Annotated in this window: 53 protein-coding genes, 2 pseudogenes, 1 riboswitch and 1 other annotated feature; of the genes and pseudogenes, 42 read left to right on the top strand and 13 right to left on the bottom strand. The window is 25.8% G+C overall.

All coding sequences use genetic code 11. The features are described from left to right. The 3 genes from CSGHG_RS23655 to CSGHG_RS18210 all read right to left on the bottom strand — a co-directional run. Nucleotides 1-725: ABC transporter permease (locus CSGHG_RS23655; protein WP_010299364.1), on the bottom strand; the 725-nt coding region annotated here is incomplete at its 3' end. Between the two features lie 17 nt (nucleotides 726-742). Next, nucleotides 743-1,555, bottom strand: a complete 813-nt coding sequence (locus CSGHG_RS18215; protein WP_010299362.1) for an ABC transporter permease — start codon at nucleotides 1,553-1,555, stop codon at nucleotides 743-745. A gap of 29 nt (nucleotides 1,556-1,584) precedes the next feature. Further along, a complete protein-coding gene (locus CSGHG_RS18210) occupies nucleotides 1,585-2,331 on the bottom strand; it encodes an ABC transporter ATP-binding protein (protein WP_010299359.1) in 747 nt (248 codons plus the stop codon). Between the two features lie 357 nt (nucleotides 2,332-2,688). On the opposite strand from CSGHG_RS18210, the gene CSGHG_RS18205 reads away from it, so the two are divergent. The 14 genes and pseudogenes from CSGHG_RS18205 (at nucleotide 2,689) to CSGHG_RS21390 (ending at nucleotide 14,497) form a co-directional block, all read left to right on the top strand. Further along, on the top strand, nucleotides 2,689-3,381 hold the full coding sequence (locus CSGHG_RS18205) for a response regulator transcription factor (protein WP_010299356.1): 693 nt from the start codon (nucleotides 2,689-2,691) through the stop codon (nucleotides 3,379-3,381). Then, a complete protein-coding gene (locus CSGHG_RS18200; protein WP_010299354.1) occupies nucleotides 3,360-3,620 on the top strand; it encodes a hypothetical protein in 261 nt (86 codons plus the stop codon). Before CSGHG_RS18205 ends, CSGHG_RS18200 begins: the two co-directional genes overlap by 22 nt. After that, nucleotides 3,607-4,800 carry a HAMP domain-containing sensor histidine kinase gene (locus tag CSGHG_RS18195; RefSeq protein ID WP_010299351.1) on the top strand — a complete coding sequence of 398 codons (1,194 nt, stop codon included), beginning with the start codon at nucleotides 3,607-3,609 and terminating at the stop codon, nucleotides 4,798-4,800. Before CSGHG_RS18200 ends, CSGHG_RS18195 begins: the two co-directional genes overlap by 14 nt. Before the next feature lie 246 nt (nucleotides 4,801-5,046). Further along, on the top strand, nucleotides 5,047-5,826 hold the full coding sequence (locus CSGHG_RS18190) for a class I SAM-dependent methyltransferase (protein ID WP_207635879.1): 780 nt from the start codon (nucleotides 5,047-5,049) through the stop codon (nucleotides 5,824-5,826). 98 nt (nucleotides 5,827-5,924) lie between these two features. Next, nucleotides 5,925-6,341 (top strand): HIT family protein, encoded by a 417-nt coding sequence (locus tag CSGHG_RS18185; RefSeq protein WP_010299345.1) that lies wholly within the window; start codon nucleotides 5,925-5,927, stop codon nucleotides 6,339-6,341. A gap of 259 nt (nucleotides 6,342-6,600) precedes the next feature. Next, entirely contained in the window at nucleotides 6,601-7,449 is an 849-nt protein-coding gene (locus tag CSGHG_RS18180) for a hypothetical protein (RefSeq protein WP_010299340.1), read from the top strand. A 69-nt stretch (nucleotides 7,450-7,518) separates the two neighbouring features. Continuing rightward, nucleotides 7,519-8,226, top strand: coding sequence for a GNAT family N-acetyltransferase (locus tag CSGHG_RS21395; RefSeq protein WP_010299337.1), 708 nt, complete (start codon nucleotides 7,519-7,521; stop codon nucleotides 8,224-8,226). A gap of 67 nt (nucleotides 8,227-8,293) precedes the next feature. After that, nucleotides 8,294-8,464 carry an aspartyl-phosphate phosphatase Spo0E family protein gene (locus CSGHG_RS18170; protein WP_010299334.1) on the top strand — a complete coding sequence of 57 codons (171 nt, stop codon included), beginning with the start codon at nucleotides 8,294-8,296 and terminating at the stop codon, nucleotides 8,462-8,464. Between the two features lie 287 nt (nucleotides 8,465-8,751). Next, nucleotides 8,752-9,663 carry a transposase gene (locus tag CSGHG_RS18165; protein WP_010299331.1) on the top strand — a complete coding sequence of 304 codons (912 nt, stop codon included), beginning with the start codon at nucleotides 8,752-8,754 and terminating at the stop codon, nucleotides 9,661-9,663. 401 nt (nucleotides 9,664-10,064) lie between these two features. Beyond that, entirely contained in the window at nucleotides 10,065-10,958 is an 894-nt protein-coding gene (locus CSGHG_RS18160) for a GNAT family N-acetyltransferase (protein WP_010299328.1), read from the top strand. A 55-nt stretch (nucleotides 10,959-11,013) separates the two neighbouring features. Further along, entirely contained in the window at nucleotides 11,014-11,991 is a 978-nt protein-coding gene (locus CSGHG_RS18155; protein ID WP_010299323.1) for an ATP-binding cassette domain-containing protein, read from the top strand. Further along, nucleotides 11,988-12,764, top strand: coding sequence for an ABC-2 family transporter protein (locus CSGHG_RS18150; RefSeq protein ID WP_010299320.1), 777 nt, complete (start codon nucleotides 11,988-11,990; stop codon nucleotides 12,762-12,764). Before CSGHG_RS18155 ends, CSGHG_RS18150 begins: the two co-directional genes overlap by 4 nt. Next, nucleotides 12,745-13,527: an ABC-2 family transporter protein gene (locus CSGHG_RS18145; protein WP_010299316.1), complete on the top strand. Its 783-nt coding sequence runs from the start codon at nucleotides 12,745-12,747 to the stop codon at nucleotides 13,525-13,527. The genes CSGHG_RS18150 and CSGHG_RS18145 overlap by 20 nt, the downstream gene beginning before the upstream one ends. A 200-nt stretch (nucleotides 13,528-13,727) precedes the next feature. Further along, a pseudogene (locus tag CSGHG_RS21390) lies at nucleotides 13,728-14,497 on the top strand (DUF2087 domain-containing protein). A 127-nt stretch (nucleotides 14,498-14,624) separates the two neighbouring features. Here CSGHG_RS21390 and CSGHG_RS18135 read toward each other — a convergent pair. Next, nucleotides 14,625-15,965, bottom strand: a complete 1,341-nt coding sequence (locus CSGHG_RS18135; RefSeq protein ID WP_010299313.1) for a Na+/H+ antiporter NhaC family protein — start codon at nucleotides 15,963-15,965, stop codon at nucleotides 14,625-14,627. A gap of 313 nt (nucleotides 15,966-16,278) precedes the next feature. On the opposite strand from CSGHG_RS18135, the gene CSGHG_RS24930 reads away from it, so the two are divergent. The 5 genes and pseudogenes from CSGHG_RS24930 (at nucleotide 16,279) to CSGHG_RS18115 (ending at nucleotide 21,500) form a co-directional block, all read left to right on the top strand. Next, nucleotides 16,279-17,262 (top strand): ABC transporter permease, encoded by a 984-nt coding sequence (locus tag CSGHG_RS24930; protein WP_328284748.1) that lies wholly within the window; start codon nucleotides 16,279-16,281, stop codon nucleotides 17,260-17,262. A gap of 86 nt (nucleotides 17,263-17,348) precedes the next feature. Beyond that, nucleotides 17,349-18,005 (top strand): ABC transporter ATP-binding protein, encoded by a 657-nt coding sequence (locus tag CSGHG_RS24925; protein WP_328284747.1) that lies wholly within the window; start codon nucleotides 17,349-17,351, stop codon nucleotides 18,003-18,005. Between the two features lies 1 nt (nucleotide 18,006). Next, nucleotides 18,007-19,869: an ABC transporter ATP-binding protein gene (locus CSGHG_RS18125; protein ID WP_010299310.1), complete on the top strand. Its 1,863-nt coding sequence runs from the start codon at nucleotides 18,007-18,009 to the stop codon at nucleotides 19,867-19,869. A gap of 125 nt (nucleotides 19,870-19,994) precedes the next feature. After that, nucleotides 19,995-21,118 (top strand): annotated as a pseudogene (locus CSGHG_RS21380) (helix-turn-helix domain-containing protein). A 142-nt stretch (nucleotides 21,119-21,260) separates the two neighbouring features. Next, complete coding sequence (locus CSGHG_RS18115; protein ID WP_010299306.1) at nucleotides 21,261-21,500, top strand: YgjV family protein; 240 nt, start codon at nucleotides 21,261-21,263, stop codon at nucleotides 21,498-21,500. A 141-nt stretch (nucleotides 21,501-21,641) separates the two neighbouring features. Here the strand turns inward: CSGHG_RS18115 and cutA are convergent, their stop codons facing one another. The 4 genes from cutA to CSGHG_RS22230 are packed head-to-tail and all read right to left on the bottom strand — an operon-like array spanning nucleotide 21,642 to nucleotide 23,088. Further along, complete coding sequence (cutA, locus tag CSGHG_RS18110) at nucleotides 21,642-21,977, bottom strand: divalent cation tolerance protein CutA (RefSeq protein ID WP_026022447.1); 336 nt, start codon at nucleotides 21,975-21,977, stop codon at nucleotides 21,642-21,644. Nucleotides 21,978-22,011: 34 nt separating this feature from the next. Beyond that, the gene (locus CSGHG_RS25140; protein ID WP_010299299.1) at nucleotides 22,012-22,419 is read right to left on the bottom strand and encodes an RDD family protein; all 408 of its coding nucleotides are present in this window, start codon (nucleotides 22,417-22,419) and stop codon (nucleotides 22,012-22,014) included. Next, complete coding sequence (locus tag CSGHG_RS25135) at nucleotides 22,391-22,753, bottom strand: VanZ family protein (RefSeq protein WP_010299296.1); 363 nt, start codon at nucleotides 22,751-22,753, stop codon at nucleotides 22,391-22,393. The genes CSGHG_RS25140 and CSGHG_RS25135 overlap by 29 nt, the downstream gene beginning before the upstream one ends. A 56-nt stretch (nucleotides 22,754-22,809) precedes the next feature. Further along, nucleotides 22,810-23,088 (bottom strand): hypothetical protein, encoded by a 279-nt coding sequence (locus CSGHG_RS22230; RefSeq protein ID WP_010299293.1) that lies wholly within the window; start codon nucleotides 23,086-23,088, stop codon nucleotides 22,810-22,812. Between the two features lie 334 nt (nucleotides 23,089-23,422). Here CSGHG_RS22230 and CSGHG_RS18090 point away from each other — a divergent pair, with 334 nt between their 5' ends. Together CSGHG_RS18090 and htpG are read left to right on the top strand one after the other, a co-directional pair. Next, on the top strand, nucleotides 23,423-24,847 hold the full coding sequence (locus tag CSGHG_RS18090; protein ID WP_010299289.1) for an APC family permease: 1,425 nt from the start codon (nucleotides 23,423-23,425) through the stop codon (nucleotides 24,845-24,847). Between the two features lie 181 nt (nucleotides 24,848-25,028). Then, nucleotides 25,029-26,900, top strand: a complete 1,872-nt coding sequence (gene htpG / locus CSGHG_RS18085) for a molecular chaperone HtpG (RefSeq protein ID WP_010299286.1) — start codon at nucleotides 25,029-25,031, stop codon at nucleotides 26,898-26,900. Between the two features lie 65 nt (nucleotides 26,901-26,965). Here htpG and CSGHG_RS18080 read toward each other — a convergent pair whose 3' ends face one another. Further along, nucleotides 26,966-27,667 (bottom strand): hypothetical protein, encoded by a 702-nt coding sequence (locus CSGHG_RS18080; RefSeq protein ID WP_010299282.1) that lies wholly within the window; start codon nucleotides 27,665-27,667, stop codon nucleotides 26,966-26,968. A gap of 185 nt (nucleotides 27,668-27,852) precedes the next feature. After that, a riboswitch (cyclic di-GMP riboswitch) is annotated at nucleotides 27,853-27,936 on the top strand. A gap of 24 nt (nucleotides 27,937-27,960) precedes the next feature. On the opposite strand from CSGHG_RS18080, the gene CSGHG_RS18075 reads away from it, so the two are divergent. The 18 genes from CSGHG_RS18075 (at nucleotide 27,961) to CSGHG_RS17990 (ending at nucleotide 46,619) form a co-directional block, all read left to right on the top strand. Next, a complete protein-coding gene (locus tag CSGHG_RS18075) occupies nucleotides 27,961-28,437 on the top strand; it encodes a carbohydrate-binding protein (RefSeq protein WP_010299278.1) in 477 nt (158 codons plus the stop codon). Nucleotides 28,438-28,691: 254 nt separating this feature from the next. Continuing rightward, nucleotides 28,692-29,522, top strand: a complete 831-nt coding sequence (locus CSGHG_RS18070) for a class I SAM-dependent methyltransferase (RefSeq protein WP_010299275.1) — start codon at nucleotides 28,692-28,694, stop codon at nucleotides 29,520-29,522. A 61-nt stretch (nucleotides 29,523-29,583) separates the two neighbouring features. Next, nucleotides 29,584-29,811, top strand: a binding site (T-box leader). Between the two features lie 185 nt (nucleotides 29,812-29,996). After that, entirely contained in the window at nucleotides 29,997-31,286 is a 1,290-nt protein-coding gene (gene aspS, locus CSGHG_RS18065; protein WP_010299269.1) for an aspartate--tRNA(Asn) ligase, read from the top strand. 277 nt (nucleotides 31,287-31,563) lie between these two features. After that, the gene (locus tag CSGHG_RS18060) at nucleotides 31,564-32,061 is read left to right on the top strand and encodes a GNAT family N-acetyltransferase (protein WP_081496359.1); all 498 of its coding nucleotides are present in this window, start codon (nucleotides 31,564-31,566) and stop codon (nucleotides 32,059-32,061) included. A gap of 123 nt (nucleotides 32,062-32,184) precedes the next feature. After that, nucleotides 32,185-32,997, top strand: coding sequence for a GNAT family N-acetyltransferase (locus CSGHG_RS22225; protein WP_010299263.1), 813 nt, complete (start codon nucleotides 32,185-32,187; stop codon nucleotides 32,995-32,997). A gap of 22 nt (nucleotides 32,998-33,019) precedes the next feature. After that, complete coding sequence (locus CSGHG_RS18050; protein WP_010299261.1) at nucleotides 33,020-33,547, top strand: GNAT family N-acetyltransferase; 528 nt, start codon at nucleotides 33,020-33,022, stop codon at nucleotides 33,545-33,547. 206 nt (nucleotides 33,548-33,753) lie between these two features. Beyond that, the gene (locus CSGHG_RS18045) at nucleotides 33,754-34,029 is read left to right on the top strand and encodes a hypothetical protein (protein ID WP_010299258.1); all 276 of its coding nucleotides are present in this window, start codon (nucleotides 33,754-33,756) and stop codon (nucleotides 34,027-34,029) included. Nucleotides 34,030-34,091: 62 nt separating this feature from the next. Then, nucleotides 34,092-34,361: a S66 peptidase family protein gene (locus tag CSGHG_RS18040; protein ID WP_081496351.1), complete on the top strand. Its 270-nt coding sequence runs from the start codon at nucleotides 34,092-34,094 to the stop codon at nucleotides 34,359-34,361. A gap of 58 nt (nucleotides 34,362-34,419) precedes the next feature. Next, nucleotides 34,420-34,971 carry a GNAT family N-acetyltransferase gene (locus CSGHG_RS18035; protein ID WP_010299252.1) on the top strand — a complete coding sequence of 184 codons (552 nt, stop codon included), beginning with the start codon at nucleotides 34,420-34,422 and terminating at the stop codon, nucleotides 34,969-34,971. Between the two features lie 322 nt (nucleotides 34,972-35,293). Next, the gene (locus CSGHG_RS18030) at nucleotides 35,294-37,012 is read left to right on the top strand and encodes a methyl-accepting chemotaxis protein (protein ID WP_010299249.1); all 1,719 of its coding nucleotides are present in this window, start codon (nucleotides 35,294-35,296) and stop codon (nucleotides 37,010-37,012) included. A gap of 324 nt (nucleotides 37,013-37,336) precedes the next feature. Continuing rightward, nucleotides 37,337-39,055 carry a methyl-accepting chemotaxis protein gene (locus CSGHG_RS18025; protein WP_010299246.1) on the top strand — a complete coding sequence of 573 codons (1,719 nt, stop codon included), beginning with the start codon at nucleotides 37,337-37,339 and terminating at the stop codon, nucleotides 39,053-39,055. A gap of 254 nt (nucleotides 39,056-39,309) precedes the next feature. Then, nucleotides 39,310-39,792 carry an NUDIX hydrolase gene (locus CSGHG_RS18020; RefSeq protein ID WP_010299245.1) on the top strand — a complete coding sequence of 161 codons (483 nt, stop codon included), beginning with the start codon at nucleotides 39,310-39,312 and terminating at the stop codon, nucleotides 39,790-39,792. 458 nt (nucleotides 39,793-40,250) lie between these two features. Further along, nucleotides 40,251-41,327, top strand: coding sequence for a ribosome small subunit-dependent GTPase A (rsgA, locus tag CSGHG_RS18015; protein WP_010299243.1), 1,077 nt, complete (start codon nucleotides 40,251-40,253; stop codon nucleotides 41,325-41,327). Between the two features lie 167 nt (nucleotides 41,328-41,494). Further along, nucleotides 41,495-41,812, top strand: coding sequence for a MazG-like family protein (locus tag CSGHG_RS18010; protein WP_010299240.1), 318 nt, complete (start codon nucleotides 41,495-41,497; stop codon nucleotides 41,810-41,812). Nucleotides 41,813-42,382: 570 nt separating this feature from the next. Continuing rightward, the gene (locus CSGHG_RS18005) at nucleotides 42,383-43,846 is read left to right on the top strand and encodes an NAD(P)/FAD-dependent oxidoreductase (protein ID WP_010299238.1); all 1,464 of its coding nucleotides are present in this window, start codon (nucleotides 42,383-42,385) and stop codon (nucleotides 43,844-43,846) included. Continuing rightward, nucleotides 43,846-45,084, top strand: coding sequence for an NAD(P)/FAD-dependent oxidoreductase (locus CSGHG_RS18000; protein WP_010299236.1), 1,239 nt, complete (start codon nucleotides 43,846-43,848; stop codon nucleotides 45,082-45,084). The genes CSGHG_RS18005 and CSGHG_RS18000 overlap by 1 nt, the downstream gene beginning before the upstream one ends. Continuing rightward, nucleotides 45,084-45,446, top strand: coding sequence for a DUF1667 domain-containing protein (locus tag CSGHG_RS17995; RefSeq protein WP_010299233.1), 363 nt, complete (start codon nucleotides 45,084-45,086; stop codon nucleotides 45,444-45,446). The genes CSGHG_RS18000 and CSGHG_RS17995 overlap by 1 nt, the downstream gene beginning before the upstream one ends. Nucleotides 45,447-45,680: 234 nt before the next feature. After that, the gene (locus tag CSGHG_RS17990) at nucleotides 45,681-46,619 is read left to right on the top strand and encodes an AEC family transporter (protein WP_010299231.1); all 939 of its coding nucleotides are present in this window, start codon (nucleotides 45,681-45,683) and stop codon (nucleotides 46,617-46,619) included. Nucleotides 46,620-46,827: 208 nt separating this feature from the next. Here the strand turns inward: CSGHG_RS17990 and CSGHG_RS17985 are convergent, their stop codons facing one another. Then, the gene (locus CSGHG_RS17985) at nucleotides 46,828-47,568 is read right to left on the bottom strand and encodes a FadR/GntR family transcriptional regulator (RefSeq protein ID WP_010299228.1); all 741 of its coding nucleotides are present in this window, start codon (nucleotides 47,566-47,568) and stop codon (nucleotides 46,828-46,830) included. Nucleotides 47,569-47,851: 283 nt separating this feature from the next. Between CSGHG_RS17985 and CSGHG_RS17980 the strand changes: the two genes are divergently transcribed. The 3 genes from CSGHG_RS17980 (at nucleotide 47,852) to CSGHG_RS17970 (ending at nucleotide 51,167) form a co-directional block, all read left to right on the top strand. Further along, nucleotides 47,852-48,034, top strand: a complete 183-nt coding sequence (locus tag CSGHG_RS17980; RefSeq protein WP_010299225.1) for a (2Fe-2S)-binding protein — start codon at nucleotides 47,852-47,854, stop codon at nucleotides 48,032-48,034. A gap of 280 nt (nucleotides 48,035-48,314) precedes the next feature. Beyond that, entirely contained in the window at nucleotides 48,315-50,546 is a 2,232-nt protein-coding gene (gene pflB, locus CSGHG_RS17975; protein WP_010299222.1) for a formate C-acetyltransferase, read from the top strand. Between the two features lie 192 nt (nucleotides 50,547-50,738). Beyond that, entirely contained in the window at nucleotides 50,739-51,167 is a 429-nt protein-coding gene (locus tag CSGHG_RS17970) for a hypothetical protein (RefSeq protein ID WP_010299219.1), read from the top strand. Nucleotides 51,168-51,207: 40 nt separating this feature from the next. On the opposite strand, the gene CSGHG_RS17965 is transcribed toward CSGHG_RS17970, so the two are convergent. The 3 genes from CSGHG_RS17965 to CSGHG_RS17955 are packed head-to-tail and all read right to left on the bottom strand — an operon-like array spanning nucleotide 51,208 to nucleotide 54,051. Further along, on the bottom strand, nucleotides 51,208-52,392 hold the full coding sequence (locus tag CSGHG_RS17965; RefSeq protein ID WP_010299216.1) for an ABC transporter permease: 1,185 nt from the start codon (nucleotides 52,390-52,392) through the stop codon (nucleotides 51,208-51,210). A gap of 2 nt (nucleotides 52,393-52,394) precedes the next feature. Beyond that, the gene (locus tag CSGHG_RS17960; protein ID WP_010299213.1) at nucleotides 52,395-53,075 is read right to left on the bottom strand and encodes an ATP-binding cassette domain-containing protein; all 681 of its coding nucleotides are present in this window, start codon (nucleotides 53,073-53,075) and stop codon (nucleotides 52,395-52,397) included. After that, on the bottom strand, nucleotides 53,068-54,051 hold the full coding sequence (locus CSGHG_RS17955; RefSeq protein WP_010299210.1) for an efflux RND transporter periplasmic adaptor subunit: 984 nt from the start codon (nucleotides 54,049-54,051) through the stop codon (nucleotides 53,068-53,070). The genes CSGHG_RS17960 and CSGHG_RS17955 overlap by 8 nt, the downstream gene beginning before the upstream one ends. Between the last annotated feature and the right edge of the window lie 549 nt (nucleotides 54,052-54,600).

The following is a 54,600-nucleotide window of genomic DNA, read 5'->3' as shown; positions in this document are numbered from 1 at the left end:
GTAATGAGTAAAACAATATATATATTATTAAAATTATAGGAGCCTGCCAAAATATAGTATCCAATTTCAGTTGTTTTAAAAAATATATCAAACATTGGTTTAAATAAATATATTGAGGTAAGCATAAAAGTAATACTTCCTAAAAATGTTAAAATAGGCTTTTTTACTACAGTACTTATTAATGAAGTTATACCAAGCAATGATAAATGTATTAAAAATATTATTAAATAATATTTTAAGTTGTATATTATAGAACCACCTATTCCTACAGAGGAGTTTAAAATAAAATATTTTGTGGATTTAACCTTAGGCATAAACATATATCCAATTAAAGTTTTTGTTAAATAAACACATAATAAAGTTAATGCATAAGTACTTGCTATAGCTATCCACTTAGATACTAATAGTTTCCACTTTTTTATTGGTCTTAATACTATCATTTTATAAGCGCCTGTATCAAGTTCTAAACTTAAACATTCTGAAAAATATAATGGCAATATAATGAATATTAAAATAACATTAAAATCTAGTAATTGCATAACTGCATAATTAAGATTATCAAGGGGAAGCTCCACTCCTCTTTTTAAAATTACTGTACTGTTTTTCCAATGAACTTGAAGTAACATAAAATTAAAAATTTGAAATAGGATTGAAATCCCAAACAATATTTTAGTACTTTTTCTTTGAAAAATTCTTTCATACTCAGCTAAAATTAATCCTCTCATATAACTTTTCTTCCTTTCTATTCTAAATAATCTTCACTTATGAATGCTAAGTACGATAAAGTTTGAAAAATTAAAATAATTATTATCATACTAATTAGAAAAATATTTGTAATTCCAGCAGCAAAACTTGCAGCTCCATTAAATTGAGTATAAATTGTTGATATAGACATATAGCTATCTATATTTGTTTCATTACAAAAACTAAGTATAACTGCCATATAAATAATATTTATAAATAATACACCTATACTGGCTCCTAATGCATTTGTTATTGTTTTGCACTTTATAGAAAAAAATTGAACCATACTTCCAAATGCTATCAATGTTAAATATGCTAAAAAATAATATTTAATAGTATATAAAGCTACACTACTAAAACTATATAATCCTTCTTTTACGAATAATGCCGTCTCACTAACTTTAGGCAAAAAAATATTAGCTATAATAATAGCGATAAAAAAGTGAACTATAAGCATTAAAAATATATTTAAAGCTAATACTAAAACTTTAGCTATATACAGCTTTTTTATAGAAATTGCTCTTGAAAAAGCTAACCTTAAATTTCCTTTTCTATATTCTTCATTAAAACTCAATATGAAAAAAATTATTATAATTAGATTAAAGGCAGTTAATAACATTTCCTGAAGACTTGATATATGAAAATTCATATTAGAACTAAATATTACTTCTGTAAAATTTGTATTAATATTAGTTTCTAATGCAAATTTTAATGATATTAATATGACTATTGGTATACTAATAAAGCAGAGTATATTAATCCTTTTCAACCAAAATTTTTCGAATTCATAAATAAAAATATTCTTAAACATTAAATTCACCTCATAGTTTTTTAACAGATTTAGCCCATGGATTCCATAAAAACATCTTCTAATGTTCTAGTATTACCTATAGAATCTAATAGTGCATTTGATTTGCCACTCCACTTTATATCTCCATCTTTTATAAGCACATATTTATTACATATTTTTTGAAGCTCATCTAAATGGTGACTTGATATTAAAAAAGTAATTCCTTTTTCATTTCTAAGTTTTAATATTAAATTTCTTAGTTCTTTCATACCTAAAGGATCAAGTCCATTAGTTGGCTCATCTAGTATTACTATTGATGGATTATTAAGTAATGTTTGAGCAAGTCCTAGTCTTTGCTTCATTCCCAAAGAGTACGTTTTTACTTTATCATCGCCTCTATCATCATCTTTAGTTTTAAGCCCTACAATTTCTAATACCTCTTCTACTTTTTCAAGTTGCTCTTTTCTAGTCATACCATAATTAAGTCTAGCTAAATTTTGAAGGTTTTTTCGTCCTGACATATAATCAAAAAATACTGGAATTTCTAAAACAGCACCTATTCCAAATAAAGCTTTTTCTCTATCTTTAGTTACATCCACACCATTTACAAATATTTTTCCTGTATCGGGACTAATTAATCCTGTTATCATTTTCATTATTGTAGTTTTACCAGCACCATTAGGCCCTATAAAGCCACAAATATCTGAACTTAAAATTTCAAATGAAGCATTTTTAATTACTCTTCTTTTTCTAAAAGTTTTACTTACATTTTTAATTTCAATTTTTTTATTATCCATTTATTTCAACTCCCTATGTTAATATATTTTCACACCTAAATTTAGTTTGTTTTAACTAAATATAGGAAGAACCTATTATTATATAAACAGATGAAAATAAACTTTTTATAAACTTTAACATGTGAAATAAAATAATAAATCAAATTTATAAAATATATTTCAAATCTATCATTTAATTAAATACAACTAAATAAGTTAAGAGTTTATACTTGCAATAAACATAGTAAAGATATACCATTATGTATATATTTGGAATAAAAGTAGACTAATTTAGATAAGTTACACTTAGAAATTTTATATATTAAAGTTTTTTATGTTTAATGTTAAAAGGTATAGAATAAGAGGTGATTATTGTTAATGAATAAAAAGATACTCATTATAGATGATAACGAAGAAATTATTTCTTTTATAAAACCTGCATTAGAATTTGAAGGTTTTGAAGTTGATTTTGCTATAAGAGGATATGAAGCTTTAGAAAAAATAAGGGAAGATTTAGATATAATTTTACTTGATGTAATGCTTCCAGATTTAAATGGGTTTGATATTTGCAAACAAATTAGAAAAAATGTTAATTGTCCCATTATTTTTTTAACTGCTAGAGGACTTGAAGAAGAACGAGTTAAAGGTTTTTTAGTTGGTGGTGATGATTATATAGTAAAACCGTTTTCTTTAAAAGAACTTATTTTAAGAATAAATGTTCATTTTAAAAGAACCTGCAAAAATTTAATAAAAAAAGAAAGAACTAAATTAGATTTTGATAATATATCAGTTAACTTAATATCAAAATCTATTAAACAAAATGAAAATATAATAGATTTTGCTAAAAAAGAATATGAAATTATTGAACTTTTATGCACTCATCCGGGACAAGTATTTTCTAAAGAACAAATATTCGAAATTATATGGGGGTATGACAGTGAAAGTGATCTTAACACTGTAACTGAACATATAAAAAGAATAAGAGGTAAATTTAAATTAAATAATATATCTAAAAATTATATAAAGACTGTATGGGGGATAGGATACAAATGGGAGTCTTCAAATACATAAATAAAAAGCTAAAGATAAAAACCCAATTTATATTGTTCTTTATTTTTACTACTATAGTATCAATTATTATTTCTAGTATTGTCATTTGTTCAGTGTTATTTATAAGTTATAATAAAAAATTGTCATGTTCAAATGAAATGTATGCAACAAGAAATATAGATAAGATTTTTGATGAGAATTTTAAAATGGAAATAGATAAACAGACAAAGGGAAAAATTTTAATTATTGGGTACTGTTAAAAATAAGGATGTTTTATATTCTTCAAATTCTAGTGAGCTGCCTGAAGAAATTTCTATTAAATCTAACAGATATTCTGTAAAAAAGTATAATAAGATTGATAAAAAAACTTATATGATTGTTTTTACTCCATTAATTTTTAATAACGAATTAAAAGGTGGTTTTGTCCAAAAATATATAAGTAATCCTATTGTAGAAACTACTGTTATTGACAACTTTATTCAAAAAATAGGCTGTGAACTTTTTTTTAGTTTATTTTCTATTATTGCAATATTTTTAATTAATATTATAGTCACAGTTAGTTTCTCATTATTGTTTTCATTTGGTTTTGAGAAGAGCTTTAGAAAATTAATTATAATGAGTGATGAAATTAAAAATGGACGCCTAGATTTTACAACAGACTTGTCTTATGAAAATGAAATAGGTGATGTTTTATTAGCTTTTGAGGAAATGAGATTGGCTTTAGAGGATTCGCTAAAAACACAATGGTTAATGACACAACAAAGAAAAGATATGATTTTAGCTCTTACTCACGATATAAAAACTCCAATAACTATTATACATGGGCATTTGGAATTACTTTCATGTAACTATACTAATATATCAGAAAAAGAAAAAGAGTCATATATTAAAATTTTACTAAACAATGCTGATATAGTAAGAGTACTAATAAATCAGTTAAATGAAGTATGGGATTTAGAAAGACCAAACTTATCTTTGAATATGCAAAATGTGAATGTAGAAGAGTTTATTTCATGTATTAAAGAAAACATTTCTTATCTTTGTGATGAAAATAAAGTAAATTTTGTAATTTCCCATTCATTCAAAGGTACAGACAGTTGCTTTTTTGATGCATTTAGAATAGAAGAAACTCTTTCAAATATTATATCAAATGCGCTAAAACATACAGAAGAAAATGATGAAATATTGCTTGAAAGTTTTTTAAAAGATAATTCACTCTTATTTAGGGTTTCAGATACTGGTAAAGGTTTTACGAATGAAACAGATATTATTTTTAATAAATTTTATAAAGGCAATGAAGATATGCCCTATAAAAGTAGTTCTGGATTGGGACTTTATATATGCAAACTTATTGTTGAAAAACACAACGGTAAAATTCATGCGTATAACAACGTTAATGGTGGTGCAACTGTAGAATTTTTACTACCATTAAAAAATTAGGTGAAATCACTATATAAGAAAACATGATATGTATATTTTCTAATGTAGTAATAAATTATAAATTAAAATGTCAAATAAAATAAGAATTTAAAATATAAATATAATTATTTTAAACTTAGCAAAATAATAAGGATGTTTAACAATTTATTAATAATTATACTGTAATAAGAATATAGTATCAAAGATACTTCATTAAAGAATATTGTAATATTAAAGAATATTTAAAATAATACAATGAATTTTATTATGAAAGAATTGGAAGGTGAATTTTATATGAATTTAAAAGAACTTAATCCAAAGAATAGATTTAATAATCGCGCAGAAAATTATGGGAAATACAGACCAACATATCCTAGAGAAATAATACAGTATTTAGAAGAAACTATCGGACTAAGTAAGGGGAGTATAATTGCAGATATAGGATCAGGCACAGGAATTCTAAGTAAAGTTTTTTTAGAGAATAAAAATAAAGTTTATGCCGTCGAACCTAATGAGAATATGAGATTAGTAGCTGAAAAATCCCTTGGAGAATACAATGATTTTCACTCTATTAATGGTGGTGCTGAGGATACAAATCTAAAGGAAAAATCAGTAGATGTCATTACTGTGGGACAAGCATTTCATTGGTTTGAAACTATGGAGACAAGAAAAGAATTTGAAAGAATATTAAAGCCGAATGGCTCAATTGTAATTTTATATAATATACCAAAAAAATCCGATGAATTTATGAGTGAATTTTTAAATTTTACAGAAAAATATGGGGAGAAATATATTAAAGAATCTAAAGTTGAATTTTTTAAGGATGAAATTATACACAAAAACAACTTAATAAATAGACAAGAAGTAGATTTTGAAGGGTTAAAGGGATTAATTTGTTCATATTCATATATGCCTAGTGAAGAGAATCCGAAATTTGAAAGCATGATGGCTGAATTAGAGGAATTATTTAATAAATATAGTGAAAATGACAAAGTAACTTTAGAATATAACACAGAAGTTAGTTGGTGTAAATTAAATAAAATATAGGCATATAAGACATGGGAGAGCGCAGGTTTATGGTTAAAGATATTTTAAACAATAATTGTGAAGCTTAGTGCATAGGATGTGCAATTGCTAATAAGGAAATGGAAATACCAGGTGGGATAATTTATGAAACAGAAAATTTTATCATTCAACAAGATTTAGAGGTGCCTATTGAAGGTTTTTTAGTTATAGTGAGTAAAAAACACATTAGATCTATAAGTGAATTGGGAATGAATGAAATGGTAGAGTTGTCAGAGCTTATATATAAGAGTAGAAATATTCTAGAAAAAATAGATAGTCTTACAGATGTAACTATAATACAAGAAGAAAGGTCAAAACATTTTCATGTATGGTTATTTCCAAGATACACGTGGATAGATGAAAAGTTTGATAATTCATTGCCAGCAATTAGAGAAATAATGAAATACGCTAGAGAAAATTTAAAGACTGATACTCAGATTAATAGGGTATTAGATGTAACTGAAATGGTAAAAGATGAGTTTAATAAAATAAATTAAGGAATATTTAAATAAAGTAGAGTTTAATGCTTATGGTAAGTGAATACAATTATAGGATTCCATAGTACTACCTAACGGATTTAGATATATATTTAACTTAGGTCAGTTATTATATAGATTTAACTAAGGATGTGATTTGGGTGAAAAAAGTAGATATTTTAAGGAGAAATTTTTAGCAATCACTGCATAAATGAAACTAGACAAGATGTTATAATTAGTGAAATAAAAAATTAATAGAAGGTAATTAAGGTTTTATTATATGAAAATATATATCTTTAAAAAAGAAAGTTGGCCACAAAATAAATGTATAGCAGAAAAAATAGCCAAAAAAGAAGGCTTTGATACATTAATTTGTTTAAATAAAAATTATAAATTTAGTGGTAGAGCTAAAAATGGTATATGGTGTTTAGGGATTATAGGTAATTATTTTAATTTGTTTAATTGTGTTACTTATGAGAATAAATATAATAGAAAAGCAATTATATGGGCGGAGGATTATGAATTTGCATTTAAGTTATTTTGCCAATTAAAAAATAATTATGACGAACCTAAATTAGATTTGAATAAGTATAAATTTTTATGTCATTCTACTACTATTGAAAGTTTTATAGAAATATTAAAAGATAATAAAATTTTAAGTTATAACCAATTAATAAACAGAGGTAAACAAATTAATACTGTGAGATTTCAGTTAAATGAACCAACGGATTTTTATGATTATATAGACTTTTGTAATTGTGAAAGTATAGCATCAGAAATCGTTGTTGCTTCAAGGCAGTTTGGAAAAATTAATGATAATATAAAATTAAGATATAAACCAGGTGTAAGAATGTATTTTGATTTTAAAAATTTGAGTAATATAAGGGATAAATGTTTTGATGGACTACACGATTTTAGAATATTTAAGGAGTTACACATAAATTATATAAAGGCAATAATATTTTCATCAAAAGAAGATGTAAACATTGTAAAATCAAAGGTTCAAATAGAACCCAATATTCAAGAAAAAATTTTATACTTAAATGATAAAAGATATTGGAAACCAGAAGAATTTGTAAATAAAGCTAATAATTTAGTTTATACACGGTATATTAACAGGGGGATTTAAGATGTTTTATGAAGCTGATAGTGATTTAAAAAAGGTTTGTTTCATATATTTGATGACATGGATGATACTATGATTTTATCATGTTTACAAGGCCATATGGGAAAAGCATGGGTTGATGATATAAAAAATCCTAAAGTTGTACAAATTATAGTTGGAGTTTTTGTGTTCTTTGCAGGGGATGCAAGTTCTGATGTGGCAGAAGAAATGTTATATAACTTGCCCCAATATAGCTTAGTAATTGTAAAGAGTGACGAATGGAAAAAGCGCATAGAAGACGTTCATAAGGGACAAGTAGAGAAAGTTAAAAGATATTCTTTTGAGAAAAGTAGCAAGTATTTAGAAGAAGAAAGGCTTAAAAAGTTTTTAAAAAAGCTTCCTGATGGATATGAATTAAAAAAAATAGATTCATATTTAGCTTATTCTAAATCATTACAAGATCTTTCGCTGGATATAACAAGTCAGTATAGTTCTATAGAGGACTATATAAAAAAGGGAATAGGATATTGTATTTTACATCATAATAAAATAGTGTCAGTTGCATCTTCTTACAGTGTTTATGATGATGGTATAGAAATTGAAGTTGATACTCATCCTGATTATGTAAGAAGAGGATTTGCTACAATAGTTTGTGCTTCATTGATTTTAGATTGTTTAAGTAGAAATAAATATCCTAGTTGGGATGCAGCAAATTTACCCTCAGTAGCATTGGCTAAAAAATTAGGATATATATTTAAAGAGGACTATGATACGTATTGTATCGATTTGAGACGTATATAAGTGACAGTTATTAAATTTCAAAATAATCCCTCCTTTATTATATGATTATAATGAAGGGGGGATTATTTTGGGAAAAATTGAAGATATGCAAAAAATTATTTTGGTTATGAGACAAGAACTTCAAGATTTAATTAATGAAAAATCTGACCTACTACATCCAGAAGTCATTGCAGCAAGCCAAAAACTTGATCAAGCTTTGAATAATTATAATGATATACTCAAAGAATTGAAAAAGTAAACAGCTGAAGGGGTTAAAATAAAACCCCTTCTTCGAGGCGTATTTCATAAGTTTCTCAAAAATTATATTAAATTAAGTAAAAGTTATTAAATATTTAAATGATAATATATGTTTATAAAAGTTGTTTTGGAAATTTAATAACTGTCACCATAACAAGAAAAATAAAATTTGCGGATTTATTTTATACATTCATATAGAGTTAGGTGCTATAGGTAAGAAAAGTGAATATAAAAGTTCAATGTGTCAAGTATCAAGATAAAAGCATAAAAATTAAGGAGTGTATTAAAGTGCCAACTCAGCCAAGAAAAAAAGAAAAATATGCAATATATCATATAATTATAAAAAGTGTTAAAGACAGATTGCTTTTTAAATCAGATGTAGATAAAGCAACTTTTATGATTAAGTTAAAAGAAAGCCAAACAAAATATCCATTTAAGTTATACGCATATTGTTTAATGGACAATCATGCTCATTTACTTATAGATTGTCAAGATCAAGATATTTCTGTAATAATGAAAAGTTTAAATTTAAGATATGTTAAGTTCTATAATAAAAAATATGAATTAGATTCACGTTTATGTAAAGGTAGGTTCAAAAGTGAAATAATAGACAATGATAGATATTTATTGGCAGTATCTTTATATATTCATAGAAATGCAAAAGATTTACCAGGCTTTAGAGAATGTCCACAAGAATATTTATTTTCAAGTATGTCAACTTATTTAGGAGAAGAAGACTTTTTTGGGGTTTTGGATGAAGAAAGGATATTAGAATTTTTAGATAAAAATAAAAAGAAAGCAAGAAAGCAATATGCCAAATTATTTGAATATACTATGGAAGAACATGTAGATAATTTGAAAAAAGTAGATTTAAGAATTAAGAGTAAAAAAGAAAAATATATTAATGAAAAGGGAATATTAAAATCAGATTACAAAATAGAAGATGTAGTAAATTTTGTAGCTAAAAAAGAAAATATACAGTCTAATGAAATATTTATAAGAAATAGAAGCTACAATCAAAACGCTAGAGCTATGGTAACATTACTTGCAACAGCATTTTGTGGAAAAAAATGCAAGGATATAGCTATGAATCTTGGGTACTTAAGTGTTAGTAGAATATCTCAATTAGGAAATAGAGCTATAAAACTAGTTACAAATAATAGCCATTATAAAATGATTTTTGAAAATTTCATAGGATAGTTTGAAATTTAAAATATATATACAAAAAAATCAAAATTAAAACTTTCACAGAAAAAATAGGTTAAAAATTTAAGACTAATATTTTTTATTAAAAATTGTACAAGCTAGTTTAAAAAATGTAATATTTAAACTTTAAATTATTTTTAGATGTTAAAATACATAGTTTTCATAGGTTTATTAGTGACAGTTATTAAATATTAAAAAAATTTATAGCTTATTATACTATTATAATTATGATAATATAAAATTTATAATATTTAATAACTGTCACCTTAAAATAACTTTTAAATATTAAATAGTTTAGGAGGAGTTTTAAGAATATATATTGAAATATGTTTAAATATAATAGATATATTTATAAGATTAAAAAATAAATAACAAGGGATAAGGAGAAATTTGTTATGAGAAAGAAAATGTTTAGTTTAAAACCTTTTTCAAAGGATGATCAATATTTTGTAGAGAAAATGCTAGAGCATTCAAGAGTTAATAGAGAGTATGAACTGGGTTACCCTAAGTGTGATAATATGAAAGAATTATTAGCAGAAGTTGAAATGTATGAAAATACATTGGAAAAAAGTATATATATTATATTTTATGAAGATAAACCTATTGGGATAAGTGGTTACTTATATACTCCTAATGAAGGAGATGGATATATCATTGGTCCTATTGTGAATGAAGAATTTCACTTTAAAGAAGGTCTTAATATAATAATAAATCTGGTATTAGATAATAAAATGGAGATATTTAATACTCTAGAAGCAGTAGTATCTCATAAGAATGTTGTATTAGATCAATGCTACTCAGAATTGGGATGGAAGTATAGAAGAACGTCAAGAGAAATGCGTTATGATATTGATGGGGTTAAAAAAGAAGAATCTCAATGGAAAATAAATTTAATTGATAAAAGTAATAAAAAAATTATAGATGAAAGTTTTAAATTACTAGATAAAGCTTTTAGGTGGAATGGTAATAAGAAAAAAATGGAGGAACTTTTAAACAATGAATATAAATTAGCCTATGTTTTAAATGAAAGAAATAAGGTTATTGGATTTGTTTGTTGGGCTTATTTAGAAGATATAAGTTTTTCAAGACTTGAATATGTAGTTGTAAATGAAAAATATAGAAAAAGAGGAATAGGACAGGCTTTAGTAAACTATGTAATAAATAGTTCAATTGATGATGGGGTTAAATGTGTTTACTTAAGTACAAACATTATTAATGAAGCAGTTAATATATATAAAGCAGTAGGGTTTTATGATACTGTAATTTCTAATATTTATAGAGAAAAGTAAATGTGTATAAGATTTTAAAATAAAATTATATATAAGTAATTAATAGGAGGTCAAAATGATTAGTGCAACTAAAATTAGTAAAACATTTAAAATAAAGCAACATTGTGGTAAAGATGTTATAGGTAATTTAATTAATCCACAATATACTGAAAAAGTTGCAGTTGAAAATTTTAATGTTATTGCTAATGATTGTGAAATTATAGGTATTATAGGGTTAAATGGTGCAGGAAAAACAACTATTATAAAAATGCTGTCTGGTATTATGAAACCTGACAAAGGAACAATATCTATAAATGGTTACAATCCTTTTTTAAAAAGTAAAAAATATAGAAATGATGTTGCATTAATCTTAGGCCAAAATACAAAATTAGATTCAGATGCTTCGTTAATAGATTCAGTGCGTTTATATAGTGCTTACTATAATATTGATGAAAGTGAAGGATTAAAAAATACAAGAAAAATGGCAGAGAATCTTTTACTAAATGAATTGGATATAAATAAACAATGCAGAATGTTATCATTAGGACAGCGAATGAAATGTGAAATTATTCTCTCTTTTCTCCATACACCTCATACTATATTTTTAGATGAACCAACACTAGGTTTAGATTATCAGTCATGTAAAATAATACGTAATTTTTTAAAGCAATATGTAAAACAAAACAATGCATGCATTATATTGACCAGTCATAATATACAAGACATTGAAGCTTTGTGCGAAAGAATATATGTTATAGATAAAGGTAAAACAATATTTAATGGAAATTTAAATGAACTTAGTAATTATACTAAATTAGGAAAATTAGTTTCTTTTAGTTGTGAAAATATAGATGAATGTATAAATATTAATAATTTAAATATATCAAATAAAAATTCTAATAAGTCATATTTCATAAAATATAGCGAAGAAAATAGTTTGCATGTTTTGAAATTTATTGAAAATAATTTTAATAAAATTGAATGTGTTAATTTCAGTAATGCAACTCTTGAAGATATGATTGATAATTTATACAAAAGAGGTATTAAAGAATGAAAAGGTTGAAAATTATATCTAATATAAAATTTCAATTTAAACGATTTTCATATTATAGAATTGATTTCTTTATAGAAATAATAAGTTCACTTATAGTTCCGTTAATAATTAATTATTTATTTTGGAAGTCAATTGCATCAACAAATGAACTAACATACTCCTTTCATGAATTGATTATTTATATAACATTATCAAATATTATTTTGGATTTTACTCAATTCAATTTAGAAAGTAAAATAGCTGAAGATATTAAGACATTTAAATTAGGATATAGATTACTTTTACCTATGCATTATTCAACACAGTTAATTATTAATAAATTATCTGAAAAATTAATTAGATTATTATTGATAATAGTCCCACTTATTATTTTTATAATCTTTTTTCATGTACGATTAGTATTATCATTAAAGCTAGCATATTTTTTAGCTACAGCGCTAATACTTAATTGTTTATTATCTTTTTTTATTGGTGCTCTTTGCTTTTATCTTAATGAAATATGGGGAATTAGTGCAGTAAAAGGCTTTTTTATATTAATTTTTTCTGGAGCGTTTTTTCCTATTGATATATTAAATTATAGATATGAAAAACTATTAATGCTTATGCCATTCTCTTATATGAGCTATGTTCCAAGTAAACTTTTTACTAACAAATTTTTTTATATAAGTGGTTTGTATTATTTTGTTCCATTAATATGGATTTTAATATTATCAATTTTGACAGCTGTAGTATGGAAGAGAGGTGTAAAAAAGTATGTCAGTTATGGAACATAAGAGATTATTAAAACAATCATTTATATATGCTGTTCAGCGTAGTAGAAAATATCCTATCAATTTAATAAGTTGGGTACTTGCAGATTTTTCAATGTATTTTTCAATGTTTTTAGGGTATCTTCTGATGTCAACAAGCTTAAATTCTTATGGTACTTACTCTTCAAAGGAAATGCTTTTATATTTAAGTTGCTACTATGTTGTAAATAATTTATTTGCTGTATTTTTCACCCAAGGATTAGATATATTTTGTGATGAAATTTGGTCAGGGTTATTTGTATATGCATTACTATCACCAGTAACTAATTTGAAATATTATTTATATCGTAATATAAATATTCCTGCATTACTTTCTACCATTCCATTATTTATAGTTAATTTAATATGTTTAAAAAATTGTAATGTAAGAATTTCATTATTTTATATTGTATCAATAATATTATCAACCATATCTATGGTTTTAATATTTGCAATCATTTTTTCTTTGCAGCTATATGGTATTCATTCTTTTGCTTTATCATCAGTAATAGTTCAGTTTTTATCCTTAGCTGAGAAACCGGATACTATATTTTCTAATAGAGTCAGATATATTTTAACATTTATTATTCCAGTATTTATTATGAGTGCAATACCATGTAGAATAGCGTTGAATAAATATAATAATATAGATGTTTTTATAATAATTTTAGTTCCAATTATGTTAATGATAATATTTTTCTATGTGTTTAAAAATGGGGTTAAGAAATATCATGCGGTGAATATGTAGTAAGCATGTATAATAAAAATAGAACATCTATTATATTAACAAAGTTCAGGAAAAACTAATAGCGTGTATATGCTATTAGTTTTTTTTGTTATAAAAAAATCAATAAAAACAAACAAATAGTAAAAATGTTTGTATATATATAGACAAAACTCAAATAAAACCATATTATATAAGTAACAGATAATGTTGGAGGGGATAATATGGATAAAAGTAACAAAGAATTATTTTGGGATGCAACTATTGAAGAAGTGAAAAAAGGGTATGTAGAAAATGATGATAGTTATAAATGCATAATTTGTGAGGAAATATTTACAAAGGGAAGAATCTATGAAATAGAATCTTGTTTATATGATGCTAAAAAAACAACGGAAATGCATATAAAAGACAAACATAGTTCTGTGATAGAATATTTATTAGGAATGAATAGTAGTTTTACTGGCATATCTGATGTTCAAAGAGAATTATTAATGTTGATGGCTGAAGGATTATGTGATAAAGAGATGGCATCAAAACTTGGTGTTGCGCAATCAACTGTTAGAAATCATCGTTATAAGTTAAGAGAAAAAGAAAAGCAAGCACGATTGTTTTTGGCTATTATGGATTTAATTTCAAAGGATACTAAGAAAAAATAAATAAAGTAGATAAAGATATTCTGTGTGACCCTCATAAAACAGCAACTACTATAGACGATAGATATAATATAACTGATAAGGAAAGAAATACCATAATTAAAACGTACATGGATGAAACAGGTGCCATAAAAACATATCCATCAAAAGAAAAGAAAAAAATAATAATATTAAAAGAAGTAGTTAAGAATTTTTCTAAAGGGAAAATTTATTCTGAAAAAGAAATAAATAGAATTTTAAAAAGAATATATGAGGATTATGCTTCTTTAAGAAGAGCATTAGTTGAGTATGGATTTATTGAACGTTCAAATGACTGTAGTGGTTATTGGGTTAAAGAATAACTTTAAAAATTAAAAATAACGTATATTTGAAAGCTAGTAATAGTAAAATTACTAGCTTTTATAATTTATAATCGTATATTCTTGTTAATATAAGTTATATATTGACTTATATTAATTTAAAAAGATTTCAACTATTTATAGAGTATTTTAAGTTTTTTCTATCTGAAATTTTAAGAAATATGATATTAGTTAATGGAACAAGGTATATATATAAAGCAAAGGGCATAAATCCTACACCGCTAACGTCCATAGTAGTAGTTGGAACAAATGCTGCTATATTCCAAGGTATAAGTGCAGATAATAAAACTGCTGTATTTTCTAAATCTATAGCTAATTTATATTTATCAATATTTTTGGTTTCATAGCTTTTATCCATAAGTTGATGTGTCAAAACAATAGCAATAGATTGATTACATCCAAAGGCTGCAGTGAAAATACTAGTAATAGTAGTATATATAAATAAACTACATCTTGTTTGAGCTTTAGTTAATATGACCTCAATATTTGATAACATATTTGTTTCATTAAATATACCTGCTAAAGCACAAGAAATAAAAACAACAAATGCTGCTTTACACATGGATATGATTCCTCCACCTTTGAATATGTTTTGTAATGAGTTATGAGAATCTAAATTAAATCCTAAAACTATAAATTTGAAAACTTGGACTAGTGTGTAATGTTGAAATATTATGGCAATAATACATGCAGATAGAATACTAACAAGCATAGATATTTTAACGTTTACTTTAAATAAAGAAAAAAATAAAATTAATATTGCTGGTAATAAAATAATCCAGTTTATTGTAAAAGTATTTAGTATTTCTACGTCCATATTACTTTGCGTAAGATTTAGTGGATGTTTTATTGAAAGGATTGTATAGAAAATTACACATAAAATAAATGGAAGCAATGATGTCTTGAACATATTTCTTACGTTTATAAAAAGGTTGGTTTCAGTTAAATTAGATATCAAATTTGCACTAGAAGACATAGGTGAACATCTATCACCAAAATAAGACCCAGCAATAATTGCACCAGCAACAATATTTATATTTGCATTTCCGTTTTTAGCCATTAACATTAATGCTACTCCTACAGTACTTACTGTACCAAAGCATGTACCTAAAAGAAAAGATACAATACAACTTATTAGAAAAGCATATAATATAAAAAAATTTAAATTCATATATTTTATAGCAAAATATATTATTGCAGGAACTGTTCCAGAAGCCATCCATATACCAGTTATACAACCTATTAATACAAATACATTTAAAACAACAATAGCTTTTTTTCCTCCAGCAACTGACATTTTAAAAATATCTTTTATCATAAATCCTTTTTTAAATGAAATGAAAGCAAAAATCAAAAATCCTAATAATAATGGAAATCCAACAAAGATTCCTTTATAAACAGAAAGAATTAGTATAAAAAATGTGAAAAGCATAGCTAAAATTATATCCATAAAATAAACGCTCCTTCATTGAAAATTAATATTTATATTTAGTAGAAAAATGTAATTTTATGACTAAAAGTAGTACAATTATAATTAAGATTATGGTAACACGAATTATAAGGTGAGACAAATGAATTTTTTCTATAAGTATAATCAGTTAAAAGTATAGGTTATTTTAAAAAAATATATAATTTTAAAATATATTATGTTTTTGCATAGTATATTTTTTATGATTAAATATATAAGAAAGAAGAATTTTATAAAAAAATTTATAATAAAATATTTTATATTAAAGAAGTTTTATAGGATGAGGTGTATAGTAATGAACTTTTTAAATAAGTATATAAAAAAATACTGGAAACTTTTTTGTATTGCAATAATTTGTTTAACATTGGAAGCTGCCTGTGATCTTATGCAACCAACTATAATGTCTAAAATAATCGATATAGGAGTTAAAAATAAGCAAATGGATTTTATTTTTAAAATGACTATACTAATGCTTGGAATTACTGGATTAGGGGCATTATCAGCAGTAAGTCGTAATATTATATCAAGTACTGTATCTCAAAAGTTTGGTGCAGAGCTTAGATATGATCTTTTTAAACAAGTTCAAAGTCTTTCTTTTGTAACTTTAGATAAATATGATGGAGCTTCTTTGGTTACAAGGCTTAGTAATGATGTTACTCAAGTTCAGAATTTTGTTAATGGGCTTATGCGAGTTTTTGTAAAAGCACCTCTTTTATGTATAGGTAGTATTATTATGGCTATAAACCTTAATCCTAGTATGTCCTTAACATTTATAGTAGTTATACCTATTGTATCAATAATTATATATATGAATATGAAAATAGGTTATCCATTTTATGTAAGAATTCAAAAATCTTTAGATAAAGTAAATTCTGTAATAAGAGAATATTTAGCAGGGGTTAGGGTTGTTAAAGCTTTTAATAGATTTAACTATGAAACAGAACGTTTTCAAAAATCTAATGAGAAGTTGGCAAACATATCAACTAAGGCAATGGGTATAATGTCAATATTTTCACCAGGTATTACACTTACTGTTAATTTAGGAATAGTAGCAATTATTTGGATAGGTGGAATTAGAGTAAATAAAGGCAATATGGAAGTGGGACAAATAATTGCATTTATAAACTATATGACACAAATATTATTTTCATTAATGATGATATCTTTTGTATTTACTATGTTAGTTAAAGCAAAAGCTTCAGCAGGGCGTATAGGAGAAATATTTCAAGAAGAAAGTGATATGAATGTAAAAAAAAACAACCTTATAATAATTTATTAAAGGGAAAAATAGATTTTGAAAATGTAAGTTTTTCTTATTCTAATGATTTAAAGGAACCTGTTCTTAAAAATATAAGTTTTTCTTGTGTGTCAGGAGAAACTATTGGGATTATAGGATCTACAGGCTCGGGAAAGAGTACTATTGTTAATTTGATTGAAGGTTTTTATAAGGTTAATTCAGGGAATATAAGAATAAATAATATTGATATTAAAGATATAGATTTAAAAATGCTTAGAGAAAAAGTAGCTATAGTACCTCAAAATATAATTCTTTTTTCAGGATCAATAATAGATAATATAAGATGGGGAAAGGAAAATTCTAGCTATGATGAAGTTGAAAAAGCTGCTGTAGTGGCAGAGGCTCATGAATTTATTAAGAATTTACCAGAAGGCTATGATACAATTCTTGGACAAGGAGGAATAAATTTATCTGGTGGACAAAAACAACGTATTTCTATTGCTAGAGCATTGATTAAAAGACCAGAAATTCTTATATTAGATGACTGTACAAGTGCAGTAGATGTAGTTACTGAAGGAAAAATACGTGAAGCTATAAAAAATTATTCTACAAATCTTACATCTATAGTAATTGCTCAGCGTATTACCTCAGTTATGGATGCTGATAAGATAATAGTAATTGATAATGGAAGTGTGGTTGGTATTGGGCAGCATGTAGAACTTATAAGAAGCTGCAAGGTTTATAAAGAGATATTTTTATCTCAGGTCGGTAAGGAGCTGGTATAGTATGAAAAGTGATAAATATAAGGATACATCAATTCAAATACAAAAAAGCCCTTCAATTAGACCAGGTGGTTTTGGTGGAAGAAAAAGACATATAGGTCCAGTTATAAAGCCAAAAGATTTTAAAAAAACTATTTCAAGATTGTGGAGATATTTTAAAGAGGAAGAAAAACTATTAGTATTAGTATTTATTTTTATAATAATTACTTCATTAATATCATTAGCAGTACCTTATCTAATCGGTCGTTCAATAGATATTATGTCCTTTGGAAATGGTTTAGTAAATTTTAAAATGTTGGAAATAATAGTAATTGTATTAATTTGTTCATATATTGTTGATGGAATATTGAATTTCTTACAAGGATATTTTATAGCAGGTATATCTCAAAAAATTGTAAAAAACTTAAGGAATGATCTTTTTAAAAAGCTTCAAAAGTTACCGATATCATTTTTTGACACTAATAGTAATGGAGACATTATGAGTAGGCTTTCTAATGATATTGACAATGTAAGTAGTACTATTTCACAATCTACAATTCAATTAATGTCAGGAGTAATTTCTATAGTAGGTTCTTTAATAATGATGTTAACTTTAAGTACATGGCTTACATTAGCTAGTATTATAACTATACCACTAGTTTTTTTACTTACGAAAACTATTGCTAAAAAAACAAAATTTTTATTTAAAGAGCAACAAGTAGAACTTGGTAAGCTTAATGGAATGATTGAAGAATCTATATCAGGAATTTTTGTAGTTAAGGCCTTTAACTATGAAGAAAAGGTTGTTGAAGAGTTTTATAGTATAAACAATAAACTTTGTAATGTAGGTATAAAAGCTCAAATCTTATCAGGATTTATTATGCCACTTATGAACGTAATTAATAATATAGGGTTTGCTGTAGTTGCTGGTGTTGGTGGCATTCTTGCAGTTAGAAATATGATTACAGTGGGAATAATTGCAAGTTTTTTAAGTTATTCTCGACAATTTACAAGACCATTAAATGATTTGGCAAATATTTTTAATACATTACAATCTGCTGTAGCTGGAGCAGAAAGGGTATTTGAAGTTTTGGATGAAAATGAAGAGGATAAAGATAGGTTAAATGCAAGAGAAATTAGTAATTTAAAAGGAAATGTAATTTTTGAAAATGTTTCTTTTGGATATAGAGAAGATGTACTAATACTTAAAGATGTAAGTTTTCATGTTAAGGCAGGAAGCAACATTGCATTAGTAGGGCCAACAGGAGCTGGAAAAACTACAATTGTAAATTTATTAGCAAGATTTTATGATGTATCAAAGGGGAAAATTCTAATAGATGGTGTTGATATAAGAGATTATAAAAGAGATAATTTAAGAAAATGCTTTGGTATAGTATTACAAGATACATATCTTTTTTCTGGTACGATAATGGAAAATATAAGATATGGAAGGTTAGAGGCAACAGATGAAGAAGTAGAGAAAGCTGCAATCATGGCAAATGCAGATGTATTCATTAGACGTATGCAAAAAGGTTATGAAACAGTTCTTTTAGATGGTGGAAGTAACTTAAGCCAGGGACAAAGGCAACTTTTATCTATAGCAAGAGCGATTTTGTCTGACCCAGATATATTAATTTTAGATGAGGCTACAAGCAGTGTTGATACCCGTACGGAGCTAAATATACAAGAGGCAATGTTAAAACTTATGAAAGGAAGAACTAGTTTTATAATTGCACATAGGCTTAGTACTATTAGAGATGCAGATACTATAATGGTAGTAGATGATGGACAAATAAAAGAAAAAGGAAATCATAATGAACTTATTGATAAAAAAGGAGTTTATTATGATATGTATTCTAAGCAATTAAAAAAAGAAGATAAGATATAATATTTTTTTACTATAAGTTAATTTTTAAATATAAAATTTAACTGGCACTCCATTGGTTAACTTATAGGTATGAATTATACTAAAGTCGTAAGGTCTTAAAAATTTTATATATGGAGTGATGATTAATGAATAAATTATCAATAGGGGAAGTTATTTATAATCTAAGAAAAGAAAAAGGGATTACTCAAGACCAATTAGGAACCTTTATAGGAGTATCTACAGCAGCAGTATCAAAATGGGAAAGTGGTATTTCATACCCAGATATAACAATACTACCTGTTATTGCAACATTTTTTAATATTTCTATGGATGAACTATTTAATTTTAAAATTAAACTTTCCGATAAAGAAGTAATGAATATATTTAAAGAATGCGAAGTCTTATTTAGTAAAGGTAATATAAAAAATGCTATAGAAAAAAGTAAGGAATATGTTTTAAAATATCCTATAAGTTATGATTTAAAACTAAAAATAGGTGCATTATTTAATATGTATTCGTGGAAAAGCAATGATGAAGAAAAATCTATGAGCATGATATGGTATGCTATTAAATTATTTGAGGATATAGCTAAAAATTGTAATGATATAGATTTAATTGAACAATCTTTATTTCAATTAGGAGCTGCTTATTCTATAGTTGGAGAAGAGGATAAGGCTATAGATGCATTAGAAAAAATAAAAAAAGCCAGTTAGATACTGACATTGTATTATCAAGTATATATATTAGGAAAAAGGAATTTAAGAAAGCTAGGGAATTGCTTCAAAGCAATTTATTCAAGGATATAAATAATATAACTATGATATGTATGGGGTTAGCTAATTCATATTATAATGAGAGTAAAAGTAAAGATAGATTAAAAATAATGGAAAGATATTATAATTTGTCTATAAATCTAAAAAGAATGATTTTGTCTAAAGAAAATTCTATATTAGGATTACATATAGAATATTTAAATCTTGCAGAGGTATATTTAAATTTTAAAGAGGATAAAAAAGCTGTAAAAATGCTTTATGAAATGGTTGAAGATATAAAATACAATGATATAAATAATATGAAAAAATTTAGTAACTTTTGGTGTTTTAATGAAATGAAAACTAGTGAAAGAACTATAACAATGAATTTATACGAAAATATTTTCAAGATTTTTGAACATAAAGAATTTGATTTGATTAGAGAAAGTAATGATTTTAAAAATATAGTTAAAGAATTACAAGTATTAGAGGAAAAATCTTTAAAGGAATTTAGATAACTTATAAAAAATATAATATATATTTTAATGTTTAATTAAATACTTTTAAAAAAATAATTTTATTAATGGAGTAAAAAGAATAAATTATGCTAAAATATCAAAACCTAAATTAAAATAAACTAATTTAGGAGAGAGTGATATTATGCTTGGGATTCCAATGATTGAATGGGTTGGATATGCAGCATCATTATTTATTGCTATATCATTACTTATGACATCTATTATTAAACTTAGAATATTTAATACAATTGGTTGTATACTGTTTGTTGTTTATGGTTTTGTGATAAGGGCATATCCAGTTATAGTTACAAATGGTGCTATAATCTTAATAAATTTTTGGAATTTATATAGAATTTATTTAGATGATAAAGATTTAGAATAAAAAATAGATTTAAAGATAATGATTTAAGTTTTTATATGATTATTTTAATATTAAAAAATTCAAATATATTAAAAAAACATTAAGAATGAAAAGAACAATATAGCAAATTATCTAAATTAATAATTTGCTATATTGTTCTTATTATATTTTGAAGGGATTTATTACAGGAATTATATTTATAACAGGAACTTCATAAGGATGAACATTTTTTATTGTAGATATAACATCTTCTAATAAAGTATTATTGCAACAAAATTCAACTTTAAGTTCTTCCACTTCACATAGCTTATTTATAGTTCCATTAAAAGGATGGGCTCCTTTTAATGGACGCCAAAAACTAGTGACTTTTGAAACAACCATACAATTATCATAATTTCCACCTACAGTGAGGGCATTAATATTATTTAATGACATTCTTAATTTATGTACATATTCCTCAGGTATAAATGTTTCTATCTTTAAAAAATCAAATTCTATCATAGTATAATTGTCCTTTCATTAATTATTAAAGTTAATGGGTATTTATATTTTTCACACCACTAATTCTATCATGCAAAAGTAGTGGATCTTTTTTTATAATATGACTAATTAAATGTAAAAAAACAAAAACATTTAATAATATTTGAACACCTAATATTATAATTAAAAACTCATAGTATTCTAAATTATAAAGATATTTATTTGCATCATTTAATATATAGGATAAAAGAAAATATCCATATAGTAGTATACTATACCTTTGTAAAATCTCAGAAAATTTTAATTTAGTATTATTACCCCTTAATTGCATTTTCAATAAATATTTACCTAAAGTAAATCCGTTTGTAAAATAAGGTACTAAAATGAAGTACAAAAAAGTTAGTATTATGAATGCAAAAATATTATGTTCATCAAAAATAAAAACATATATTCCAATCAATAAAAAATGCAATTAATCGCCTTGGATAAGTAGAATATTTGCCAATATTAAAATTTTTAGATTTAATAACATTTATATCAGGTAGCATATATTTAAATAAAGGAGTAATAAAATAACCAATTATTCCACCTAAAGTATTTATTATAAGATCATCTACATCAAACACCCTATAGGGATATTTATAAATTCCATAAATTCCAGTTAACTGAGTAAATTCAAAAAATAGAGATACTAAAAAAGTTATAATTAATGTTTGTTTAAAACTTTTTTTAAAATAATACCTAAGATAAATGCCTAAAGGTAATGTAAGTAAAAGATTAAAAAACACTTGCATAAAAGCTTGTTCTGAAAAAAATATACAAATATGTATTGGGATTACTAAAACTAAATTTAGTTTTTAGTAAAAAAATCTTTTAAGAATTTAAAAGGGATTAATTGAATATTTTGACCACTAATAAAAATTTGTTCATCTATATCAGGTAATGGTAATAAGGTCATAAAAAAGGCTGTAAGCATATAAAAAATAAAAGTGTAAAATATGAAAATTTTAAATTTATTATTAATACCATATTTTCTATAATTATATACAGCATAAGGTATACAAATAACAGCAGCTAAAAATGGAAATAATATCACTGCTACTTTAATAGGAAGCCAATAAAGTTCCAATATAACTCCTCCTTTAATATATAATCAATTAGTAAAATATTACTTTGAAAATAATTATATATAAATATTTTATGTATTAAAATTATATTTATAATTATTTTTAGAAAAATTTAAAAAATTATAGATTAATCATATTTAAAATATAAAATTGAATGTAACTATAAAAATTATTAATGTATATGTCAAATAAAAATGTAATAAATGATACAAAATAGCACAATAATGAAATTGCTGCAGAAAAATGAAAAATAAAAACGAATAAAAATTATGTGAATATTCAATTAACTATGTTACAATGTAGTTAAATTTATTAATAATAAAAGGGGGATAAGTTATGTCAGAAAATAAAGATAAACAAATTATGTGGTATACATTAGCGTTTATGGCATTTTCAACAGTATGGGGATTTGGAAATGTTATTAATGGGTTTTCTGAATATGGTGGACTTAAAGCAATTATATCTTGGATTTTGATTTTTGGAATTTATTTCGTCCCTTATGCTTTAATGGTAGGTGAATTAGGTTCTGCTTTTAAAGATTGTGGTGGTGGTGTTAGCTCTTGGATTCATGAAACTATAGGTCCGAAACTTGCTTACTATGCAGGTTGGACATATTGGGTAGTTCATATGCCGTATATTTCACAAAAACCATCAGGCTTTGTAATTGCTACAAGTTGGGCAATTTTTCAAGATAACAGAGTAAGTAGTATGAAACCAAAGGTTTTACAATTAAGTTGTTTAGTAATATTTATAATCGGTATGTATATTGCATCAAAGGGATTAAATATACTAAAGAAATTAGCAGCATTTGCAGGAACATCTATGTTTATAATGTCAATTTTATTTATTCTTTTAATGACAGCTGCTCCAGCTATTACAGATGCTAAATTATACTCTATAGATTGGTCATTAAAAACATTTATGCCAACTTTTGATGCAAAATTTTTTACTAGTCTTTCTATTTTAGTTTTTGCTGTTGGTGGATGTGAAAAAATTTCACCATATGTAAATAAAATGAAGAATCCTGAAACAGGATTTTCAAAAGGGATGATTTCACTTGCTATTATGGTTGCTGTATGTGCAATTTTAGGCACTATCTCACTTGGAATGATGTTTGATTCAAATAATGTTCCTAAAGACTTAATGACTAATGGTGCATATTATGCATTTCAAAAGCTAGGTCAGTATTATCATTTAGGAAATTTATTTGTAATTATATATGCAATTACTAACATGATTGGACAATTTGCGGTTCTAATATTATCAATAGACGCACCATTGCGTATGCTTCTTGATGGTGCAGATAGAAGATTTATTCCAGAAGCAATGTTTAAACAAAATAAAAATGGAGCTTATACCAATGGGCACAAACTTATTTTTGTTATTGTATCCATATTAATTATAGTTCCTATTTTTGGAATTGGAAATGTAGATGTATTAGTTAAATGGTTAGTTAAATTAAATGCTGTATGTATGCCACTTCGTTATTTATGGGTATTTGCAGCATATATAGCTCTTAAAAAAGCTGGAGAAAAATTCAATCCACAATATAAATTTGTGAAAAATAGAATGGTAGGTATTATATTTGGTGCATGGTGCTTTGCGTTTACTGCTTTTGCATGTATTGGAGGAATGTATTCTGAAGATAAATTTCAATTAGTATTAAATATTGTTACACCATTTATATTAATAGGATTAGGATTAATAATGCCTATTTTAGCTAAAAATAATGAAAGCATAGATAAAGATACTGTTGCATAAAATACAGGAGTTTTAAAGACGTAAAATAAAGAATAATACAAGGTAGGTTCTATAAGTATACTTATAGAACCTATTTAAATTTAGAATTTTGCAAAATATGATAAAATGTTAGCACTCACTATTGATAAGTGCTAATAAAAGTGGTATATTAAAAATTAAGTAATGAAAGGAGATGTTTATTTTGGAAACAAAACAATTTAAGGCAGAGTCTAAAAGACTTTTAGACATTATGATAAATTCAATTTATACTCATAGAGAAATTTTTTTAAGAGAATTAATTTCTAATTCAAGTGATGCTATCGATAAAATTTATTATAAGGCATTAACTGATGATTCATTAACTTTTGAGAAAGATAATTATTATATAAATATAATTCCTGATAAGGAAAGTAGAACTTTAAAAATCTGTGATACTGGTATAGGTATGACAAAAGATGAACTAGAAAATAACTTAGGTGTTATAGCTAAAAGTGGTTCATTACAATTTAAGAAAGAAAATGAAGTTGAAGATGGCCATGATATAATAGGTCAGTTTGGAGTTGGATTCTATTCAGCATTCTTAGTTGCAAAGGAAGTTACTGTTATAAGTAAAGCATTTGGAAGTGATAAAGCTTATAAATGGCAATCTAAAGGGGCTGACGGTTATACAATTGAGTCTTGTGAAAAAGATTCAATTGGTACAGAAATTTTATTAACTATTAAAGATAATACAGAAGATGAAAATTTTGATGAATATTTAGATGAATATAGATTAAAATCAATAATTAAAAAATACTCTGATTTTATAAGATACCCAATAAAAATGGATGTAACTAAGAGCAAACTTAAAGAGGGTAGTGAAAGTGAATATGAAGAGTATAAAGAAGAAGAAGTTATAAATAGTATGGTTCCTATTTGGAGAAAAAACAAAAAAGAACTTAAGGACGAAGATTATGATAACTTTTATGTTGAAAAACATTTTGGATTTGATAAGCCGCTAAAACATATTCACATAAGTGTTGATGGTATGGTAAGCTATAATTCAATTTTATATATACCAGAAAAAGCACCATTTGATTTTTACACTAAGGATTATGAAAAAGGTTTAGAATTATATTCAAGCGGCGTAATGATAATGGAGAAATGTGCAGATTTACTTCCAGATTATTTTAGTTTTGTTAAAGGAATAGTAGATTCAGAGGATTTTTCACTTAATATATCAAGAGAAATTTTACAACATGATAGACAATTAAAACTTATAGCTAAGAACATAAAAACTAAGATAAAAAATGAATTAGAAGGTCTATTAAAAAATGAAAGAGAAAAGTATGAAGAATTCTATAAAGCTTTTGGATCACAATTAAAATATGGTGTATATAGTGATTTTGGAGCAAATAAAGATGTGTTACAAGATTTATTAATGTTTTATTCATCTAAAGAAAAGAAACTTGTTACTTTAGATGAATATGTTTCTAGAATGAAAGAAGAACAAAAATATATTTATTATGCATCTGGAGAATCATATGAAAGAATAGAAAAGCTTCCTCAAACAGAATTACTACTAGATAAAGGGTATGAAATATTATACTTTATAGATGATGTAGATGAATTTGCAATAAAAATGCTTGCAAATTATAAAGAAAAGGAATTTAAATCAGTATCAAGTAGTGATTTAGGAATAGATACTGAAGAAAATGAAGTAAAAACAAGTGATGAAGATAATAAATTATTTGAAAGTATGAAAGAATTATTAAAAGATAAGGTTAAAGAAGTTAAGGCATCTAAAAAATTAAAAAAACATCCTGTATGCTTATCTAATGAAGGGGAACTTTCAATAGAAATGGAAAAAGTATTAAGTGCTATGCCAAATAATCCAAGTTTAAAGGCAGATAAAGTATTAGAAATAAATATAAACCATGAAGTATTTGATGCGCTAAAAGATGCACATGAAAAAGATGAAGAAAAGTTTAAACTATATACTGATTTATTATATAATCAAGCTTTACTTATAGAAGGATTATCAATAAGTGATCCAGTAGAATTTACAAATAATATATGTAAGATAATGAAATAAGAAATAATAAGATAGGACCATATAGAAGTTACATTTATATAACTGACTATATGGTCCTATTTATGCTAGATTAAAGAATAGCTTATTTCTAAATAAGGATTATTTAGATAACTAAAATATATTAATCCTTTACCTAATTCATAAGTTCTAGTTTCTGTATAATACTTTCCATTTTCAAAGCTAAGATCTTTTATAACAGTTTCAGTTGTGAAAGAAGTATCATTTTTTTCTGTTATTGTGGTTATAGCTTCATATTCAACTCCGTCTATAATTGTTTTTTGTGTCCATGAATTATCTTTTTTAATTTCACCTTTTAAAACTATAAAGTCTTTAATAAAAGAATGTAATGTATCTTTATTTTTAGAAATATAATCATTATTATTAATAGATTCTATAACCATATCATTGGTAACTTTATATTTTGCCGTAAAAGTTCTTTTTCCTCTAATATCTTGGCCATAACCATCATTCATAAGCCCATCATAAGTGTATAGTGCATAGTCGTTAACGGATTCAATGTTATTAAAAGTTATTTTATGTCCTGTTTCAGCAGAACCAGTATAAGCTATAGGAGTATTTTTAGTATAAAAATATTGTTTATAATCATCTAAATACGAATGTTTATTGCTAGTAGAATTATTTGTATTAGATGAAGATATAGAGGTATTGTTATTTATATTGTTTGAAGGATTATTATTTATATTACAACCAACAAGTAAAATACTAAATATACATATAAGTGAAACTAAAGATTTTTTATTTTTCAAATTAATCACATCCTTTAATTTATAATTTCACTTTTATAGAAAAATATACAAAGTGTTTTTAATTTGTCTTGTATATAATATGTGAAAATTAAAATTAAGGAATACAAGTTAAAAAATTATTTTTATATGTAATAATATTGAAAAAAGTGAAATAGTTTGTTTACAAGTAAAATAAAGTATTATATAATATTTTGGGGAATGATGAAATATAATTTATATGTGGGCACTTGGATTATATGGAGTTAGTAGTGCAACCGACCTAATTAAATTTAAAAAAATTAGGAGTGTTAGATATGCAAAAAAAGCAATTAAAAGTTTTAACATCAATAGTATTAGGAACATCTATAATTTTTGGTGGAATGATTTCTACAGTTTCTGCTGTGGAAAAAAACACATCACAATATGGTGTAATAAATGAAAATAGTGAGATAAGTATTTGGAATTGTCAAGAAGGACTTAATCAAAATGAAAAGAGTCCATATGAAAAAGAAAGTATTGTTGTACAAGGTTCAAAGATTTATAAATGCAAAAGATTTCACTATCCTCAATTAGGTTGGAAACCTTCTGATTCACCAATGTTTTGGAAAACAGTAGGAAAAATTCCACAGTGGAATGCTCAAGAGGAATTAACTCAAGAAAATAAGAGTCCATATGAAAAAGGTGATATTGTTATGTATGATTCTCAGGCATATAAATGTAAGAGATTTCATTATGCTCAACCAGGCTGGAATCCTTGTGAGGGACCAATGTTTTGGGAATTAATTAAATAAAGATATTGAAAACATATTAAATTATATATTATATAAAAATAAGCCTACTAAGTCTAAATGCTTAGTAGGCTTAAAATTTTCTTTAATATTTTTATATATTGATTTTTGATAAGATTAACATATTCTTTCTTTGACAAAATTACTTTGAACACTATTATCTATCATGAATATATTGTATAATGTTAAAAATGTTTTAGAAAATAAAATTTAAATGTTTAAGTTATAATGAACTATATTGATATAGAGGGGTATTTATGGGGGATAAAAATAGAGAGATTAAAAAAGGTATAACTGACTTATTTGACAGAGTATCATCGGTTTTTGATGATAATGGGCCGAGATTTTTTAAATACTTTGGAGAAGAATTGGTTAAATTCGCAGATATAAAGTATGGAGAAAAAGTATTAGATGTTGCTTCAGGAAAAGGAGCATCACTTTTTTTATCAGCAAAGAAGGTTGGGGAAAAGGGAAATGTTATAGGTATAGATATATCTAAAGGTATGGTTGATAAAACAAATTTAGAAATAAAGCATAAATGCATAGAGAATGCACAATCAATAGTTATGGATGCTGAAAATTTGGATTTTGCAAGCGAGTATTTTAATCATGTATTATGTGGTTTTGGAGTTTTCTTTTTTCCAGATTATAAAATTGCATTTAAGGAATTTATGAGAGTTTTAAAACACGGTGGTAAATTCTCATTTACTACGTTTTTAAGAAAAAAAGATGAGAACTTTATATGGTTAGATGAATTAGTGGAAGAATATTTACCAGAATACGAAGAGGATTGTGGATATGAAGAAACTGTTGAATTTGACACAGAAGAAGGATTATATAAAATCTTAAAAGAATCTAATTTCAAAAATATAAAAATCGAGAAAGAAGAAAAAATTTTTATATACAAAGATGAGCAGGAATGGTGGGATAAACTTTATACCCATGGATATGTGACCATATTAGATGCTATACCGTTAGATAAGATAGAAGAATTTAAATTAAAAGTTTTTGAAAAGCTTAAAGTACTTAAAAAAGAAAATGGTATAGAAAATAGTATGTATGTTTTATATGCTAAAGGTGAAAAATAAATTTAATAATATATATTGACAAAATAAAAATAAAAGAGTAATATAAATAAAAATAAATATTCAGAAATCTTTGAAGGGAAGAGTAGATATTAACTTAGTATTTAAAGCGAGTAGAGGATGGTGTAAGCTCTATAAGAAAAGTAATATTGAATGACATCCTGGAGATTCTTATTTGAAAAATTGTAGTAGAATAAGACGGGTTCCTACGTTAAAAGGATTAGAGATAACTAAGTTAAATTTAATTTTGTTAGATTAGGATGGCACCGTGAATAAAGCTTTCACTCCTATTATGGAGTGAAAGCTTTTTATATTTATTAGAGGTTATTCTAGTATATTTCAATGAATTTGAGCTCAATTTATTGAAGTTGATCTAATGAATTTAAACCAATATAGTTAAAAAAGGGTGGTACCGCGAAATTTTTGCCCCTTAAGTTTTAAACTTAAGGGGTTAATTTTATTTAAGGAGGAAAATTCATGAAAAGAATTTTGATAGATGAATTAAAAAATAATATAAATGAAAAAGTTATGATAAAAGGTTGGATTTATAGAATAAGAAAGTTAAAATCAATTACATTTATTATATTAAGGGATAGAACAGGAATGGTGCAATGTGTTTTAAACAATACGGATATTGATATTAGTTTAGTGAAATTAGAATCAGTAATATCAATAATTGGTATAGTTAACAATAGTAATAATAAGCTTAATGATTTTGAAGTGTTAGTAGAAAAGTTAGAAATAATAAATGATTTTATAGGTGAAATACCTATTGAAATTAATAAGGATAAATTAGAAGTAAACTTAGATACTATGTTAAATAATAGAGTATTGAGTTTACGACATGAGAAAATAAATTCTATATTTAAAATACAAAATATTATAGTTCAAGGTTTTAGAGAGTTTTTAACTAAAGAAGGATTCACAGAGATTTTCACACCTAAAATTGTTTCTGAAGGAGCTGAAGGAGGAACGGATATGTTTGAAGTAGGATATTTTGAAAATAAAGCATATCTAGCACAAAGTCCTCAATTTTATAAGCAGATGATGATAGGGGCAGGTTTTGAAAGAGTCTTTGAGGTAGGCCATGTTTATAGAGCAGAACAACATAACACTAATAGGCATTTAAATGAGTATGTTAGCATGGACTTTGAAATGGGATTTATTGAAAATGAAGAAGAAATCATGGATATGGAAGAAAATTTATTAATGTTTATATTAAATAAAATTGATAATGATGGCAAAGTGTATTTAAATAAAGTAAATGGAAATTTACCTGTAATTGAAAATAATATACCAAGAATTAAGTTTAGTAAAGCTTTAGAAATATTAGAAACAGAATATAACAAAAAAGATTTAGATGGAGATTTAGACCCAGAAGCAGAAAAGCTAATTTGTAAATATGCTAAAGAAAAATTAGGTTGTGATTTTATATTTTTAACTCATTATCCAAGAAAAAAAAGACCAATGTATACAATGCCTTATAATGAAGAAGAAACTAGAAGTTTTGATTTATTATTTAGAGGAATTGAAATTACCACTGGAGGACAAAGAATTCACAATTATGAAATGTTAATTAAAAATATAGAATATAAAGGATTAAATAAAGAAAACTATGAAAACTATACATCTGTATTTAAGTATGGAATGCCTCCACATGGTGGTCTTGCTATAGGTCTTGAAAGAATAACAAGTAAATTACTAGGACTTGATAATGTTAGAGAAGCATCTCTTATACCAAGGGATAGAACAAGGTTATTACCATAACAAAATATATAATTTAAAATATTCATAAAATATTGACAATTAATTTAGAATTGTGTATAATATTTCCAAGTAGTGAGTGTATCTAAGTCCAAACGAGCGGTACAGGGAGAATATCCTACACGTAGGTAAAACTCTACGGAGTCACTTTAATGTGATTTCGTAGAGTTTTTCTTTTCTAATAATTGAATAAAGATATGCAAATTTAAAATTTATTTTATATATCTTAATTTAAATCTTAATTTCAATAAAAAACATAGGATGTGATAATGTGAAATTTATGATAAGACCAGTAAAAATAGAAGATGCAACATTTATAAATGAAATAAGACGTCAAGATGGTGTTCGTGAAAATACAATGGGGATTATCAGTGAACGAATTTCTAGAACGGAAGGAATTATAAATAATCTTAGTGATAATGATCATATGATAGTTGCAGAAATTCAAGAGGATGATGTTTTAAAAGTAGTAGGGGTAGCAAATCTATCCGTTAATAAATCTAATAGAGTAAGACATTCTGCTAGTATTGGAATTATGATAAGAAGAGAATACCAGGGAAAAGGTATTGGAAGAGCTTTAATAGAGAATTTAATTGACTTAGCAGATAATTGGCTTATGTTGGTTAGGTTAGAATTAGGAGTTTTTACTGATAATGAGAAAGCAATAAATCTTTATAAAGCTTTAGGATTTGAAATTGAGGGAAAAAGAAAATATGCACTTATAAAAAACGGTAAATATGAAGATGAATATATAATGGCTAGGTATAATTTAAAATAATATAAAATAAGTTTTTAAATTATTAATTTTAAAAAAGGTAAAAATACTAAACTTGAAGAATACACTTATTAATAAAGAATCTTAATGTTAATTTTGAGAATTCAAATTATAGGGGGTGGCAATATGTTTATTTCATTCAACAAAGAGGATAACGTTTTAAATGAAAAACCATTTTTAGGTGATGAGGTTCAATTTAATATTTTTCATAAAATTATAGAAGGTAAAGAAGTTCTATCATTAAAAGCAGAAAATGGTAATGCAATAGCTATGCATAACCCTGGTTATGAAATGTGGGTATGGGTTAATGAAGAAACTGATACAAATGAATTTGAAAATATAATAAAAGAATTATGTAGTATTTTAGACGATAATGATATATCAGGAATATCCGGTAATCCAGATGTAGTAAAGAAAATAGCTGATGTGTATTTTAATCATTTTAATGTAAGTTATAAAGAATATATGGAAATGAATGCTTATGAATGTAATAGGGTTGTATCCTTAGAGAATTCAAAAGGGAAAATGATTAAAGCAGAATTAAAGCATAAGGATATAGTTGCAGAATATTGCCATGGATTTAAAAAAAGTATTAATGGTGATGATATTGAAAAAGAAGTTCAACTTTGTGAAGCAGAAAAATTAATAAATTCAGGAAATTTATATTTATGGGAAATAGAAGATAAAGTTGTATCAATGGCAAATATAGCACATAAATCACCAAGGCATTGCCGAATAAATAATGTGTATACTAAAACAGAAGAAAGAAAAAAAGGGTATTGTACGTCGTTAGTTGCAAATATAAGTTCAAAGTTATTAGAAAATGGAATTATCCCAATGTTATATGTTGAAGTAGGGAATATAGCAGCAAATAAAATTTATAGAAATATTGGATATGAGCATCGTGGGAAAATTAATACTATAATGTTTATTTATTAGATGGATTTTAGGGGGATTAATAATGTATTCAGGGGAAAAGGTTAAATTACGAGAGTATAAAAAAGAAGACATTAGAAAAGCTCAGAAATATATGAATGATCCAGAAATAAAGAAATTATTAAATTCCAATATTCCATATCCAATTACCTTTGAAGATGAAGAAAGATGGTATGAAAGTTTACGTGCAACAAAAGATACTTATAACTTTGCAATAGAAACATTAGAAGATAATCAATATATAGGTGGCTGTGGAATAAATAAAATAGATTGGAAAAATAGCGTAGTAATTATAGGCATATTTATAGGAGATAAAGAATATTGGAATAAGGGGTATGGAACAGATGCTATAAATATATTAATAAAATTTATCTTTGAACAAATGAATATACGAAAAATTAAGTTACAAGTATTTTCATTTAATGAACGTGCTATAAGAGCATATGAAAAATGTGGATTTAAAAGGGAAGGTGTGCTAAGACAAGAAATTTTTAGAGATGGAAGATATCATGATGAAATTATTATGGGACTTTTAAGACAGGAGTATTATTAATATAGGGAAACAAGCTCAAATTTAAATTTATTTAATAACCTTAAAATATTTTTATTAAATGTATAGTGTTGAATTTTAATAAAATAAAGTGTAAATGAAAAGGTTTAAAATTATTATAAATGCATGATATTTTCTTGCATAAAAAAATAACACCATTTAAAATTAAAAGTAAATGATTAAGAAATAACAAAATGGAAGGATAAAATATGGAGAAAAATTCACTAAAGATAAAGAAAAAATGGATTCAGCTAAAGAAAAGAGAACAGATAAAAGTATCTACTATGCTAAGGGAAAGATATATTAATTTTATAGTAGAACATAAGAGGAAACCTAACAGAGAAGAACGAAAATTTATAGCATCAAAGGTTTATTTAGAAACAGAAGAAATGAAACTTGAGATAAGCGATAATGAAATATGTAAGTATTTTGAAAGTAAGATATCAAAATATGATAAATCAGTAGAAAAAATGGAAATATATTAAAAATCATAAAACACTATATACTTATAAGGTATATAGTGTTTTGTAATATTTATTACTTATAGATAAGGATAAAAAGATATATATTAATTAGAGTATTTGATAAAATTGCAGGAATTATATTAGGTAAGCACGAACTATTTGATGATATGGGAAGTAATAAGAAACCATATGAAATATTATTAGAAGTTATGGGAGAATGTAATGTGCCATTTATTGCAGAATTTGATTGTTGTCATACACACCCTATGATTACATTACCAATAGGTGCAATTGTAGAATTGGATGGGGATAATGGAAAAATAAAAATAATTTCTAATTGTTTTGAGAAATAAGAAGGTTTTGATTAAACAATAATTAGAAATAGGGTTAATTAAAAAAGTGGGTATAAGAATGTTTGAAATAAATACAGAAAGATTGAGATTAATACCATTAGACATCAAAAATTATAAATTGTATTTAGAAGATACTGATAAAATGGAAGAAAATTTAGGACTTACAATAACAAATACTATCATTGAAGAACCACTTAGAACTGCTCATAAGATCACATATGACAATGTTTTAAAAAATATTGATAATTATTTATGGGAAACAAATTGGATAATTGTCTTAAAAGAGGAAAATAAAATAATTGGTGGAATTATGATAAAAGGAGAGCCAAATGAATTTGGTGAAGTAATAATAGGATATGGAATAAATGATTATTATCAAAATAAAGGATATATGACAGAGAGTGTAATGAAACTAAAACAGTGGATTTTAAAAAATTCTAAAGTTAAAAACATTATTGCTGATACCGATAAAGACAATGTTTCATCACATAAGGTTTTAAAAAGGAATGGTTTTAAAAAGTATAAAGAAACTATAGAAATTAATGATGAAGGAGAAAAAGAGTTTTTAGTTTGGTGGAAGTTAAAAAAAGGGTGTGAAAATGTTTACTAAACATATGTAGAATTTTATAATATTAATTTAGAGACATATAGGGAAACAAGATTTCATTTAAATTTATTTAATAATTTTAAAAGTTAACTTGAAACATTGTAGATAATTAAAATAAGTATGATAAATAATAGTTTACTCATAAAATGTAATGAAATTTTATTTTGGTTCTGTTTTATAATTTAAACTTTCGAGTAAAAATATAAATTAGGAGGTGATTTTATATAATAAAATATTTAATTTACATATAAATAATAGGGTAAACATAAAATTTTTATAATTTGCTTGTTTTTATATATTTTTATATACATTAGGGGGAGAATTTATGAATTTGAAGAAGATTAAATTATCAAACAAACTTATTATAGGGTTTGGAGTAATTTTAATTTTAATGACTATGATTTCTTTAACAACTATAGTTAAGTTAAATAATGTAAAGAAATCTTTAACAGAAATAACGGTGACTAATACTGAAAAGCAAGAAACTGCTACTAATATGAGAGCATGCTCAAATAATATTTCAATAGCCATAAGAAATTTATGTATTAGCAATAGTGACGAATTTATGCAAAAACAAAAAAAGACAATAGATGATAATATAAATAAATATATGAAGCTAGAATCTGAACTTGAAAAAACAATTACAACTGAAGAGGGAAAAAAAGTAGTAGAAGAAATTAAACAATCTCGAGAGAAAGAGCTATCTTTAATAAATAGTTCAGTTAAAGAAGGTATGAGAAAAAATATAACTGGTGTAGAAATTGAAAAAATAATTTCAAATATTGAAGAAAATGGAAATGAATGGAAGTCAGATATTGAAAAAATGGTTGACTTAATGACTACTTTTAATAATGAGGCTGCTAAAAAATCAGATGAAGCTATGGATAATCTTATAAATATAACAATAATATTAACTACTATAGCTGTATTATTAGGAATTGGTTTTGGATATATAATCTTATTAACTATAAAACAGCAAATGAGAGAAGTTGCAGAAGCTGCTGAAAAGATGGCAGATGGAGATTTGATGACAAATATAAATTCTTATTCTAAGGATGAGGTAGGACAAACTGTTAAAGCTTTAAATAATGCTATTAAAAAATTAAAAAATACAATGATATCAGTAAAAAATGAAAGTAATTCTATAAATGAAAGTGCTAAAGTTACCAATGAATTGTTTAGTGAAGTGTATGCTGAAGTACAACAGGTTTCAGCTGCAACTGAAGAGATATCTGCAGGAATGGAACAATCATCAGCAGCAGTGCAAGAAGTAACAGCTATGGCTAATACTGTTAAATCAAATGCAGATGATTCTACTAATAAAGCAAAAGAAGGATTAAATTTAGCGTTAAATATACAAAAGAAAGCAGAAGTTATAAATAAAAATTCATCTAAATCAAAAGAAAATACAGAAAAGATATATGAACTATCAAAAGAAAAGCTTGGAAAAGCTATAGATAATGCAAAAGTAGTTCAAAATATTTTAGATATGTCTAATGCTATTTTAGGAATATCAGAACAAACAAATCTTTTAGCATTAAATGCAGCTATAGAAGCTGCCCGTGCAGGTGAACATGGAAAAGGATTTGCTGTTGTTGCAGAAGAAGTACGTAAATTAGCAGAGGAATCATCTTATGCCGTTGCAGATATACAGGAAAATGTTAATAAGGTACTAGTTGCAGTAGATGAACTTTCAAATTCTTCACAAGATGTTTTAGCATTTATAGAAAAAGAAGTATTAAAAGACTATGCGGAGTTAATAAATACTAGCATTGAGTATAAAAAAGATGGAGATACTATAAAAAATTTAGTAGAAACACTTGCAAAATCATCAGAGGATGTTTCCTATTCAGTAGATGAAATAGCAAAAAGCATGGAGGAAGTATCTTCATCTGTGGCACAGGTTACAGCTTCTTCTACGGAAATAGCAGAAAGTATTTCAATGGTAAATAACAAGAATGATATGATATCTAGTGAAACTGATAAAAATCTAGAAGTAGCATCAAGATTGTCTAAAACCGTTGAACAATTTAAATTAGAATAACATAGAGAATAAAGTTATTTAGTAACTTTAAAATAGTTAAGAAATATAATTTATATTTCTTAGCTATTTTTATTTTACAATAAAATACTTATATAAATTACTTATATATTTATAAGTATATTAAGATTTATAATTTGACAACGAAAATATTATACATAGGTAAAGAAGTAATTTAGAGATTATAAGTAAAATAATGGTTGAAATGTAGAGTAATTAATAAGTATGCATTTTAATTAAGTATTATAAGATTTTGATTATGTGTAATAAAGAGGGCATTAAAAACTCTTATTTTACTTGTAATCTCTTAAACACAGGAGGAAAATTATGAATTTAAAAAAAGTCAAATTATCTAACAAACTTATATTAGGATTTGGAGTAGTTATAATTTTAATGGCTCTAATATCTAGTACCGTTATCTTAAAACTAAAAGGTGTAGATAAATCATTACATCTTATAGTAGATGTAAATAGTAAAAAACAAAATATTGCTACAGACATGAGAGGGGATATAAATAATATTGGATTAGCTATAAGAAATTTATGTGTTAGTAAAAATATGGATTACATGAATGAACAAAAGAAAAACATCGATGAGAATATAAGTAAGTATATAGAATCAGAAAATGAACTTATAAGTATCATGGAGACTGAAAAAGGAAAAACTATTATGGAAGAAGTTAAAAAAGATGGAGAAACAGCCATAATAGCAATAAATAAAGCAGTTGAAGAAGGAATGAGAACAAATGTAAGTTCAGCTGAATTAGAAAAAATTATAATTTCACTAGAGGAACCAAGTAATAAGTGGAAGGAAGATGTAGGAAAAGCTATTACTTCAATAGAGGATATGAGTAAGATAGCAGCAACAGAAGCTAATGCTAGTATGAAAAAACTTAGAAACTTAACTATGAGTTTATCTGCATTAGGAGTAATTTTAGGAGTTATATTTACATACTTGATTTTAAAAAGTATTAAAGATCAAATGAAAGAAGTGGTAAAGGCTACAGAAAAATTAGCAGAAGGTGATTTAAGCATAAAAATTAAGTCCTACTCAGATGATGAAATAGGACAAACTATAAATGCTATTAATAATGCAGTTAATAAATTGAAAAATTCTATGATATCTGTTCGTAGTGAAAGTGAAAGTATAGAAGAAAATGTTAGAATTACTGGTGATATGTTTAGTGATGTTTATGCTCAGGTACAACAGGTATCAGCGGCTACTGAAGAAATATCTGCAGGAATGGAACAATCATCAGCGGCAGTACAAGAAGTAACAGCTATGGCAAGTACTGTTAAATCAAATTCAGATGATTCTACTAGTAAAGCGAAGGAAGGATTAAGTATAGTTGCAAATATACAAAAAAAAGCAGAGAGTATAAATAAAAATTCTTCTAAATCAAAAGAAAATGCAGAAAAAATATACAAGTTATCAAAAGAAAAGCTTGGAGAAGCTATAGAAAATTCCAAGGTAGTTCAAAACATTTTAGATATGTCAAATACTATTTTGAGTATATCTGAACAAACAAACCTTTTAGCATTAAATGCAGCTATAGAGGCTGCTCGTGCAGGAGAACATGGAAAAGGATTTGCTGTTGTTGCAGAAGAAGTTCGTAAATTAGCAGAAGAATCATCTCATGCTGTTGCTGAAATACAAGAAAATGTTAGTAAAGTATTAGTTGCAGTAGAAGATCTTTCAACATCTTCTACAGATGTTTTAACATTTATAGAAAAACAGGTGTTAAAAGATTATACTGAACTAATAAATACTAGTGTTGAGTATACAAAAGATGGGGATACTATAAGAGAGTTGGTGGAAGTTTTTGTTAAATCATCAGAAGAAGTTTCATATTCTGTGGAAGAAATAGCTAGAAGTATGGAAGAAGTGTCAACGTCAGTAGCACAAGTTTCAGCTTCTTCCACTGAAATAGCTGAAAGTATTTCAATGGTAAATAACCAAAATGATAGAATATCTGTTGAAACTAATAAAAATTCAGAAGTAGCATTAAAGTTAATAAAGGTAGTAGAACAATTTAAGTTAGATTAGCAAAATATAATAAATCATAAATAAAATTTGTATGAGGGATAAACGATATAAAAATAGCTAGAGAAAATATATTTTTCTAGCTATTTTTTATACTGTTTAGAATATGATTAAGATATTAAGTAAAATGTAAAAAATAAAATAATTTTATATAAAGAATAATAAAAGTTGCAATAGAGAGTACAAATTTCTACAAAAAAAGTGGATAAATATGTGTATAATAATGTAAAATAAATAAAAATATGGAGGATTATGAAATGAACTTTCCAACACATATTGTTGCTGTTGCTGGACTAATAACTAATGATGATGAAAAAATACTTTTAGTAAAAAATCCAAGGGGGGGATGGGAATTTCCAGGTGGACAAGTTGAAAATGGCGAGGATTTGATAGAGGCTCTAAAAAGAGAAATAGAAGAAGAGTCAGGTGCTATTACAAATATTGAAAGTTTAGTTGGTGTATATTCAAATGTTCAAAGTTATATGGGGTGGGATGGTGTAAGTTACACTCCTACAAAGGTTATATTAGATTTTATTGGTAGGTATGTAGGAGGAGATTTACATACAAGTGATGAAAGCATAGAGGTAGGTTGGTTTGAAAAAGAAAATGTTTTACAAATCATAGAAAATGAAAATTTAAAAGATAGAGCAAGAGATATGCTAGAGTTTGATGGCAAAGTTATATATAGGGCATATGAAACTAAACCAGTTTATAGTGTTAAAGGTGAAAGGTATATTTAAAAGTAAATAAAAAATAATAATTATTACAACTCAGAATAAATTACTATTAAATTTCACCTAAAATAAGTTGTCAATTGTTAATATAATGTTAATCTTGAAATTGTCTTAAAAACCTATAGTTTAATAGTATAAAGTGTGTACTTTTTAATAGAATTTATTGTTTTCAAAAAGTTAATTTATTGAATATATGAATAATATATACAAAACATTTATAAAAGAATATTATTAATATAGAGAAGCAAATTAAAATTTAATTTTATTTAATAACTTTAAAATACTTTTATACAAAATAAATTGCTATTTAAAAATATACTTTATAAATAAAAAATTAAATCTTGTTGAAAGGACGTGATGTTTATGATGAAAAGAATGAACAACTTAAATTTAAAAGTTTTAATTAAAGGGGAGGATATGTCTGATTAATAAGATTATACCTCCTAAATTATGGAGGATAAAAAATGAATATTGTAAGTTTAAAAGATATAGAATTAAATGAAAAATATATAAGTGAAGCTAAAACATATGATAAAAATTTATATATTGGAAGAATTTCTGTTCAGCATAAGAATGTATATAAAGTTATTACTGAAGAAGGTGAAATTAAGGCGAAAGTTTCTGGAAAATTTTCCTATTCATCCTTTGACAATGCTGATTATCCAGTAGTAGGAGATTGGGTTCTAGTAGATAGGAAAAATGATAGCTGTGGAAATGGAATAATACATCATGTATTAAAAAGGAAAAGTTATTTTGAAAGAAAAATAGCTGGAACATCATACGATGCACAAATAGTAGCGGCCAACATAGATAAAATATTTATTTGTATGGCATTAAACAATGATTTTAACCTTAGAAAATTAGAAAGATATGTAGTTACTGCATGGAATAGTGGTGCAGAGCCTGTTATTGTATTAACTAAGTCTGATTTGTGTGATGACTTGGAAAATAAAATTATGCAAATTAAATCAGTAGTTGATAAATGCGATATATTAGTTACAAATAGCATTAATGAAGATGGGTATAAAACTATAAAATCTTATATTGAAAATGGTAAAACAATAGCTTTTATAGGTTCATCAGGGGTAGGTAAATCCACACTTATAAATAAAATTATAGGAATTGATGAATTAAAAACTAATGAAGTTGATGAAAATGATAGAGGAAAACACACTACAACATATAGACAAATGCTAATAATACCAAATGGGGGAATAATAATAGATACTCCTGGGATGAGAGAACTTGGAGTAGTGTCAGCAGATTTAAATAGATCTTTTAGCGACATAGAAGGATTAATTGCAATGTGCAAATTTTCAAATTGTACTCATAAGAATGAACCTAAATGTGCAATTAGAGAGGCTATAGAAAATGGAACTTTAGATGAAAGTAGATTTGAAAGTTATAAAAAGCTTCAAAAAGAATTAGAATATAACAATACAAAAGGAAAAGAACTGAAAAAACGAAAAAATAATTTAATATTTAAAAGTAAATCTGAATTAAAAAATAATAAAAAAAATAAATTAAGAAATACAAGATAAGATTATATAGTTTAAAAAGGAGCTAGTGCAAAACTAATTGAAGAAAGTTAGTTTTGCATTAGCTTTTTTATGTATAAGTAGTGTGCGGTCTATCGTAAATATAAATAATTGTGATTTGATTTTATGTTAAAATTAAATCACAATTATTACTTTAATGGGAGGTTATTATGGAAAAAACAATAAACTTGAACTTTGAAAAGATAGAAGAACTTACGAAACTAGATAAGAAAACTTTAGTAGAAAGAGCACTTAAACTTTCAGAAGAAGTTGGAGAGGTGTCAGAGGCAATTTTAAGCTATTGTAATGCTTGTGGATGTGGATATAAGAAAAAAGGTAGAGAAGATGTTATTGAAGAATGTTTAGATGTTATTATAGTGGCTAGTTCTTTGATAAGTCATGTAAGTGATGGAAATTTAGATAATAATTTTGTAAGAAATTTATACTTAAAAAAAATAAATAAGTGGGAGGAAAAATCTAAAAAATAACTTAAATCAATATGTGAAAAGTGAGTCTTTGTCAAAAAAATCACTTTAATTTATATGTATAGAGAAACAAGTTCAAATTTATTTAATAACCTTGAAATATTTTTACGCAAGATACAGTGTTGGGTTCTAAGTGATTTAAGGAATGTCTCACTATTTTGGTTATTAAAGTTTTGAGATGGAAAAAAATCAACTTGGAACCTATATTTTAAATACATTTATTGTAATAAAATCATAAATAAGTTAAATGCAAAAGTTTATTATAAATCTAAAACCTTTAGGAATAGATAAGATACCTGAGGGTTTTTTTGTCAATTAAAATAGAAAAATAAACTATATTGTATATAAAACTATATAAAAAAGAAAATTGATTAAATATTTTGAATTTTAATTGACAAAATATTCGGAAATGATTAAAATTAAATTAAGTTAATTCAGTATACTAATTAAACTTAATTTTTAATTTTGAGGGAACATATAGTGAAACAAATTTAAATCTAGTTTTCTAGGTTTATGCTATATAAACTTTAAGCTATATAGCATGATAAAGTTTCAAGACTATAGGAAGAGGTGATGAAAGTGACAAAAAAACAATATGATGTGATGGTTATTGGATCAGGAGTAGTTGGTAGTGCAATTGCAAGAGAACTTTCAAGGTATGAATTAAAGGTAGGAGTATTAGAAAAAGAGTTAGATGTGGTATGTGAAACAAGTGGTAGAAACAGTGGAGTGCTTCATGCTGGTTTTAATAATAGACCGGGATCACTTATGGCAAAATTTTGTGTAGAAGGTAATTTAGGATTTGATAAAGTAGCAAAGGAACTTAACATACCTTTTAAAAGAACTGGTAAATTAGTAACTGGTTTTACAGACGAAGATATAGAGGTATTAAAAGAATTAAAAGAAAAAGGAGACAAAAATGGTGTGCCAGGATTAGAGATTGTCTCTGAAAAAAGAATTAAAGAATTAGCACCAAATGTAGAGGGGAAAGCAGCGTTATATTCTCCAATGACAGGAATCTTAGATCCATTTATATATACTATTGCATTAGCGGAAAATGCATGTGAAAATGGTGTGGATTTTTATCTAGGAAGAGAAGTAACTAATATAGAAAGAAAAGAAGAATGTTATGAAATTACAACAAGTAAAGAAACATACTATAGTAAATGGGTAATTAATAGTGCTGGATTAAATTCAGATAAAGTAGCTAGAATGGTTGGTGTTACAGATTATACAATATATCCATGTAGAGGAGAATACTTTATTTTAGATCAAAAAGCTGGAAAATATTTAGAAATACCAGCATATCCAGTTCCAAATAAGAAGGAAGGTGGACTTGGAATACATCTTACTCCTTCAATTCATGGTAATGTATTTATTGGACCAAGTGCTCAGTACATTGATGAAAACGATAACTATTCGGCAACTGAAGAAGTTATGGACATGCTTGTAAGAGAAGGGAAAAAGATATTACCACAAATAAAAAGAGAACATTTCATTAGAAATTTCTCAGGTATTAGACCAAAATTAGTTAGTAAAGAAAAAGGTGGATATGCAGATTTTGTAATTGAAGAGAGAGAAGAAATACCAAATGTAATTAATTTAGTAGGAATTGAATCTCCAGGATTAACTTCTGCTGTACCTATTGCAAGATGTGTAGTTGAAAAAATAAAAAATAAAGAGGCTTTAAAGGAAAATAAAGATTTCAATCCTATAAGAAAAGGAATAGTAAGATTTTCAGAGCAATGTGAAGAAAAACAAGCTGAGCTTATAAAGGAAAATCCAGATTATGGTGAAATTATTTGTAGATGTGAAACAGTTACTAAAGCAGAAATAATGCAAGCTGTTAAAAATCCACTAGGAGTAGAGACAGTAACTGGAATTAAATATAGAACAAGAGCTATGATGGGAAGATGCCAAGGCGGTTATTGTCAAACTAGAATTGCAGAAATTATTATGAGAGAAAAAAACAAAAACGTAGATGAAGTAACTTATTCAAGAGATAATGGACAAATGTTTTTAAGGAAGGTGAGATAATGGAAGCAATATTAAAAGATGCAATTATCATTGGAGCAGGACCAGCGGGACTTGCAGCAGCTTTAAAACTAAAAGAAAAAGGGGTAGAAGATATCTTAATATTAGAAAGGGAAAAAAAACCTGGTGGAATATTAAGACAATGTATTCATGATGGTTTTGGTCTTGTAAGGTTTAATGAAGCACTTAGTGGACCAGAATATGCAAATAGATTTGTAGAATTAGTAGAAAAAGCAAATATAGAAATAGAAACAGAAGCTACTGTAATAAACCTTACTAATAATAAGGAAGTTGTAGCGGCGACAAGAAATGGTTTGAAAAAATATAAAGCTAAAGTAGTTATTCTATCAATGGGTTGCAGAGAAAGAACAAGAGGGGCAATCAGTATACCAGGAACAAGACCAGCAGGTGTATTTACAGCAGGAGTAGCACAAAGTTACATGAATTTAAAAAATATTATGGTAGGAAAGAAAGTAGTAATATTAGGTTCTGGAGATATAGGACTTATAATGGCAAGAAGACTTACGTTGGAAGGTGCAAATGTACTTGCAGTAATAGAAAAATTACCATATCCAAGTGGACTTCCAAGAAATATACAACAATGCTTAAATGATTATGACATTCCATTATATTTAAGTCATACAGTAACGAATATAAAAGGAAAAGAAAGATTAAAATCAGTAACTGTAAGCAAAGTAGATGAAAAAGGACAAATTATAAAGGGTTCAGAAAAGGTATATGAATGTGATACATTAATATTATCAGTTGGTCTTATTCCGGAAAATGAGTTATCTCTTAAAGCTGGAGTAGAACTTGATGAAAGAACAAAAGGACCAGTTGTAGATGAAAATTTACAAACTAATGTTGAAGGAATTTATGCTGCTGGTAATGTACTTCATGTACACGACCTAGTTGACTTTGTATCTAACGAAGGGGAAAAATTAGCAGAATCAGCATCAAAATATATAAGAGATGAAAAAGAAAAAGAAAGTAAGATTTCAATAAAAGGCGATATAACTATTAATAACGTAGTTCCTCAAAAAATAAGTGGTGAGAAGGATGTAGAAATTTCTCTAAGAGTAAGCAGACCTTCAAGAGATGGAGCAATAGAAATTAAACAAGGTGAAAACGTTATTAAAGTTAAAAAACTTAAAAAATTAAATCCAGCTGAGATGATACACATAACACTAAAAAAAGAAGAAATTATTGGTAAAGAAGATATTAAGGTGGTGGCAGTATAATGAAAAAAGAAATGACCTGCATAATTTGCCCTAATGGATGTGAATTATGTGTAGATTTAGAAGGAAAAGATATAAAAAATGTAAGTGGAGCTTTATGTAAAAGAGGAGAGGCTTATGTTGCACAAGAAATAAAAGACCCAAAAAGAACAATTGCATCATTAATTAAAGTAAATAATGGTGATGTACCGCTTGTTAGTGTAAGAACAACAAAAGCAATTCCAAAAGATAAGATATTTGATGTTATGACAGAAATTAAAAATAAAGAAGTTGAGGCACCTGTGAAAATTAATCAGGTACTTATTAAAAATATATTGGGTCTTGACTCAGATATTATTGCTACAAAAATTGTAGACGGGAAATAATTAATTATGACTAAATTAGGTGATTCTTATGTCTAAATTAAACCGGTAATAAAAGTAAAAATATAACTTGAAATTATATTATTTAGACATAAGAAGCACTTATATAAGGAAGCCGTATTATAGAAATATTTTTAATTGTTAGGGACATAAGTAATAAAAATTGTATTTTATAATTTGAAAAAATAAAATTTCAATTGCGGCATAATTCCAAGTAAGTTACTAAGGGGGATTGTTATGGAACTTTTAACTGCTTTTGGCAGTATATTTAGCATTATTATAATGATAGCTATCGGATATATTTTGACAAAAAAAGAGTGGATAGATAAAGCAGGGGCAAAATTATTTTCAAAAGTTGTTATAAATGTATCGTTACCAGCTTTGATGATTAATAATCTTATGTCGGACTTTGATAGAGCGAAGCTTTTAAGTTTAGGAAAAGGTTTAATAGTACCATTTCTTTCTATAGCTCTTACTTATCTGATAGGTAAGATATTTATAAAAGTATTTAATATTACGCCTAAAAGAAGAGGAACATTTTTATCTATGTTCTTTGTATCAAATACTATATTTATAGGATTGCCAGTTAATTTAGCTTTATTTGGCTCAGAAAGTGTCCCTTATGTTTTATTATATTATATAGCTAATACAACTTTCTTTTGGACTATAGGGGTTTTTGAAATAAGTAAAGATGGTGGTGGAGATGCACAAGGATTTTTATCAATGAATACTCTAAAAAGAATATTTTCACCACCTTTAATGGGATTTATAGTGGCTATAATATTAATTATGTTAGCAGTTCCTGTGCCTAAATTTGTAATGGATACTTGTAAGTATCTAGGTAATTTAACTACACCTTTATCAATGTTATTTATAGGTAACACAATGTTTTATATAAATTTAAAAGGAATACATTTTGATAAAGATGTATGGGGAGTTTTATTAGGAAGATTTATAATTTCACCTTTATTAGTAGTAGGTTTGTGTAAATTTTTCCCTTTACAAAGTCTTATGGCAAAAGTATTTATTATACAAGCAGCAATGCCAGTAATGACTAATACGGCAATAGTATCAAAATCATATGATGCAGATTATCAATATGCTGCAATTATGATTACTATATCTACTGTATTGAGTTTATTTATAATTCCTATATATAAAATACTTCTTCAATAAATATAAATAAAAAAATATTTTCAAGCATGAATTCCATTCTATAGGTATCTAAATATTAAAATACATAAATTAATATGGTATTTTGGGAGCCTATAAAAAACTTTAATTATTAAATATAATATAGGGAAATAAAGTGAAGTAGAGATACTTCACTTTATTTCCCTTATTAAAAAGGCTCTATAAGGTTATTACTAAATTTATTTAAGTATTAATTTCCTAAAAGGGTAGTATGAAAAACACTTGGAAGCTCTTTAGTTACACCATATGCATGATTAAGATGATCACGCATAGCTTTTCTAGCTAAATCCTCATCTCTAATTATAAGAGCTTCATATATAGCACGATGCTTTTCTATAGTATTATTTCTATCATTATTAGTTAAAGCCATATGTATTTGTTCTAATTGCTCATATATAAGTGTATTAAGTGTATTCATTAGTTTAGAACATAGTTCATTTTTAGCACAGTTTAAAATTGTTATATGAAATAGTTGGTCTAGTCTAGTAAAGTTTTTTATATCTCCTCTATCAAGATTAATTAAATCATCAGAAATTTTTTTAAGTTTAGTAAAATCTTCTTCTGTGGCCCTTTGACTAGCTAGTCCAACCATTTCTAATTCAATAGCCATTCTAAGTTCAAATAAATCTGTATTACTTGTTTTTTCAAAAGCTAAAATATATGTTAATGGTAAGTAATAATTATTATTTTTAGGATCACTAATTGCAATTCCTTTTCTAGGAGATACAACTACAATTCCTAAGAATTCCATGACTCTTAATGCTTCACGTAAAGTTGGACGACTTACATTTAAAATTTCCATTAGTTCCGATTCATTATATAATCTTTCTCCATATTCAAGTTGGTTACTAATTATTAAATTAATAAATGTTTCAATTATTTGAAAATATGCTTTTTTATTTTTTACTGGCTTTATATTTATTTTATTCATAATTCACCTCAACATAATATATTTTATAGACTTGATTTTGTCCATATATTTATTTTAAATGTTATAGGTAGAACTGTCTACATTATTAAAGTAAGAAATTGCAAAAAAAGATTCAATTTTTAAAATAATAAGAAAATAAAGAATATTATAAAAATAATTAGAGTTAAATTAAAATTTTTATTATATATGATATGTATTTAAATATGGATTAATAGTAATAATATAAAATACAGTGTTAAGTATATAGTGAATAAATATAAAAAATTTAAAAAGGGGTATTTTTATGAGTAAAGAAAATATAGTTTGTTTGTGTAATCACATAACAGAAGAAGATATTATAGAAGCTGTTAAAAATGGAGCTTCAAATTTAGAAGATGTTAAAACTAGAACTGGAGCAAGAAGTGGAATATGTAAAGGGGGGAGATGTTCTTATAGAATAAAACATATAATAGAAGATTATAGATAAATATAATATTGTTAGTAAAAACTATAATTATAAACTTATATTATTATTGAATTTTGAAATAAACAAAGAACTACAAAATTAAATTTTACATTTAATTTTGTAGTTCTTTGTTTATTAGTATAAATTATTTAAAAATATAAGAGAAAACTATAAATATTTTTATGAAATATTTATTGCAATAATAGGATAGCGATGATATAATTTAATAAATAATAATTATTAAATAATATCAAATATTATTTAATAATTAAAGGTCAACAAACGAAAAGAGGTAGCTATCATGAATAAACAATGGGAAAATTTTAATAATGGACAATGGACGAAAAAGATAGATGTAAGAAACTTTATTCAAACAAACTATACTCCCTATGAAGGGGATAGCAGTTTCTTAAAAGGAGCCACTGAAAATACTAAAAAATTATGGGATGAAGTAAGTGAATTATTAAAAAAAGAAACAGATAATGGTGGAGTTTTAGATGTAGATACAAAAACAATATCAGATATAAATGCATACAATCCAGGATATATAGACAAAGCAATTGAGAAAATAGTGGGAGTTCAAACAGATGAGCCACTAAAAAGAGCAGTTATGCCATATGGTGGAATAAGAATGGCGGAGACTTCTTGTAAATCATATGGTTATAAAGTAGATTCAAATATATCGGAAATATTTACTAAATATAGAAAAACTCATAATCAAGGAGTTTTTGATGCGTATACTAAAGACATGAGAATAGCGAGAAAAAATGGTATAATTACAGGACTTCCAGATGCTTATGGAAGAGGTAGAATTATAGGGGATTATAGAAGAGTTGCACTATATGGAATTGATAGATTGATTGAGGACAAAATCGAGCAGAAAAATAGCTTAGAGGTAAGTTGTATAGATGAAGAAATTATAAGACTAAGAGAGGAGATATCCGATCAAATTAAAGCATTAAATGAGCTTAAAGCTATGGCTCTATCATATGGTTTTGATATATCACAGCCAGCATCAGATGCAAAAGAAGCTATTCAATGGCTATATTTTGGATACTTAGGTTCAATAAAACAACAAAATGGTGCAGCAATGTCAATTGGTAGAACATCTACTTTTTTAGATATATATATGGAAAGAGATTTAAAGTTAGGGGTAATAACAGAAGAAGAGGCACAAGAATTAGTAGATCACTTTGTAATGAAATTAAGACTTGTAAAATTTTTAAGAACACCGGAATATAATGACTTGTTTTCAGGAGATCCAACTTGGGTAACTGAATCTATAGGTGGTATAGGTATAGATGGTAGAGCATTAGTTACTAAAAACTCATTTAGAATATTAAATACGTTATATACTTTAGGGCCTTCACCAGAGCCAAATTTAACAGTTTTATGGTCAACCAATCTTCCAGTAGGATTTAAAGACTTTTGTTCAAAGGTTTCAATAGATACAAGCTCTGTTCAATATGAAAATGATGATTTAATGAGACCTTATTGGGGTGATGATTATGCTATAGCTTGCTGTGTATCTGCAATGAGAGTTGGAAAGCAAATGCAGTTCTTTGGTGCTAGAGTTAATTTAGCTAAAACTTTACTTTATGCAATAAATGGCGGAATAGATGAAAAAAGTGGAGTACAAGTTGCACCTAAAATAGAGCCAATTACAAGTGAATATTTAGATTATGATGAAGTTATGGAAAAATTTAATGTTATGACAGATTGGTTAGCAAATCTTTATGTTAATACATTAAATGTAATACATTATATGCATGATAAATATTCATATGAATCATTACAAATGGCATTACATGATAGAGATGTATTTAGAACAATGGCTTGTGGTATAGCAGGATTATCTGTATGTGCAGATTCATTATCGGCTATTAAGTATAGTAAAGTTAAAGCAATAAGAAATGAAGCTGGAATAGCTATAGATTTTGAAATTGATGGAGACTATCCTAAATATGGAAATGATGATGATAGAGTTGATGATATTGCAGTATTTTTAGTTGAAAATATGATGAATAAAATTAGAAAAAATAAGACTTATAGAAATGCATATCACACTCAATCAATATTAACTATTACATCCAATGTTGTTTATGGAAAGAAAACAGGAAGTACACCTGATGGTAGAAAGGCTGGGGAACCTTTTGCACCAGGAGCTAATCCAATGCATGGAAGAGATAATAGTGGCTCATTAGCTTCATTAAATTCAGTTGCTAAATTACCATATGATGATTCTCAAGATGGTATATCTAATACATTTTCTATAATTCCAGATGCACTTGGTAAATCAGAAAGTGAAAGAATAACTACTTTAAGTGCTATGATGGACGGATACTTCTCTCAAAATGCACATCATTTAAATGTGAATGTATTTAATAGGGAAACATTATTAGATGCTATGGATCATCCAGAATTGTATCCTCAATTAACAATAAGGGTATCTGGCTATGCTGTAAACTTTATAAAATTAACTAGGGAACAGCAATTAGATGTTATAAATAGGACTTTTCATAAAAAAATGTAAATATATAAAAGTTATTAAAGATTTAATATAATTAAAATTATTTATAAAAAATAGACTACTTATATAGTAATAGGTAGTCTATTTTGAATTTTTTTTAATAAATTTGCTTGTTTTTATTGACATATTATTAACCAAATGTAATTATAATGTATATAGGTTATTAAATTACAATTAGAATTGAGGGGGAAAACCATGGAAAATAATAATGTAAATGATATGAAACTTGGGGCAGGTATAATAACAATGTCTGTTCTTACATTAATAGGAAGTGCACTTGCTGTTTTAGTATGTGTATTTCAAATTTTATTTAAAGACAAAATACAACAATTTTCAACAGGTATTGAAGGAGCAGTATTAGATCCTGTGACGATAGCAATATCTTTAGCAATGTCCGTAATAGTCGTAGTATCAATTATTTTAATTCTAAGGAAAAAGTCATTAGGAGTATATATGTATGGAACAATGGAGATTATTTCAACAATTTATAGTTTGATAATGAATCCTGAAAATATTATATGGACGTTAGTAGGATTAATATTTCCACTTTTAATGGGATTTTTCATATATAAGAAAAGAGCTATTTTTGGATTCAAAAATAAAAATAGCAATATAGAAGCATAATAAAGAAAGCTATAAGTTTTAAAAACTTATAGCTTTTTTGTTATTTATAAATTGCTTTAATAGGATCTAATTTTGAAGCATTATATGCTGGTATTATACCAAAAATTATACCTACAAGAACAGAAGTAATTGTAGAACCTATAAAGCTTTTTAATGTTAATACTGGTGGGAATGGTAGAAATGCTCCTACAATTTTTGAAAATAAAAATCCAAAGAAAATACCAAGTAAACCACCAGTACATGTAACTAAGATTGATTCAAAAAGAAATTGAAGTAGTATAGACTTTGGCTTTGCACCAATAGCTCTTCTTATTCCAATCTCTCGTTTCCTTTCAGATACAGAAACATACATTATATTCATAACTCCTATACCACCAACAAATAAAGATATACCAGAGACTAAAGCTACAAATGTTGTTAATCCGCCAATGATTTCTTCAAAGGTTTTAGTTATAGCTTCTGGGTCTTCCATTTTGTATTCTCCATCTAGTGTAGCATGGCTTTGAGCTAAATTGCTTTGTACTTCTGAGAAAACTTCTGTTTTATCATAGTTAGGTTTAATATAAACATCAAGAGTATTTATATTTTCACTGGTATTAACACTATCTTTAAAATTTTTGGATATATAACTTATACCGTTAGTAAAAGAAAAACTACCTGCAGGTTTTAAAACACCTATAATTTCATAGGTTAGATCATTAATAGTTAATCCTTTACCAATTGAATCCTTAGGGTCTTTAAATAGTTCCTTAGCAATGTCACTATCAAGAACTATTTGTCTTTTATTATCCTCTCCAGGATTGAATTTGCGGCCGTATTCAATATCTAAAGTTTTATCTTGATAACTATCTAGAAAAATCATTACATTTTTATCAAAATACTTTGCTTGAGAAGCTGTAAAATCAAATCCAACGGCAATGCCTTTACTTACTTCAACTTTTTGAACACCTTCAATTTTTTGAAGAGAAGTTATATCAGAACCAGTAAAAGGTTCAATTAAGTTTATATCTACATCAGTGTTATTAGAGTGAAAATATACATTTATTTTATTAGCATTACTACTTTCTACTGATTTATTAACATGGGCTTTTAATCCATCACCAATAGATAAAATAGTTACTACTGAACTTATACCAATAATTATGCCAATCATTGTTAGGAATACTCTTAATTTATGAGATTTTAAACTGTAAATAGAAGTTTTTATTAAGTTAATTATAGACATATCTATTCCACCTTTTCGATTACTCCATCTTTTATATGAATTACTTTATTGGCATATTTTTTTAGGTCTTCATCATGAGTAACCATAATTATTGTTTTATTTTCCTTGTTAAGGGCTGTTAAAAGTTCCATAATGTCTGTCCCTGTAGAACTATCTAATGCACCAGTTGGTTCATCGGCAAAAATTACATAAGGATTATTAATTAAAGCTCTAGCAATAGCAATACGTTGTTGCTGTCCACCAGATAATTCTGATGGTTTTCTATTTTTCTTATCTAATAATCCAACTAAATTTAAGTATTTATCAACTAATAAGTTTCTCTCTTTAGCAGGAACATCTCCTTTGTAAAGTAATGGTAATTCAACATTTTGTCCAATAGTCAATGAATCTATAAGATGAAATTGTTGAAATATGAAACCAATATATTCATTTCTTAACTCAGATTTTTCATTTTCATTTAAACCTGTAACATCTTTTCCATTAAAAATATATTTTCCATTATCAAAACTGTCTAAAAAACCTAAAATATTCATAAGGGTAGTTTTACCGCTACCAGATTTACCCATTATCATTAAAAAATCTCCTTGCTTAATACCAATATTTATAGATTTTAGAGCATGAAGATTTAAAGTTTTCATTTTGTAGTATTTATTAATATTTTTTAACTCAATAATATTATTCAACTACAATACCCTCTTTCATCTCTGGAGATGGTTTCTTTATAATAACATCATTTTCCTTAAGACCTTCAGTTACTATAACATTTCCTTCACTTTCTTTAGAATATTTTATTTTTTGTTTAACAGTTTTATTATTTACAGATTTAAATACATAATAATTATCTTTTTGTCCTAAAACAGCAGTTTTAGGTATTTTTATAGTAGGATCAGTCAAGTTAATAGTAGCTTGAACGTGAAATCCATTAGTTAATCCAGTCTGAGAATCTAGTGAAATATTTACTCCATAATGAGAAATATCTGAAGAACCGCCAGCTGCACCTGCTCCATTTAATGAAACTGCTTGGGATGAAATTGGTCTATTTCCAACAGAAGATACCTTTCCTTTTAAATTTTGGTTTGTTGGAAGAACTAATATATTAGCAGTTTGTTTTTCTTTTAATTTAGGTAGTTCTTTCTCACTTATATTACCTTTTACATAAAGATCAGTAGTTTCTATAGTCATATACGGTGAAGTTGCTTCTTTTGAATCATGTAATATTACATTTCCATCAATAGGAGAATTTACATTAGTATATTCTTTATTCTTTAAATGACTAACTTGATCTTGTAGAGAAGATAGTTGAGCCTTTAATGGTTCAAGTTGAGAAGTAACTCCATCTAATGGAGCTGCTCCACCTAGTTGTGTCTTCAAATTACTTTTTTCTTTTTCTAATTGTTCAATTTGTTTTTTTGTAGATGATATTTGACTATTTAATTCATAAATCTGATCTGATACAGCATCATTTTTATAAGTGAATAGAAGTTCATCTTTTGTTACTGCTTGATTATTTTCTACTGCTACTTCATTTACAGTGCCTTTAGTAGGATCTAAAAATATATCTTCGCTTTCACTAGGAGTTATGACACCATTAACATACACTTTTTCTGATGCGGGTATTGTATATAACTCTATTTTTTTATCATTACCCTTTGAAGTCATATTCTTCTTTAATAAATAAAAGCCAACAGTACTTGCTGATATTATAAGAAGAATAAGTAAAATTATTAAAAATTTTTTTTCATAAGAATTTCCCTCCAAATAAATATATTAAAAAAGTAAAAGTAAGAATTTATAAGCTTGTCTTAATTGTTGAGCATATAGTCACTCTTGTGTATGTTTAAAACTTATGCCTTACATATTTATAAGTTTTAAATATATTATCGCAACTTTATAGTGAAAATGCTTTTATAAAAATAAATTTATATTTAACCTAAAAACACTACTTTAGGTTTAAATTACAAAAATGATAAATTAAATTTCTATTTTATCTCATATATTAAATATATTTTTACAAAATATATGGGAAAAACTTACTTTTCTTTTTCTATTGATATTTACAAACAATAAAATACTTTTTATTCTATTATAAGTAAAATATATAAAAAAAACTAGGATATTGTAAAAAATAATATATTTATTAGTAAATAAATATAAAAAAATGGACTTTTTATATAAAAAGTCCATTTAAAGTTATAAAATAGGTGAAAT

The sequence above is a fragment of the Clostridium senegalense JC122 genome, assembly GCF_000285575.1.
Taxonomy (GTDB): Bacteria; Bacillota; Clostridia; order Clostridiales; family Clostridiaceae; genus Clostridium_J; species Clostridium_J senegalense.
Note: the sequence above shows the minus strand (reverse complement) of the source record. Positions and strands in the feature narration are given on the sequence as shown.

What these genes read in the sequence shown, in the direction of transcription:
- CSGHG_RS22225 (WP_010299263.1), top strand. Translation starts at nt 32,185, where the DNA reads ATGTTTATTTCATTCAACAAAGAGGATAACGTTTTAAATGAAAAACCA.
- CSGHG_RS18035 (WP_010299252.1), top strand. Translation starts at nt 34,420, where the DNA reads ATGTTTGAAATAAATACAGAAAGATTGAGATTAATACCATTAGACATC.
- CSGHG_RS21395 (WP_010299337.1), top strand. Translation starts at nt 7,519, where the DNA reads ATGATTTTATCATGTTTACAAGGCCATATGGGAAAAGCATGGGTTGAT.
- CSGHG_RS18205 (WP_010299356.1), top strand. Translation starts at nt 2,689, where the DNA reads ATGAATAAAAAGATACTCATTATAGATGATAACGAAGAAATTATTTCT.
- CSGHG_RS18115 (WP_010299306.1), top strand. Translation starts at nt 21,261, where the DNA reads ATGCTTGGGATTCCAATGATTGAATGGGTTGGATATGCAGCATCATTA.
- CSGHG_RS18200 (WP_010299354.1), top strand. Translation starts at nt 3,360, where the DNA reads ATGGGAGTCTTCAAATACATAAATAAAAAGCTAAAGATAAAAACCCAA.
- CSGHG_RS18010 (WP_010299240.1), top strand. Translation starts at nt 41,495, where the DNA reads ATGGAAAAAACAATAAACTTGAACTTTGAAAAGATAGAAGAACTTACG.
- CSGHG_RS17970 (WP_010299219.1), top strand. Translation starts at nt 50,739, where the DNA reads ATGGAAAATAATAATGTAAATGATATGAAACTTGGGGCAGGTATAATA.
- CSGHG_RS18025 (WP_010299246.1), top strand. Translation starts at nt 37,337, where the DNA reads ATGAATTTAAAAAAAGTCAAATTATCTAACAAACTTATATTAGGATTT.
- CSGHG_RS17995 (WP_010299233.1), top strand. Translation starts at nt 45,084, where the DNA reads ATGAAAAAAGAAATGACCTGCATAATTTGCCCTAATGGATGTGAATTA.
- CSGHG_RS24930 (WP_328284748.1), top strand. Translation starts at nt 16,279, where the DNA reads ATGAACTTTTTAAATAAGTATATAAAAAAATACTGGAAACTTTTTTGT.
- CSGHG_RS18060 (WP_081496359.1), top strand. Translation starts at nt 31,564, where the DNA reads ATGATAAGACCAGTAAAAATAGAAGATGCAACATTTATAAATGAAATA.
- CSGHG_RS18145 (WP_010299316.1), top strand. Translation starts at nt 12,745, where the DNA reads ATGTCAGTTATGGAACATAAGAGATTATTAAAACAATCATTTATATAT.
- CSGHG_RS18150 (WP_010299320.1), top strand. Translation starts at nt 11,988, where the DNA reads ATGAAAAGGTTGAAAATTATATCTAATATAAAATTTCAATTTAAACGA.
- rsgA (WP_010299243.1), top strand. Translation starts at nt 40,251, where the DNA reads ATGAATATTGTAAGTTTAAAAGATATAGAATTAAATGAAAAATATATA.
- CSGHG_RS18005 (WP_010299238.1), top strand. Translation starts at nt 42,383, where the DNA reads ATGAAAGTGACAAAAAAACAATATGATGTGATGGTTATTGGATCAGGA.
- CSGHG_RS18190 (WP_207635879.1), top strand. Translation starts at nt 5,047, where the DNA reads ATGAAAGAATTGGAAGGTGAATTTTATATGAATTTAAAAGAACTTAAT.
- CSGHG_RS18185 (WP_010299345.1), top strand. Translation starts at nt 5,925, where the DNA reads ATGGAAATACCAGGTGGGATAATTTATGAAACAGAAAATTTTATCATT.
- CSGHG_RS18180 (WP_010299340.1), top strand. Translation starts at nt 6,601, where the DNA reads ATGAAAATATATATCTTTAAAAAAGAAAGTTGGCCACAAAATAAATGT.
- CSGHG_RS18000 (WP_010299236.1), top strand. Translation starts at nt 43,846, where the DNA reads ATGGAAGCAATATTAAAAGATGCAATTATCATTGGAGCAGGACCAGCG.
- CSGHG_RS18075 (WP_010299278.1), top strand. Translation starts at nt 27,961, where the DNA reads ATGCAAAAAAAGCAATTAAAAGTTTTAACATCAATAGTATTAGGAACA.
- CSGHG_RS17955 (WP_010299210.1), bottom strand. Translation starts at nt 54,051, where the DNA reads ATGACTTCAAAGGGTAATGATAAAAAAATAGAGTTATATACAATACCC.
- CSGHG_RS17990 (WP_010299231.1), top strand. Translation starts at nt 45,681, where the DNA reads ATGGAACTTTTAACTGCTTTTGGCAGTATATTTAGCATTATTATAATG.
- CSGHG_RS18155 (WP_010299323.1), top strand. Translation starts at nt 11,014, where the DNA reads ATGATTAGTGCAACTAAAATTAGTAAAACATTTAAAATAAAGCAACAT.
- CSGHG_RS18030 (WP_010299249.1), top strand. Translation starts at nt 35,294, where the DNA reads ATGAATTTGAAGAAGATTAAATTATCAAACAAACTTATTATAGGGTTT.
- aspS (WP_010299269.1), top strand. Translation starts at nt 29,997, where the DNA reads ATGAAAAGAATTTTGATAGATGAATTAAAAAATAATATAAATGAAAAA.
- CSGHG_RS18020 (WP_010299245.1), top strand. Translation starts at nt 39,310, where the DNA reads ATGAACTTTCCAACACATATTGTTGCTGTTGCTGGACTAATAACTAAT.
- CSGHG_RS18070 (WP_010299275.1), top strand. Translation starts at nt 28,692, where the DNA reads ATGGGGGATAAAAATAGAGAGATTAAAAAAGGTATAACTGACTTATTT.
- CSGHG_RS17980 (WP_010299225.1), top strand. Translation starts at nt 47,852, where the DNA reads ATGAGTAAAGAAAATATAGTTTGTTTGTGTAATCACATAACAGAAGAA.
- CSGHG_RS18125 (WP_010299310.1), top strand. Translation starts at nt 18,007, where the DNA reads ATGAAAAGTGATAAATATAAGGATACATCAATTCAAATACAAAAAAGC.
- CSGHG_RS18160 (WP_010299328.1), top strand. Translation starts at nt 10,065, where the DNA reads ATGAGAAAGAAAATGTTTAGTTTAAAACCTTTTTCAAAGGATGATCAA.
- CSGHG_RS18215 (WP_010299362.1), bottom strand. Translation starts at nt 1,555, where the DNA reads ATGTTTAAGAATATTTTTATTTATGAATTCGAAAAATTTTGGTTGAAA.
- CSGHG_RS25135 (WP_010299296.1), bottom strand. Translation starts at nt 22,753, where the DNA reads ATGCAAGTGTTTTTTAATCTTTTACTTACATTACCTTTAGGCATTTAT.
- CSGHG_RS18210 (WP_010299359.1), bottom strand. Translation starts at nt 2,331, where the DNA reads ATGGATAATAAAAAAATTGAAATTAAAAATGTAAGTAAAACTTTTAGA.
- CSGHG_RS18045 (WP_010299258.1), top strand. Translation starts at nt 33,754, where the DNA reads ATGGAGAAAAATTCACTAAAGATAAAGAAAAAATGGATTCAGCTAAAG.
- CSGHG_RS17965 (WP_010299216.1), bottom strand. Translation starts at nt 52,392, where the DNA reads ATGTCTATAATTAACTTAATAAAAACTTCTATTTACAGTTTAAAATCT.
- pflB (WP_010299222.1), top strand. Translation starts at nt 48,315, where the DNA reads ATGAATAAACAATGGGAAAATTTTAATAATGGACAATGGACGAAAAAG.
- CSGHG_RS18050 (WP_010299261.1), top strand. Translation starts at nt 33,020, where the DNA reads ATGTATTCAGGGGAAAAGGTTAAATTACGAGAGTATAAAAAAGAAGAC.
- CSGHG_RS18090 (WP_010299289.1), top strand. Translation starts at nt 23,423, where the DNA reads ATGTCAGAAAATAAAGATAAACAAATTATGTGGTATACATTAGCGTTT.
- CSGHG_RS17985 (WP_010299228.1), bottom strand. Translation starts at nt 47,568, where the DNA reads ATGAATAAAATAAATATAAAGCCAGTAAAAAATAAAAAAGCATATTTT.
- CSGHG_RS18135 (WP_010299313.1), bottom strand. Translation starts at nt 15,965, where the DNA reads ATGGATATAATTTTAGCTATGCTTTTCACATTTTTTATACTAATTCTT.